The organism is Pseudomonas sp. 32_A, from assembly GCF_017490905.1.
Classification (GTDB): domain Bacteria; phylum Pseudomonadota; class Gammaproteobacteria; order Pseudomonadales; family Pseudomonadaceae; genus Aquipseudomonas; species Aquipseudomonas inefficax.
This window is the reverse complement of sequence record NZ_JAFGYI010000041.1, coordinates 244-49,940: the sequence shown is the minus strand read 5'-3', so window position 1 is coordinate 49,940 and position 49,697 is coordinate 244. Positions and strand designations below refer to the sequence as shown.

The following is a 49,697-nucleotide window of genomic DNA, read 5'->3' as shown; positions in this document are numbered from 1 at the left end:
CCTACAAGCAGATAGTCTGCGCTGCTATGCGTAAGCTTTTGCACCTGGTGTATGGCGTAGTGAAATCCGGCAAACCGTTTGACCCTCAAATCGCTCTTGCGGGGTGAGGGTCAAGACGGTATCTACAAGGGCCAGTGCTGGCTAGAAGAGCCATGCAAGACTAAATTTCTTCTCTAACCCGGCAAAAAGCCCGTCCGCCCTCTACACTGCTGCGGGTATCAGCCAAGGCAATGTGCCATACATGGAGTACCTGTGATGGGCTGCGTGTCGAATGGTCGTGCTGCTGGCAACGCCGGACGTGGCATTTCACTGCAGTGGCTGGTGGCACTCGCCATTGTGCTGGGCATGTTGCTGCTCGGCGCCGCCCTGGCCTGGCAGGGCTATCACGGCATTCGCCAGACCTTGGTGGCCGCAGCGGGTGATTCTGCCCAGCAAATTGGCAAGACCATCGACGAACGCGCTCGGCGCCTGATCGACCCGGTGCACAGCAGTATCCGCCTGCTCGCCCACAACCCGTCTGCGCAAAACTCGGCGCAGCGCCTGGAACGCTTGCCGCAACTGGTCGAGACGCTGGAAGCCAACCGCATGCTCAGTGCTGCCTACATGGGTTACCCCAGTGGTGATTTCCTGCTGGTGCGGCGCCTTCGCGATCCGCAGTTGCTGCAGCGTTTCGCTGCGCCGCCGGGCTCGGCATTTCTGGTGCAGAGCGTCAGCCGTGAGGGTGGAGCGGTGCAGGGTGAATGGCGCTTCTACGACCGCGCGCTGAACCTTTTGCAGGCCCAGGCCAAGCCCCAATACCGCTACGACCCGCGCACGCGCCCATGGTTTGTCGAAGCCAGCGCCCAGCCCACCACCGTGCTGACCCACCCCTATGTGTTCTTCACCACCCGCGAGATCGGCCTGACCATGGCCCAGCGCAGCGTCGACGGTGGGGCGGTGATCGGCATGGACGTTTCGGTCGACGACCTGGCCAGCGAGACCCAGGGCCTGCGCATGACACCCGGCACCGAGATCGTCGTGGTCGACGATCAGGGCAGTGTGGTGGCCTACCCGGAACTGCAGCGGGTAATCGTGCACGAAGGGCAGGCCGCACGCTTGTCGCGTATCGGTGAACTGGGCATTCCCAGCCTGGAGCATCTTTACGCCGACCTGCCGCAAGGTACCCGGCCGCAGCCTTACCAGGTGGACGGTCAGACCTGGTATGGCATGCATGTGCAACTGACCAACCTGGCCGGGCAGGACCTGCAGGTGCTGATTGCCGTGCCAGGCCATGAATTGCTGGCCGGTGCGCGCAAGGTACTGCTCGAGCAGTTGCTCTGGACCGCTGCCCTGATAAGCGTGCTGCTGGTGCTCGGTGGTGTGCTCGGCCGGCGTATCGGCCGCCCGTTGCGGCTGCTGGCTGAGCAGGTACAAGGCCTGGCAGGCTTTGATTTCAGCCGCGAAGTCGGGGTGCGCTCGCGGGTGTCCGAGGTGCGTGAGCTGAGCCGCGTGCTTGGCCGCATGTCCGGGACCATCCGCAGCTTCCAGGCGATTACCCTCACACTCAGCAGCGAGCGCGACCTGGAGCACATGCTCGACGGTGTGTTGACCCATCTGGTGGAAGCCGCCGGGGTCGATGCCGGCGTGGTGTACCTGTTCGATGCCGAACACGCCTTGCTGCGCCTGGCCGCCGCCTGCCGTGGCGAGCAGTACCCTGGCGAGCTGGCCGTGGACGAGACGGCCCAGCAGCACCTGGCCGCGGCGGTGACCCAGGCCCTCGGCCTGCATGAGGGCAGCATGGCCCTGGTGTTGAATGACCGTAGCCAGGCGCTGTTGGGCATTCTGGTCCTGCAACTGGGCGATGGGCATGTACACGAACAGGCAGGCCAGCCGTTCCGCAGCTTTGTTGCGGAACTGTCCGGGGTGGCGGCGGTGGCCATCGAGACGCGCCAGCTGGCCGAAGCCCAGCAACGCCTGCTGGATGCCATGATCAAGCTGCTGGCCGATGCCATCGATGCCAAGAGCCCCTATACCGGCGGCCATTGCGAGCGGGTGCCTCAACTGGCGCAGATGCTGCTGGACCAGGCGGTGGCGGCCGAAACTGGGCCATATGCCAGCTTCAGCATGACCGCGGCTGAACGCTACGAATTCCACGTGGCGGCCTGGCTGCACGACTGCGGCAAGGTCACCAGCCCCGAGTATGTGGTGGACAAGGCGACCAAGCTGGAAACCTTGTACAACCGTATCCACGAGGTACGCATGCGTTTCGAGGTGCTCTGGCGGGATGCCGGGCTGGCCTATTGGCAAGGCCTGGCCAGAGGTGGCGACCAGCAGGCGCTGCAAGCCACCCTGGCGCGCAGCCAGGCCCAGTTGCAGGACGACTTCGCCTTCGTCGCCCAGGCCAACATTGGCGGCGAGTTCATGCAGGACGCCGACATCGAACGCCTGCAGCAGATTGGCCAGCGCTGCTGGCAGCGCCATTTCGACAACCGCCTGGGCATTTCCCGTGATGAAGCGGAACGCTTTGCCGACGTACCTGCGCCTGCGCTACCGGTTGACGAGCCACTGCTTGCCGACCGCCCGGAGCATTGCGTGCCCTGGGGCCCCCGCAAGCCGCCGGTGGCCAAGGACGACCCGCGCAACCGCTGGGGCTTCGACATGCGCCTGCCGGCCTGCGCCAGCAATTACGGCGAGCTGTACAACCTGGCGATCCGCCGCGGCACGCTGAATGATGAGGAACGCTTCAAGATCAACGAGCACATCGTGCAGACCATCATCATGCTCAGTTCCTTGCCGTTCCCCCGCCAGCTCAAGCGGGTGCCGGACATTGCCGGCAACCACCACGAGAAAATGGACGGCAGCGGCTACCCGCGCCGGCTGGGCGAGCAGGACCTGGGCATTGCCGAGCGGGTGATGGCGATTGCCGACATCTTCGAGGCGCTGACCGCGGCCGACCGGCCCTACAAGGCGCCGAAGACCTTGTCCGAGTCGGTGAAGATCCTGGTAGGCATGGCCCGCGACGGGCACATCGACGGGCAGTTGCTGGAGCTGTTTCTCAGCAGTGGGGTGTACCGCCAGTATGCCGAGCGCTTCCTGCGGGCCGAGCAGATCGACGAGGTGGACGTGGCGTACTGGTTGGAGCAGATGCGTTGCCCGGCTTGAGCAAAAGTCCCCGATCCACCCACACCCCCATTTCTTCGAAGACACCTTGATCCAGGTGCAGATGCCCAATGGGCGCAGCACGTTGCATTAAGGCTTTATTGATGTGTCGCCAGGGCAGGCCTCTTCGCGGGTGAACCCGCTCCCACAGGATCACCACAGACTTCAAGACTTGCACAGTACCTGTGGGAGCGGGTTTACCCGCGAAAGGGCCGGCTCAGGCACTCCAGATATTTCAGGGGGATTGAATAATGACCACAGAAGACACTCAATTCACTGTCGGCAAGACCACGTTCTACCAAAGGCGCAGATGGATGATGCCGAGCTGGGCATGAAGCAGTGAGAGTTTGCCTCCGGGGCGCATGAGGGCCGCAAGGCGTTTGCCGTGGCAGTTTTAGCGCCTGTGAGATCGAGCGCCGCCCGCGCGGCGCTTCGCGGGGCAAGCCCGCTCCCACATTTGTTGCAACGTGCCAAACCTGTCAGGCCATGGTTGCCAGCCTTGTTGCCTTTGTGCGGTTTCCCGGCTGGCGCTACCGCCGCTTCTCCGGTCTCAAACTCTCCACCAAAGCGGGCAACGCCTCTCCCACAGGCATGGCCACGTTGCAACAAATGTGGGAGCGGGCTTGCCCCGCGAAGCGCCGCGCGGGCGGCGCTCGATCTCACAGGCGCTGCAAAATTGCCGGCCTTACCTTACTTCACTCATACCCCTGCGCCCCGGCAATATGCCGCCCGGCCACATAGCCAAAAGTCAGCGCCGGGCCCAGGTTGATGCCACCCGACGGATACCAGCCGCCAAACACGCTGGCCATGTCGGTACCCGCTGCATACAGGCCTGCAATCGGCTGCCCAGCCTCATCCAGCACCCGGGCATTGCCGTCGGTGCGCAGCCCGGCAAAGGTACCAAAGCAACCGGGTTGCACCTTCACCGCATAGAACGGCCCTTGCTCGATGGGCGCCACGCAAGGGTTTGGCCCTTTGTGCTGCGGGTCGCCCTGCTTGCGGTTGAACGGCGTGGAACCACGGCCAAACGCCGGGTCATGGCCGTTGCGGGCATGGTTGTTGAAGTCGCTGACCGTGGCGCGCAACCCTCCCGGGTCGATGCCGCAGGCCTGGGCCAACTGTTCAAGGGTGGCCCCTTGCTTGAGATAGCCGCTGCGCACGTGCGGCCACACCGGCAGCGGCGCCGGGCGGGCGTGGCCCAGGCCGTAGCGACGCAGGAAACGGTGGTCGCAAACCAGCCACGAACACACCTCTTCGCCCTGCGGCACCGCCGCGACCATCGCTGATACATAGTCGTAATAGCCATGCGCTTCGTTGACGAAACGCTTGCCGTCGGCCAGCACGCCGATGATGCCCGGTTTGCCGCGTTCGATGATGTGCGGGAAGTGGCCAACGCTGCCGTCGCGGTGCGGCACTCGCGAAACCGGCGCCCAGGCCACCGGCGACTTCAGGTCGGTGGCGACCACACCGCCGGCCGACTCGCCCAGGCGCAGGCCGTCGCCCGAACAACCTTTGGGGGGCAGGGCCAGGTTGTCATGGCCGCTGGCATCGCGCGGAAACAATTGCCGGCGCCGGGCGTTGTCGTTAGGGAAACCACCCGCCGCGAGCACCACGGCCTTGGCACGGATCAGTTGCTCGCCCTGTGGTGTAGCCACCAGCGCCCCGCGCACCTCTCCATCCTCGACCAACAGGCGTTTGGCCGGTGCCGACTCCTGTAGCTGCACGCCCAGGTCCTGCGCCGACCTGGCCAGGCGGGCCACCAGTGCCACGCCGTTGACCAGGTGCATCGCCCGGCCATAACGGGCCAGGTGGTACAAGTGGCGGCCAAAGCGTTTGCACACGTGCAGCAAGGCCTTGGGCGAGCGGGTCATGTTGAGGAACGCGGCAAGGTCGGCACCGGCCATTATCGGCATGCCCATGAACGAGGTTTCGCGCATGGTCTTGCGTAGGCGTGGCAGTAGCGCACCCACCTCGCGGGCGTCATAGGGCGCGGCAATCACCTGGTGCCCGCCCTGGGCCGCGCCCGGTGTGTCGCCATGCATGTCGGGGATGCCGTTGCCGTCGGCAAACTGCAGCGCCGTGTGCTTTTCGAAAAACGCCACCATGTGCGGGCAGGCTTCGAGGAAGGCGTCGACGCGTTCGGCGTTGTAATACGCCCCCAGTTCATTGCGCAGGTAGGTACGCGGCTGCTCGATGTCTTCCTCGATGCCGGCCCGGCGCGCCAGCGGGTTGCGCGGCACCCAGGCCCAGCCGCCGGACCAGGCGGTGGCGCCGCCGAACACTGGTTCCTTCTCCACCACGATCACCTTCTGCCCATGCCACGCAGCCGTCACGGCCGCAGCCAGCCCGGCGGCACCAGAACCTATGACCAGTACATCGCATTCGGTTTCGTAGGGAGCGGAAGGCATTGCGGGATTCCTGTATTGTTATTGGAACAAGGTTCCACATTCTTGTCGGCAGTGAGTCTGTCCGCAAGGGCATGACGGCCTTGCCGGGCAAGAAATGGGCGATAACCGGACAGTTCCTACAGCACTAGCCGCGGTGGCTATCAGCGGTATGGAATCATCTTCTAGAATTCGCAAAAATTTTCAGGGACCTGTGTCATGGCTGGTAGTCAGATCGAACGCGCCTTCAGTCTTGTAGAAAGCCTTACCGGTGAGCCGCAGGGGCTGCCGTTGCAAACCCTGGCCGAGCGCCTGGACATCCCCAAGAGCGCCACCCATCGCATGCTCACCGAGCTGGTGCGGCTGGGCTATGTGCGGCAGAACCGTGACAATAGCCGCTACCAGCTGTCGGCCAAGCTGGTGGCGCTGGGCTTCCGCTACCTGGCCAGCAGTGGTGCCGACATCATCCAGCCGATTCTTGACCGCCTGGCCCAGGACAGCGGCGAACTGGTGCGCCTTGGCGTGATCGACGGCGCGCGCCAGACCTGGATCGCCAAGTCCCAGGGCGCCCGCTCCGGGCTGCGCTACGACCCGGACATGGGCCGCGACGCACCGCTGTTCTATACCGCGTCCGGGCATGCCTGGCTGGCCAGTCTGGATGATGAGCAGGCGCTGCAGATGGTGTTGCGCCAGGGCATTGCCGACCCGGCGCAGTTCGGCCCGAATGCGCCGCGCTCCACCGACGAATTGCTCACCTACCTGCGCCGCGCCCGCGAACGCGGTTATGCCTGGGTCGAGGAAACCTCGGCCATTGGTACCTCGGCCCTGGCTGCGGTGGTGCGCCGCCCGCAAGGTGACGAGGTGATCGGTGTGCTGAGTATCGCCGGGCCCAGTGCGCGCCTGGCGCAAAGCCGCCTGGCAGAACTGGCGCCGCTGTTGCTGGCGGCGGCGGAGGAACTGTCGGCGGCCAGCCGGGCCAGTGAGTTGTTTGCCTGAAGTGCATTTCCGGTCGATTACCGCACACTCTGTTCTGCGGCTTCTTCTGAAAAGCTGAACCTGGTTCTAAATTGTTCAATGTGGATTGTGGAATCAGATTCCGGAATCTGCATGACAACAATGACAAGAGGACAGGCTGTTGAACGCACCCCTTCGTATTGCCTTGATCGGCGCCGGCATCATGGGCCGCCAGCATTACCAGCATTTGCTAAATGTACCGCAGGCCCAGCTGTGCGCTGTGGCCGACCCGGGCCCGCAGGCCGAGGCTTTCGCTGCCGAATGCGGCGTGCCCTGTTTTGCCGACCACCGCCAGATGCTGGAGCACGCACGCCCCGAGGCAGTGATTGTCGCCAACCCGAACAACCTGCATGTCGCCACCGCCCTGGATTGCGTCGAAGCTGGTGTACCGGTGCTGGTCGAAAAACCGGTGGGCGTGCATCTAGATGAAGTCCGCGCGCTGGTGGAAGCCTCGCGCCGCCACAATGTACCGGTGCTGGTCGGCCATCACCGCCGGCATAACCCGCTGATCGCCAAGGCTCACCAAGTGATTGCCGAAGGCAAGCTGGGCCGGTTGATCAACGTCACCGCACTGTGGCAGTTGCAAAAGCCCGACAGCTATTTCGAAACCCCGTGGCGCCGCGAGCCGGGTGCCGGTTTCTTGCTGACCAACCTGATCCATGACCTTGACCTGCTGCGCCACCTGTGCGGCGAAGTGGTGCAGGTGCAGGCATTCACCCGCAACGATGTGCGCGGTTTTGCCAACGAAGACAGCGCCGCGGTGCTACTGCAGTTCGCCAATGGCGCATTGGGCAGCCTGACCGGCTCCGACGCGGTGGCCGCGCCGTGGAGCTGGGAGCTGGATTCCGGCGAAAGCCCGGTCTACCCACGCCAGGATGGTCAGCCGTGCTACCTGCTGGCTGGCACCCGAGGGGCACTGAGCATTCCGCAACTCAAGCGCTGGCACTACGCCGAGGTCGGTTCGGGCTGGCACACGCCGTTGTTGCAGAGCGAGGAATGCATCCCCGCCGGCGAGGCATTGACCTTGCAGCTGCAACACTTCGTGCGGGTTGCCCGGGGTGAACAGGCGCCGCTGATCGATGCCGCCGACGGTGGCCGCACCCTGGCGCTGATCGAGGCGATCCGCCTGGCAGCGGAAACTGGCCGGGCCTGTGCGCCCGAGCACATTGCTTGACTGGTCTGGTGACGATAATGACTGATCGAATTTTCTCCCTGGCGGCCCTGACGGTACTCGAACTGCCCCCGCCGGACATGGTCGAGGCAGCAGCCCGCGCCGGTTACAGCCATGTAGGCCTGCGCCTGGTGCCCGCCACCGAGCAAGAGCAGCATTTCCCGCTGGTGGCCGACGCCGACCTGCGCCGGCAGACCCAGGCGCGCCTGCGCGACACCGGTATCAAGGTGCTCGACCTCGAGATCCTGAGGCTGAAGCCGGAAACCTGTGTAGCCGACTTCGAGCCGATCCTGGCGGTGGGCGCCGAGCTGGGCGGCACGGAGCTGCTGGTGGCAGGCAACGACCCTGATGAAGCGCGGCTGACCGAGCGCTTTGCTGCGTTGTGTGACCTGGCGGCGGGGTATGGCATTCATCCGCATCTGGAGTTCATGCCCTGGACGGATGTGCGTGACCTGCGCCAGGCCATGCGGGTGGTGGCCAACGCCGACCGCGCCAATGGCTGCGTGCTGGTGGATGCCTTCCACTTCAACCGCTCCGGTTCTTCACTGGACGATCTGGCGCAACTGGCGCCTCAGCGCATGCGCTATGCCCAGCTGTGCGACGTTGCCGGCCCGGTGCCGGCCGACATGGACGAGATCCTGCGCCAGGCACGCAACGAGCGGCGCTTCCCGGGTGAGGGCGATGCCGATCTGGTCAGCTTGCTGCGCGGCTTGCCGCCAAGTGTGCCGTTGAGCCTGGAGATCCCCACACGGCAGTTGCTGGAGCAGGGCATGAGCGGCGAACAGCGCGCGCGGATGGCGCTGGAGAAGGCCATGGCAGTGTTGGCCAGAGTCTGATTGACAGAGCGCGGCGCTTGGCACGGGCTACCGCCCGTGTTCGCTGGCACGCCCGCTCCCACAGGGATCGCGCCAGCTTTTAGAAATGGAGCAAGACACCTGCTCCCACAGGTACAGCGCATGGATTGAGCCCTGTGGAGCCCTTGTGGGAGCGGCTGCGAACACCGGCGCAGCCGGTGCCAGGCACCGCGTTGGATTCTTCGCGGCTGAAGCCGCTCCCACAGGTACAGCGCATGTCCTGACTCAGGCGCTCTCGACCTTGCGTGGCGCCATGAAGTACATCCACACCAGCGCCAGGAAGTACATCGCCGGGATCATGGTGAACAACACGGCATAGTTGTTATTGGTAGCGGTCAGCACGCTACCGACGATCTGCGTCATGAACATCCCGCCAATCGCCGCGCACATGCTGCCGAAACCGAACACCGTACTCACCAGCTGCTTGGGCGTGTAGTCCATCACCAGGCTCCAGATATTCGCCGTCCATGCCTGGTGCGCGCCCACCGCCAGCGAAATGGCCGCCACCGCGACCCACAGGCCACTGGCGTTGGCTGCAAAGATGACGCTGACCATGGTGCAGGCGAAGATCAGCATCGACACCAGCCGCGCCGTGGTAGCGCGCATGCCACGGCCGATCAGCCAGGATGACAGGATGCCGCCGCCGATGCTGCCGAAGTCCGCCGTCAGCCAGATGATGATCAGCGGGATGCCCATCTGGGTCACGTTGATGCCCAGGCTGTACTGCTGATTGAGAAACGGTGGCAGCCAGTACAGGTAGAACCAGAACACCGGTGCGGTAATCGCGTAGGCCACCGCGAAGGCCCAGGTGCCACGCAGGCGCAGGATACGGCTGAACGGCACGCGGGTCGGCTCGGGCTCGTCATCCTGCTGGATGTACTCCACCTCGCTCTGGCGCACGCGCGGGTGATCTTCAGGGTTGTAGTACTTCAGCACCCACAGCACCACCCACACCAGCCCCAGGCTGCCCATGGCGATGAACGCGGCCTGCCAGCCCCACACGGCCAGAATCAGCGGCAGCAGGGCTGGCGTGACCATGGCGCCGACGTTGGTGCCAGCATTGAACAGGCCGGTGGCGATGGCCCGCTCGCCAGCCGGGAACCACAGGCGCACGGTCTTCACGCAGGCCGGGTAGTTGGCGGCCTCGGTCAGGCCGAGGATGAAGCGGCAGACCATGAAGCCAGCGGCCGAGGTGGCCAGGCCGTGAGCGCCGGTGGCCAGGCTCCACAGCAGCACGGCGAAGAAGAACGCGCGTTTTACCCCGACCTTGTCGATCAGCCGGCCTTGCAGCAGGAAGCCGACCGCATAGCCGACCTGGAACCAGAAGTTGATGTTGGCGTAGTCCATCGCCGTCCAGCTCATTTCCTTGGCCAGGACCGGCTGCATGATGCCCAGCGCGGCACGGTCGATGTAGTTCAGGGTGGTGGCAAAGAACACCAGGGCAAGCATGCCCCAACGGGTCTTGCCGACGCCAAAGGCGCCGCGAAGCTTGTCGCCGATCGAACCCTGGGGCATCCGGGGGGCGGCGGGGGTGATCCTGGAGTGGTTCATAAACTGCTCGTTTCTTGAAATTGTATTGGCTGCGGTGCTACGCGTACGTGACCAAGTCCCAGGCAGGGGGCACGCAAGGCCGGTGCATGGTGAGCAGTGGAGGCGGCAGCGTCAATTCAAGGGAGGGGCTAGTGTTCGGTTACCGAACGGTTGCGTTGGGCCTGCGTGATCAATGAAGGATGTTGAGATGACGGGGGACTGGCTTAGCGGGGCAGGTTGTCATGATCAGGAAAGTGTCTCGTTCAGCTTGTCACTATTGGGTGTGTGATCTCAACGCCGCAAGTCGCAGCGCCCTCCATGGGCAGTACCGATAGAGCAGTCGACCGCCACGTGCCAATCGCATACTGCCACTCCATGATGTTCCAGTGCTCAACGGTTGCGGCGTGACGAGACCTCTGTTGGTGAGCGGGCGAAAGAATACAGGTAAATATTCCTACGATACTTATCCGAGAATCTTACAAATGAAAGTGCATAGGGCTAAGGCGTAAATTTTTAGTTTGCGACAGTCCATGGGCGCTACTGGAAAAAATAGTTCAATTAAATCTTTACGCCGTCGATTGTAAGACGTTTCCGAATTGACTCGGGTAGGTGGAATTTGGCTAATATTTACGCATTCGGGGTTGTATGGTTTGATCGTGGATTGTTGTTGATATGGATCAATGCGTTGTCGGTGGGCGAGTTGCTCTTGTGTGAGAGGGCGCGGTTGGCTTGGCTGCAAAATGGATGTGGTTCATCGACTATAGACTGTTGTGCGGTTTTTTGTAGGACGTTTCCTAGTTTGGTGTGAGGGGTGGCAAAAAAGCAAAACATGGTTCACATTTGGTGGGGAAATATTTTGGGATGCCAGCGGGGTGAGGCGCCATTACTGAGTTGAGCCCAGTCTCACCAAGTGGTGACGGTTTGATTCGGGGCATCTATAACCGGGACTACTTTCGGGAGAGATCATGGCTTCAAATAGCTTTCAGAATGAGGTGCCAAAGGCGCGCGTCAATATCAAGCTTGATCTGCATACAGGCGGTGCTCAGCGCAAGGTGGAGCTTCCGCTAAAACTCATGTTGATGGGGGACTACAGTAATGGGAAGGAGCAGCGTCCGCTGTCAGAGCGGCCCAAAGTAAATATCAACAAGAATAATTTTGATAGTGTGCTGTCCGACCTCTCTCCGAGTCTCAAGCTTGTTGTTGAAGATACGCTGTCGGGCGACGGTGGCGAGACGCCGGTCGAACTGAGCTTTCGGCGCATGAAGGACTTCGAGCCAGAGCAGGTTGCTCGACAGATCCCCCAGTTGCGTGCACTGTTGGCGATGCGAAATTTACTGCGCGAGCTGAAGGCCAATCTTCTGGATAACGCAACGTTCCGTGCTGAACTGGAGCGGATACTTAAAGATGAAGCGTTAAGTGACGAGTTGCGTAAAGAACTCGCTGCCCTTGCATCGCAAAGCGAACGCTAGAAACCATCATCTCGACAGACGGGAAGCTAAAAATGTCCGAAGAGCAATCTTCTGCGCAATCGCGTGGCGCCACCGTGCAGGTGGAAGAAAACCAGAGCGTCTATCACGCGCTGTTTGAAAGAATAAACCTTGAGCCGCTTGATCAGATGGGTGGCATTGAAGCGTTCCAAAGTGTCGATGCGTTGTCAGAAGCGACGGCTAATGAGCGCGTGACTGCATCGGTGAGCGTTTTTCTGGACCGGCTCAAGCAGGTCTCTCCGAAGGTGGAGAAACTGGACAGGGCTCTGCTAGATGAGCACATCGCCTCGATTGATGCTCAGATCAGCAGTCAGCTGGATGCGGTCATGCATCACCCGGATTTCCAGAGGGTCGAATCAATTTGGCGCGGCGCGAAGTCATTGATTGACCAAACGGACTTCCGTCAGAATGTCCGAATTGAGCTGCTCGATATCAGTAAGGAACATTTGGCGCAGGACTTTGAGGACGCGCCTGAGATCTCGCAAAGCGGTTTGTATCTGCATACCTATACTCAGGAATACGATACGCCTGGCGGTGAGCCCATCGCGGCGGCGGTTTCGAATTACGAGTTTGGGCGAGAGCCGCAAGACATTGCATTGTTGCGGAATGTCTCGAAAGTGGCGGCTGCATCGCATATGCCATTTTTGTACTCGGTTGGTCCGGAATTTTTCGGAAAGAACACCATGGAAGAAGTGGCCGCGATCAAGGATCTCGGTAGTCACATGGATCGGGCTGAGTATATTAAGTGGAACAGCTTCAGGCAAACTGACGATGCCCGTTATACGGGCGGGACGACACCGCGCACATTGGGGCGTCTTCCCTATGGGGCTGCCACGAACCCTGTGCGATCTTTCAACTATGAGGAGCGAGTCAAGGGGCCGGACCACAGCAAGTATTTGTGGATAAGTGCAACCTTCGCGTTCGCGGCCAACATGGTCAAGAGCTTCATCGCTAATGGTTGGTGCGTGCAGATTCGCGGACCACAGTCCGGTGGCGCTGTCACGAACTTGCCGATCCATTTGTACGACCTGGGGACAGGTAGTCAAGTCAAGATCCCTTCGGAAGTGATGATTCCGGAGACCCGAGAATTTGAGTTTGCCAACCTGGGCTTGATTCCACTTTCGTATTACAAAAATCGCGACTACGCGTGTTTTTTCTCGGCCAACTCAGCGCATAAGCCGGCCATCTATGACACAGCGGAAGCCACGGCAAATAGCCGTATCAATTCGCGGTTGCCCTATGTGTTCCTGCTTTCTCGCATTGCGCACTATTTGAAACTGATCCAGCGGGAGAATATCGGTACAACCAAAGACCGTCGCCTGTTGGAGTTGGAACTCAACAGGTGGGTAAGCGGTTTGGTCACCGAGATGACGGACCCAGGGGATGACTTACAGGCTTCTCACCCACTGAGGCAGGCAAAAGTGGTTGTCGAAGACATTGATGACAATCCGGGCTTCTTCAGGGTCAAGTTGTTTGCTGTGCCGCATTTCCAGGTTGAAGGTATGGACATCAATCTTTCCTTGGTTTCGCAGATGCCCAAAGCAAAATCTTGATTGCGGTTGCAGGAGTGTATGACGTGAAAATCGATCGGCCTTTATGGGCGTCCGGCGTGGTGTTGTCTGCGCAGCAATTTCAGCAGCAGGCCCGCTTTGAATCGTGGACTAATCAATGTATTGCCTCACTGGCCCTGGTTCACCCTTGGGGCATCCGTCATGTAGCGTTTGATGCAGAGGCGCTGAGGTTGGGCAAGCTGATGGCCACTCGGCTTCAGTTGTGCCTGCCAGACGGTACTTTGATTGACACCGATCGGTTGGATCGACTGCCCGGTGCCCTGGAACTCTCTCGGGTATTGCCCGGTGATATCCAGACGGCAACGGTTGTGCTCGCTTTGCCACTGGAACAGGCCAATGGTAACAACTGCCTGTTTGAGGGCAACAGCGTCGAGCGGCCAGTCAGATATCACCAGGTATGGCGTGATACCAAGGATCTGTACACCGGCGAAATGCAGTCAATCAGCGTGCTCGAACAGGCGCTGAGCTTGCGTCTGGCTGACGACGATAATGCGGACTATCTCACGTGCCCGGTGGCCCGTTTGCTGCGTGATGGCCGGGATGGGTGGGCAATTGATGATAGCTACATCCCGCCCTTGCTGAGATTTGATGCTCATGCCGGGTTGTTGCTTCAGCTCGACAACTTGCTGACCCAGCTGTCCGCCAAGCGTGAGCGGTTGATGGGGATGCGTCGGGAGAGCAACCAGCGCATGGCGGATTTTGCTGTTGCGGATGTCACGCTGTTCTGGTTGCTCAATGCGCTGAACACGTATCAGCCAGTGCTGGCTGACCTGAAAGCGCAGCCTGGTCGGCATCCGGAACAGGTGTATCAGCAGTTGGTGAAGTTCGCAGGCGGTCTGCTCACCTTTTCCTTGGACCAGCATATCGAGGACATACCTGCCTACCAGCACGCAGATCTTGAAGCAGTCTTCCCGCCGTTGATGCGTACCCTTTCTACATTGCTGGAGGCGAGCCTGCCGTCACGTGTGCTGGCCTTGTCCCTGGAGGCACGCAGCGCAAACCGTTGGCAGGTTTCCCTGAGCGATCCACGCTTGCTTGAGCCAGAAGGTGCTGACTTCTATCTCTCGGTTCGCTGTCGGCTGCCGGCCGTTCAAGTTCAAAGCCAGTTCCCCCGGCTGTGCAAGGTCGGCTCCCCCGATGATGTGGATCATCTCGTCAATGCGGCGCTCGATGGCGTTCCTCTGAAACCTTTGAGCCATGTGCCGGCGGCAATACCGCTGCGTCTGGATAATCAGTACTTCGCACTCGACCTTAGCCATGCAAAAGGGCGTGCGATGCTGGCTGATGGGGTCTGTGCGCTCTATGTTCCGAGCGTGTTTCAGGATGTCCAGCTCGAATTGTTCGCGGTGCTTCGCTCATGAACCATGCGACCCCACAGAACGCCGCAGCCAAGGTGGATATAGACGCGCTGATGCAGGATACCTATCTGCTGGTAGTCGAGTTGCGACACGGTACCGAGGCGCACAGCAGCCCGCAGTTATGGTCGCGCTGTGTTGCTGATGTCGAGCATGTACGCGCCACGCTTCAGGAGCGTGGCCTGGATCGCCGTAGCATCGATCTGATCAGCCATGCGCAATGTGCGCTGCTGGACGAGACGGTGCTTGCTTGCGCGGAGGGTCGAGCCCATGAGGATTGGGCGATGGAGACCTTGCAGGCAAAGTTCTTCAGCAGCCACCAGGCGGGTGAGTCGCTCTACGAGGATATGCGCACTGCGCTGCGCGAAGCCTCTGTGCACCGTCATGTACTCACTGTATTTCATCGAGTCCTGATGCTTGGATTCCTGGGGCGCTACCGAGAAGTCAATCACCCGGAGCGCCAGCAGTTGTTGACTGCCATCTCTGCCGAGGTGCCGCCTCTGGTCACAAGCCAGTCGTTGGTCATCCCGTTAGGCACTGGTCCGCGGATGCCGATGTGGCATTGGTTGCGCTCTCCTCTGGTTCACATCGTGATGGCCGCTGCCCTGTTGGTAGGCGCCTGGTGGGGGCTTGATAACGCGTTAGGTGAGGCAGTGGCCTCTCTCTTGCCAGTGCAGGAGTGAGCGTAATGCCGCGGATACACAAACAAGGGCTTTGGTTATGGGCCGGTGCGCTGTCCTTGTTGTTGATTGCCACGTTGCCGCTGGCTTCAGGGGTTCAAGTCATCGCGGCTCTGCTAGTCAGTGCTTTGGTGATGGTGGGTTGGCGCCGGATATCGCGTGCTGCCGGAAAACGTACACAGCTGCAGTGGAGCAGTGGTGCCAGCCTGCCTGCTGGATCGTATCGTCATCCCGTTGTTCTGGTGGTCGGCGATAGTTTGACTGAACTGTTTGAGGCCTCGTCTGCCGAGCAGTTGGTTCCACGAGTAACAGGGGAGGGGTGTTATGTGCCAGTGCCCGACCTTTCGAAGTTGCCCGCAACTGTAGCCGATCTCTTGCTGGAGCGGCCAGAGTGGGGTGGGCAGCTCAGCATCATGTGGGTCGTGACCCCCAGTGCCCATACAGACGGCGCAGTGCTTGCGAACCAGATACAAAGCTTGTGCCACCAGGTCGCGATACTGCGCAAGCGAGGTACACCGCTGCCGCTGCTGATTGTGAGCTATTTCCACAGCGCGAGCGGGGCTTCGCCCTGGTTCAGCTGGGAGGCTGAAGAGTCGAGTGTGCGAGTACGAGAGGCGGGTGAATGCCTGAGCCTGTCCGAATGGCAGCGCAGGGGCAAAGATCCTGAGCACCAGGCTGACCGACTACGCACCACGGTGCAGTTGAACGCTGCCGTCGGTTGGCTGAACGAAGCGTGCTTGGCGGAAATGGACACAGAAAGTCCCCGTCAGCAGATCGCAACTGCGCTCACCCTTGCGGTTGCATTTGTTCCGAGGATTGAGGGGGCGCGTGACAGCAATCTTTGGCACCGCTGGCTCCAGCAGCGGACCGGCCTTTCCTACATTCGTGATGGGGCTAATCACGCAAACGCGTCGTTACCCTTTCCTGATTCACTGCTTCATTTGCTGCCCGGCAGGGCTCCGTACAGTCCGCGAAGCAGGGCTGTGGTGATTGGGGTCTGGTTGTTGGTGCTAGCGGCTTGCGTCGCATTGATCAGCTCGGCGAGGCAGAACACGCTCCTGATACGTCAGGTCACCGATGATTTGCGACGCTACAGCACCGCTTCGCTGAGCCCCGATTCGGCCAGCGTATCGCAGCGCCAGGAGGCACTGATGGTGCTTCGCCAGGATGCGCAGCGCCTGGATCACTACTACCGCCAGGGGGAGCCGTGGTCACTTGGTATCGGGCTGTATCAAGGCGAAAGATTACGTCCGTCACTGCTGGCGGCGATCAACGGCCACCGCATCCCGACCGTGCCTCAAGGCCTGCCTGACAAGCCACGCACGGTTCGCCTGGACAGCTTGTCGCTGTTCAACAGTGGCAGCGCGCAGTTGAAGCCAGAGTCGACCAAGTTCCTGGTGAATGCGTTTGCGGGCATCAAGGCCCAGCCAGGTTGGCTAATCGTGATCACGGGCCACACGGATGCGACGGGCAGTGACGAACAGAACCTGCGCTTGTCGCGAGCACGCGCCGCTGCGGTTCACGACTGGATTCAACACATGGGTGACATACCCGGCAACTGCTTCGCAGTACAAGGCTTGGGGGCGAGTGAGCCCGTTGCAAGCAATGACACGGAACAAGGACGGTCGGCCAATCGCCGAGTTGAAATTCGCCTGGTGCCGGAGGCGGGGGCTTGTCAGTCCTCGACTACGGCCTCGGGATTGCAACCCCTGTCGCACTTCGCGACGCCCAACGCTTGAAATGAGGAACTTCTAAATGGCTATTCCTGTTTACCTGTGGCTGAAAGACGATGGCGGCTCTGAAATCAAAGGCTCTGTCAATGTCAAAGATCGCGAGGGCAGTATTGAAGTGGTTGCCCAGGATCATGATCTCTATATACCGACTGATAACAACACCGGAAAGTTGACGGGGACCCGGATTCATACCGCTTTCGTATTTACCAAGGAAATCGATTCGTCCACGCCTTACCTCTATAAGGCTGTCACGACTGGGCAGACGCTGAAAGAGGCCGAATTCAAATGGTACAAAATCAATGATGCCGGGCAGGAGGTTGAGTATTTCAATACCAAGCTGGAGAACGTCAAGGTCGTAAAGGTTGCACCCAAAATGCACGATATCAAAGACCCTGCGAAGGAAAAGCACAATCACCTGGAGTTGGTCGAGCTTCGCTACGAGAAGATTATCTGGACTTACAAGGATGGCAACATCATTCACTCCGATGCGTGGAGTGAACGCGCCACCGCCTGATAGATATTGGCCAGCAGCCAATGGTGGTTGATGGTTTCCAGTGTCTTGGGTTGAGCGCCCGTGCGCGGGCGTTCAGCCAAATACACCTCAGATATTCAGACGCGCTCGCACTTGTGGCGACATGCTGATCATTGACGACAAGGATGCCCTGTATGGCACACGATCCTACACGCCTGCTTCGCCGGCTAAACGCCTATTGTACCCAGGCACTCACGGCAGCAGCTTCACTTTGCCAGGCACGTGGGCACAGTCATATCACCGTTGAACACTGGCTGTTGAAATTGTTTGAACAAGGCGAGGGCGATCTCGTGGTCATCGCCCGCCGATATGAGTGGGATATGGATGCCATCTGGCAGGGACTGCTTGACCACTTCAATACATTGCCGCGCAGCGTTCTCAGCAAACCTCAGCTGAGCGGTGAAGTGCGGCAGCTGATCACCAATGCCTGGTTGTTGGCATCGCTGGATCGTGACTGTGAGCAGTTGCGATCCGTTCACTTGCTGGGGGCGCTATTTGAAGCGCCAAACTTGCTTAAGTGTTCAGCCGCTTGGCCTGCATTGAGCATCGGTCCTATGCAATCGGAGCAAGTGAAAGCGCTGCTTGAATTCGATTCGGAAGAACGTCAATCAGAGCAGAATTCATTGTTCAAGCCAGAAGTGCCAGGAGAGTCTGAGGCTGTGGGCGGCACAGGTGGTGATTCGGCACTACTCGCCATCTTGGATCAGTTCAGCCATGACGTTACTGCCAAGGCTGCAGCAGGGCAGATCGATCCGGTCTTCGGTCGCGACGATGAGATCCGTCAGGTGATCGATGTGCTGAGCCGTCGGCGCAAGAACAACCCCATTCTGGTAGGCGATCCAGGTGTCGGCAAAACCGCGCTGGTCGAGGGGCTGGCTTTACGCATCGCCAGCGGCGATGTCCCCGATAGCCTGAAACCGGTGTGCATCCGTACGCTGGACCTGGGGTTGCTCCAGGCGGGCGCCGGGGTCAAAGGCGAGTTCGAACAACGCTTGAAGAACGTGATCGATGCAGTCCAGCGGTCAGAGACTCCGGTGCTGCTGTTCATCGATGAAGCCCACACCTTGATCGGCGCTGGCAACCAGGCTGGGGGCGCAGACGCGGCGAATCTGCTGAAGCCGGCCCTGGCGCGTGGCGAGCTGCGCACCATCGCTGCCACCACCTGGAGTGAATACAAGCAGTACTTCGAGCGCGATGCGGCGCTGGAGCGTCGCTTCCAGATGATCAAGGTCGATGAGCCAGATGATGCCAATGCCTGTGTGATGCTGCGAGGGCTCAAAGCGCGTTATGCCAGCTACCACGGCGTGCATGTTCAAGACGCTGCGGTGCAGGCGGCGGTCAGCTTGTCTCGCCGTTTTTTGACGGGGCGACGTTTACCGGACAAAGCGGTGGATCTGATTGATACCGCCTGTGCGCGGGTTCGCATGAGCTTGGACTGCGAACCTCAGGCTCTGGTCCAGCTGAAGTCGCAGAAGATGGCTTTCACCGCAGAGCGGATGGCGCTGGTAGACGACGCACAGCTTACCGGTAATTCGGATGAATCTCGCTTGGCGAAGATCACTGACCAACTGGTGCAGCTGGAGAGTCAGCAAGCCGCGTTGGAGTTGCAGTACCAACAAGAGCTCGATCTCACCCACCAGCTGCTCAATGCTCGCCAGGCCGAGCAGGTCGATACAACTGTCTGCGCTCGTCTACAAGAGCAACTCAACTACGTGCAGGGCGGTCGGCCACTGCTGTCACTCGACGTGTGCGCCCGCAGTGTGGCTGAAGTGATCGCCGACTGGACGGGCGTGCCTCTCGGCAGCTTGCTGAAGGACGAACATGCCAGCTTGTTGAACCTGGAAGATCAGTTGGCCGAGCGTGTTGTTGGTCAAGACCCCGCGCTGCTTGCACTTGCCCAACGGTTGCGCGCCGCCCGAACGGGCCTCACTGATGACAAAGCACCGATGGGCGTGTTCCTGCTGGTCGGGACCAGTGGTATCGGCAAGACAGAGACGGCCCATGCATTGGCCAGCAGCCTGTTCGGTGGCGAGAAGTCACTGATCACGCTGAACATGTCGGAGTACCAGGAGGCGCACACCGTCAGCCAACTCAAAGGTTCGCCGCCTGGCTATGTGGGCTACGGTCAGGGCGGCGTGCTCACCGAAGCCGTCCGCCAGCGCCCCTATAGCGTGGTGTTGCTGGATGAAGTCGAGAAGGCTCACCGTGATGTGCTCAACCTGTTCTATCAGGTGTTTGACCGCGGCTTCATGCGGGATGGTGAAGGCCGAGAGATCGATTTCCGAAACACGGTCATCTTGATGACTTCCAACCTGGGTAGCGATCTGCTGCAAGGCAGTGTCGAGCGGCAACCAGACATTGAGGAAGCGGCACTGCACGAACTATTGCGTCCCGTGCTACGCGAACACTTCCAGCCTGCACTGTTGGCGCGCTTCCAGACCTTGATCTTCCGTCCGCTGGGGGGCGATGCACTCAAGCGCATAGTCGCCATCAAGCTCGATCAAGTGGCCAAACGCTTGCTGCGCCATTACGGCCTGCAATGTGAGGTTGATGACTCGCTCTACGAGGCGCTGGTCACCGCCTGCCTTTTGCCCGATACCGGCGCTCGCAACATCGATAGCTTGCTCAACCAGCAGATCCTGCCGGTCCTCAGCCAGCAGTTGCTGCAGCGCCAAGCCCTCGGTCAGCCAACACAAGCTGTGACGCTCGGGTACTGCGAAGACGCTGGTATCAGTTTGAGCTTTTCGGATGAACACGACCCGGCGCTGCTGGCTACCGAGAGGACCTGATCATGGCGAAGTCAATAATGGGTTCCACCCACAACCTCTATCAGTTAGAAGTTGAAGACCTCACGGCCGAACTCGATGTACTGTCATTCAAAGGCGAGGAATGGCTAAGCCAGCCATTCAAGTACACCATTGCGTTCACTTCCCAAGAGCAGGATATCGAGGCGGCGCAAATCCTCGGGAAAGATGCCAGCTTCTATCTGGGCAAGTCTGAACTGACCACTCAGCTTCCAATGCCTGACGGGGCATCACGCACAGTGCATGGCGTGATCACGGGTTTCAAGCGTGTCTCCGGCTCCCGGGATGAAGCCCGCTACCAAGTCGCACTTGAAGCGCACCTGGCATTGCTCGGACGTGGCAAGCAGTACCGGATCTATCAGCATCAGTCGGTACCGGAGATTGTTGAAAGCATCCTGCGCAGTCGCCATCAGCTGGAAGGGCAGCACTTCGTGTTCGACCTGGCGCGCGAATACCCCAAGCGTGAACAGGTCATGCAGTACGGTGAGAGCGATCTGACTTTCATCAGCCGTCTGCTGGCGGAAGTCGGCATCTGGTATCGCTTCACCCACGACGATCGGCTTTACATTGATGTGGTCGAGTTTCACGACCATCAACGGCATTACCAGTTTGGCGTCAAGTTGCCGCATCGGCCCCTGTCGGGCTTGACCAGCAATGGGCAGGACGGCGTGTGGGCGCTGCAGGTTGAGCATCAGGTAGTGGAACAGCACATCAACGTGCGGGCGTATCACCACCGGGACGCGGCTGCTTTCCTGGATGGTGAGGTTGATCACAGCCGGGGTGCCACCACTACGTACGGCGAAGGCTATCACTACGGTGAGCCCTATACCGCGCTGGGTGACGCAATTGACCAGGATGAGGACCTGCTCAGCGAAAGCGGCTACTTCTATGCACGCCTGAATCATGAGCGCTTTCTCAACGATCAGACCCGTTGTAACGGTGTCAGCAGCAGCGTGAGGCTGGCCCCAGGGCAAGTGCTGACGGTCTCTGACGGGGCGCCACAGGTCTTCGAACCTGGCGTGGTCATCACGCATTTGACCGTCGAGGCAGCTCGCGATCGGAGCCTGGAAGCCAAGTTTGACGCGATTCCCTACTCGGAGACGATAGGCTTTCGGCCAAGCTTGCTGAGCAAGCCGCAGATCGCCGGTACGGTGCCGGCGCGGGTCACCAGTACGCAAAAGAACGATCCTTATGGCCATATCGATATGGAGGGCCGCTACCGGGTCATTTTCCTGTTCGACCGGGACACCTGGCGAGCAGGCGAGGAGAGTGTCTGGCTCCGACTGGCTCGCCCTTATGCGGGGGACACCCATGGCCTGCACCTGCCGTTGATCTGCGGTACTGAAGTGGCGGTGGCGTTCGAGCAAGGCGACCCAGACCGGCCCTACATCGCCCATGCCTTGCACGACAGTGAACATCCCGACCACGTGACGCTGCGCAACTACAAACGCAATGTGCTGCGGACACCGGCCAACAACAAGTTTCGCCTGGACGATACGCGTGGGCAGGAGCACATCAAGCTCAGTACCGAGCACGGCGGCAAGAGCCAACTCAATCTGGGGCATGTGGTGGATGCTGAGCGCAAACCCCGAGGAGCGGGCGCAGAGCTGCGAACGGATGGGCATGTCGCTGTGCGCGGTGGCAGCGGCATCTTCATCAGTGCTGATACGCAGCCAGGGGCCAAGGGGCACATGCTCGAAATGGCTGCTGCCCTGGAGCGCCTGGAGCAGGCCAAAGACCAGTTGGAAGGGCTTTCGGATGACGCTCAGGCGTGCAAGGGGGAGCCTGCGGATGTCCAGGCCCAGCTGGACCTGCTTAAGCAAGATCTGGAACAGCTTAAATCCTCGGTCCTGCTACTGAGCGCCCCTCAGGGGATCTCGCTAACCAGTGGCGGCCACCTTCAGCTGGCAGCGCAAAAGAACCTGATGCTCAACGTCGGCGGCCAGGCCGATATGAGCGTGGTCAAACGCTTGTTTGTTGGGATAGGGCAGGGACTGAGTGTGTTTGTGCGCAAATTGGGCATCAAGCTCATTGCCAACCAAGGGCCAATCAGTGTCCAAGCGCAGAACGATTCATTGTCGCTAATTGCACGGCATGGTCTAGAAATTTCTAGTACCGAAGATGAAATCCGGATCACAGCGAAGAAGAAGATTACGCTCAATGCGGGTGGGAGTTACATCTCGATAGATGCGTGCAGCATTGAGTCTGGTACTGAGGGGGACTACGTAATTAAGTGCACCCATTTTGAACGTATGGACGCAATCTCTAAAGGCTCAGCTTTCTTGACGTTACCTACATCAGTTGAGCCTCTATTAGAGTTTGACGAGCAGTTCCAGATTTTTGAAGAGGATGGCCAGTCCCCAATGATTGGTGTTCCGTACAAGGTTACCAGTGAGTCTGGAAAGGTTTGGTTGGGAAGAACCGATAGCCAGGGCCGTACCGAGCGTGTGAAAACTCCCAATGCAGAGAAGTTGTCATTGGTCTTTGGTCGTGGACTTGAATGTCAGTTGCGAACTGGTAAGTGATAGTTTGAATAAGTACTTCGAGATTTAAATCACGGATATGAATTCAGTTTTCATCAGTTATGGCTAAGTCATCTAAGGGCGTGGTATGCAAGAGGCTAAGGGTGGGGTGAGTAGTAACTCGGGCACAGAGAGCCTTGTGAAGGTCGTCTCGGCGTCGAAAGTTCTTTCATGGGTTAGTCCGGGTGAGAATGATGTTTTCTATATTTCGGATCAGGCGGAATTTCCCGAAATTAAATTTGAGCTTAAAGCGCAAGACGCCTCGCCTTTGAACTGGTCGTGGGAAATCGAATGGGATGCAAAGGTCAGTGCGCTAAAAGAGCGGGCAAGGAAAGCGAAAACCTTGCAGGAATTTAAGAAGTCAGGCTCGTTCACTAGTGCAGGCCGAACTTGGATTGCAGACTTGGATGGTGAGGTTCTAGGAGGGAAGCTGACGGTTACGGTGCTATCCGGTGAAAACAGAATTCAGCGATCTGTGACAATTAAGGGGATGAACCCGTCAAAGGAAGTGATTGCTGCATACGTAAGTGATATGGACGACATGGACGGGTTTGAGAAGCTGTTAGAACAGGAAACGGGAAGTAAGCACTTCATTAATCTTGATGGCCAGCCAATTGTCGCATTTGACAAAGGGTATGGTATTACGCAAATGACGAGTCCAGCCCCAACTTATGAGCAGATTTGGAGTTGGAAGGAGAATATTTTAGGCGGGTCTGAAGTGTACAAGGATAAGGTGCGCGCAGCGAAAAAATATCTAGGTCAGCAGGGTCGGGCTTATACGGATGATCAATTACGGTATGAGGTATTCAGTCGTTGGAATGGCGGGAATTATCATCAGTGGGATAGTGTTGCAGAGGTTTGGGTTAGAAAGAAGAGTATCCTCTGTGATTCAAATACAGGCAATATCGGTTGGTCTATGGATAAGGAAAAAAATAAAGGGAAAACCGAAAGTGAGCTTCGGGAGCGAGATAAGGATAAGTACAAGGATGGTGGGAAGGGCCAGACCACGGATCATCCTTGGCAGTACAGTGGGGTCTGTTATGCGGATCACGTTCTTGATGAATAGGCAACTTTTGGGTTTGATTGGGCTTTTTCTCCATGCCTTTTGCGTGGTCGGGGCGTACGCCGGCGAGACTCGTTGGGTTGATGCCAAGGACGGACAAGTAGTGGTGGCAGTCCAAAACGGAAACGAATATGTCGTTGGCGTTCCTGTTGGAGTAAAGGGGGCCTACTTTGATGGGGAGCTGCATCGTGTCGGTGACAAAGATTATCTGTCCATATTCCAGGTGGTCGCCTCGAACTCAATGCGGCCGGATGGCTTCTGTGGTTCTGGAAATGAAATCTGGCTTCAATTATACGAATCTTCATCTGAGGTAAGTAGTCGTATATTGGTAAGTAGCTGCCTGTATTCGATCTCTCTGGCGAGCCAAAACTCAGGTCTGGAGGGGCAGGATAATGATTTCTCATCAGTAAAATGGGACGATTATGGTTTTTCAATTGAGTGGTTCGAACGAGTCGACAGCGTCGGTCGGGCTGTCGCTCTTACTAGGTATAGATTATGCGGTGACACCTTCTGTTCCTCAGACGTTTTTCAGGATAAATCTGGAAAGTAGTTTGCTTCGAATCATGCGCCGTATGGAGAATATCTCGTGATTGGGATTGTCAGAGTTGGGGATAAAAATACGGCGGGTGGAACTGTTCTTTCAGGCTCGTCATCGATGCTATTTCATGGCGTCAGAGCTGCGCGCCAGGGAGATCCGGTGATCTGCCCGGTTGTAGGTCATGGAAGGACTTTTATCGCTGAGGGGCACCCGACCTTCATGGACAATGGCCTTGCTGTTGCCTTCGATGGAAACCGTTGTGGATGCGGTTGTGCGTTAATCTCGTCTCTGGCTTGCTCAGGCGTCACGTGAATATGGCAGTTGAAATTCAGAAAGTTCGGGGAGAGGCGCGGCGGCCGAGTCTTCCAAGATGGTCGATTTGGCTCGGAGTGTTGCTGCTGCTTCTGCTCTTGGGTTTGATAGGGGGGATATTATTTATCGATCAAACGCCACGAGTAGATGCAGCGGTGATCTGGCGGGTAGCCTTGGGTACCCCTATTTTGGCTTGGGTGATGGCAATTTTCATTAGGATTATTGCTTATGCAGGTTACGTTCGGATTGCTGATGGGTGGGATGAGGCGAGGGCGGAAGACTTAGAGGAGAGATATCAGGTTGGTCGCCGTTCATTGCAAATATGGGGTGCAAGTGCTTATACGGCTCTGAGAAGTGAAGGTGTAAAGTCAGAAGACCAGGTTGGTAACCTTCTAGCGAACGTTAGAGCCATTAAGAGCCAGCCGTTTAGGATTGGAGGGGGGGTAGTACGTCACAGCTGCATGGATGGAGATGTCGACGCCGATCCAGAGCAGGTTTTGTTGCAAGCGTTCGAACAGGTGTTGACTGATCTCGCACGGACCTTAGATGGGGTGGCTGATGACATTACCCTGAAGGTGTTGGTAGAGGGTGACAGCCAAATACCAGAAAGCACTTTACACCGCATTTGGCGAAGCGCATGGCAAAAATCTGGGATTTATAAGTCTGCGGTAATTGTCAGTGATGCCGGGATAGTGGCTGTTGAAAAGTGGCTTGATCTAGGAGTTGATGATAATTCTCTGCTCTTGGTTGTTGCATATCAATTTGCTCCGAAACAACCGCGAGATACTGCTGAAGTAGTGGCGGGCTTGCTGTTAGGAAACTGCAATCCGACGCCGTCATTACACCCGATAGCTTGTCTTCATCGTCCAGAATTTTTGCGTGATTCTGGTTCGGAAGTGGGATTATCGGTGCAGCAGGCGCTGGAATGGGTTCCTATAAATGTATGCTCGGTTGAGCATGTATGGCGATCAGGAGTTGATCGATGCCACGACAGCTTAGTGAGAGTGGCGTTAGCAAGCCTAGGTAAGGGTGGCGCCAATGAGAAATATTTTCACGACTTAGACTCATTGCTGGGGTCAGCAGGTAGTGCGGCTCCTTGGTTGGCGATTTCGCTTGCTTCGGAGAGTATTAAGTTGGGAGTGGGGGCGCAGTTTGTTATTGCTGGTGGCTCTGACGACCTTATATTCTGCAACTGCGCAGTGACGCCTGTTTCGCCTGATTCGGTATAAGGTTTTATATGTTCGCAATAGTTGTGTGGATGCTTGCGATAATAATTGCTATTGCTGGGTTTGCAATCTTTTTGTGGAAGGCGGTTTTTTGGGGTGCTGGCGGTATTGGCTTATTATCCGATATCGGAGTGTCTGTTGAATTGACTTGGCTGCTCTTTTGGGTTGCGACTGTGGTGGTGCTGTCTGGCGGAAGCCTCTTGGTGCTAGGTCGTCGAATTGGTATCTCAACTTATCGCCGTCACTCCTCTGTAGATCCAGCTCAGGCAGGCAGTGGGTCAGAATGTGAGAGAGGGATAGATGTCATGTCCATAGATAATGCAGGCTCGGTGCGAGAGTGCCTTCGTCAGAAATATGGTTGGTCTTGGGGTTCCAGGGTGCGTCTGTTCTTGGTGGTTGGCGAAGCTCCTCAAATCAATTCTATTGCACCAAGATTGATTAACAAGCAGTGGTTGGAAGGGACGGCTGTTATAATTTTTTATGTCGGCAGTCTCCTTTCTAAACCAGACACAACGCTGCTCGACAAATGGCAACGGCAGTTTCGCTGGCGTGGCATTGATGGTGTCGTTTGGGCGCTGAGCGAACACCAGATGGACGACGCTGCTTCAATGAGTGCGAGCATTCATCATCTGCGGGAGGTGAGCCGTTATCTAGGCAGGCAATTGCCTGTGCATGTGTGGCAAGTCTGTGGCAGCCAATGGGGCCAGTCGGAGCGTGACATTGAGGCGGTTGGTGGCTTGCTTCCTACCCGACGAGCCGCAGCTCACTGGGAGGAGCATTTGGGCGCCCTGCAGCGCTCGCTGCGCGAACAAGGTTTGGCGCAGATGCAGCTCCAGATAACGCACGACTTTCTTCTGCGGCTTGCGCGTGACCTGCAGGTTGACGGTGCCGCACGATGGTATCGCCTGATTGAGTCCCTTTCAGCAAGGGCGACACGTGGCATACAGGTCCGTGGCGTGTGGTTCAGCTTGCCAGTTCAGAGGCCAGAGTCGGCGACGATAATTGAACACCACTGGCCTGAAGACCCAGCATGGTCAGGGATCCTCAACGATCGCTCCGCCCGAGCCCGGCGACTGGGTTGGCACCCAGCCAGAGTCGCCTACGTTTCTGCGCTCGGCCTCGCTTTCATTTGGGGCATCGGCTTGCTGTTGTCGTTTGCGAGCAACCGCGCCGAGGTCGGTCAGATAGCGGCGGCCTACAGCGCGTTGCAACAACCCGTAGTAGGCACCGACACCAAACAGGCACTGGGCGAGCTGGTACGCGAACTCTCCCGCCTGGACTACCGATCAGAACACGGCGCACCGTGGTATCAGCGCTTTGGCCTGAACCGGTCGTATGACCTGCGTGAAGCGGTGTGGCCGCTCTATACGCAAGCCAATAACCAGCTGCTCCGTGACCCCGCCGTCTCTGAACTGGAAAACCGGCTCAAAGCGTTGGTCAACTTGCCTCCGACGAGCCCCCAGCGCACCAAGCAGGCACAGCAGACGTACGACTATCTCAAAGCCTATCTGATGCTGGCGCGCCCGGAAAAAGCCGATGCCGCGTTCCTGGCCCAGACCTTGGGCGCTACCGAACCGGCGCTGTGGGCGTTCTACGGCCAGCATCTGCCCGAGCACCCTGACTGGGCGATCAAGGCTGACCTCAGATTGATCGCCCAAACGCGCCAGATGCTGCTGCGTGAACTGGGTCAGCGAAACGCTGAAAGCAGCCTGTACCAGCAGGTCCTCGACAACGCGGCGAACCATTACCCCGCGTTGGGCTTGCAGGAGATGGTCGGCGACACCGATGCAAGCGCCCTGTTCACCAGTGCAGAACAGGTCCCCGGTGTATTCACCCGCCAAGCGTGGGAAGGGCAGGTTCGCGAAGCCATTGAAGACGCGGCGCAAGCGCGGCGCGAAGAGATCGACTGGGTACTCAGCGACAACCCCAACGACATCGCCAAGGAACTGAGCCCCGACCAACTCAGGGAGCGGTTGACCGCACGCTACTTCCAGGATTACAGCAGTGCCTGGCTGGGCTTCCTCAACAGCCTGCGCTGGCAGCAGGGCCATGGCCTGAACGAGGTGATTGCACAGTTGACGCTGATGAGTGACGTGCGTCAGTCACCCTTGATCGCCTTGATGAACACCTTAAGTTACCAGGGGCAAGCCGGCGTCCGTGGCCAGGCCCTGGCCGATTCCCTGATCGAATCCGCGCAGAAGTTGGTGGGGCAAAAAGCAGCACCGATCGTCGATCAACTTCCCCAAACACCCAGCGGCCCGCTCGACAGCACCTTTGGCCCCTTGATGGCGTTGCTGGGCAAGGAGTCTGAAGGGCGATCAGTCGATGGCCGCCTGAGCCTGCAAGCCTTCCTTACCCGGATCACCGGCGTGCGCTTGAAGCTGCAACAGGTCGTCAATGCACCCGACCCCGAGGCGATGATTCAGACCTTGGCGCAGACGGTATTCCAAGGCAAAGGCGCGGACCTGACCGATACCCAGGCCTATGGCAACCTGATCGCCGCCAGCCTCGGCGCCGACTGGGGGCCAGCGGCTAATACGTTGTTCGTGGAGCCGCTGGATCAGGCATGGCAACAGACTCTGCAGCCGTCGTCGGCCGGCCTCAACCGGGCGTGGCAGCGCGCGATCGTCGATGAGTGGCAGGGCGCTTTCAGCGGCCGTTATCCCTTCGCCGCCACCAGCAGTGATGCTTCCTTGCCCATGCTGGGGCAGATGATCCGTGCCGATTCCGGGCGGATCGAGCAGTTCCTGGCTCAGCAGCTCACGGGGCTTCTGCGCAAGGAAGGCAGCCGCTGGGTGGCCGACGCGCGGCAAAGCCAGGGGCTGCGTTTCAACCCGGACTTTCTCACCGCGATCAATCAGCTCAGTCAGCTGGCCGATGTGCTGTACACCGATGGCGGTATGGGCTTGAGCTTCGAGCTGCAAGGCAAGCCTGTGCGTGATGTGGTGCAGACCACCTTCGTACTCAACGGTGAAAAGCATCACTACTTCAACCAGCGAGAAAGTTGGCAACGCTTTCGCTGGCCCGGGCAGGGCGACCATCCCGGCATCAGCCTGACGTGGAGCAGCGTCCACACCGGTGAACGTCTGTTTGCGGATTACCAGGGCACCTGGGGGCTGATTCGGCTACTGGAGGAGGCCAATGTCACGGCGCTGGATGACGGCGACAGTCGTTTTCGGGTCGTGCTGGATGCGCCAGATGGCCTGGGCCTGACCTGGCACTTGCGCACGGAGTTAGGCGAAGGCCCGTTGGCACTGCTCAAGTTGCGCGGGTTCAGCCTGCCGCGAGAGATCTTTCTGGCAGAGGGCCGAGACACCCCGCAGTACACGCAGAACGGGGGCTTCGAATGAGCCTGAAAAGCTTGGTCGAAAGCTGTTTGCCCGCCAGCGAGCCGCTGGTCATTGCCCGCAAACACAGCGAATCCTGGGAGCCTTGGCTAACGCCCATCAACGGCGATGTACCGGTGGGAGAGGACCCAGGCTACGACGACGATTTCCAGCGCATGCGCGAAGAGGTCAACAAACTCTCCGGGGCGGATGTGGACCTTGTGGCGCAACTGGCGCAGAAGCTGCTCCAGCAGTCCTGCAAAGACCTTCGCGTTGCCACCTACTACCTCTGGGCTCGTTTGCACCGGGACGGTGAGGTCGGTTTGGCAGATGGCCTGAGTTTGCTGGCGGCACTGATGGAACGTTATGCCTGCGACATCCTGCCGGTGCGCCCCAATAGCCGCAAGATGGCCTTGGAGTGGCTTGCCGGCAGCAGGGTCCTGGCAAGCCTGACGCTGTACCCCCAGGTGGTCAAGGCTGAAACCGAGCGAACGGTGGCTGCGCTGGTGTGGCTGGAGCACGGCTTCAGCCGTTGGCCTGAAGACCAGCGGCCACGGCTGGACGCCTTGTACGGCGCCCTCAGCAATCGACTCGCCGTGTCGGGAGGTGTTGATGCAATCGTCCCGCAGACCAGCAGTGATTCACCGCTGAGAAGTAGCACCCCTGGCCCGAGCGCATCACCCATCAAGTCCGGTCGCGATTTGCTGGACAGTGGCCGGGGCCTGGCCACCTACCTGCGTGAGCAACCAGAAGGGTGGTTGGCAGCGCATAGGCTGATGAAAAGCTTGCGTTGGGACACCGTGCACCAGGTGCCGCCGCAAAATGCACAGGGGGTTACCCGCCTGGCACCGCCTCGCGGCGAGTATCGCGCACAGCTCAAGCGCTTGCACTTGCAGCAAAGCTGGAGCGAGCTGATTGACTTGGTCGAGCAAATGTATGCCGAAGGCGTCAACCACTTCTGGTTGGATCTGCAATGGTACCTCCATCAGGCACTGAGCAAATCGGCTGAGCCTCACAAGAGCTGGGCGGATATCGTCAAACACGATCTGGCCATGCTGCTGCAACGTCTGCCGGGCGTGGAGCTGCTGTGTTGGAGCGATGGCTCGCCATTCGCTGATGAAACCACGCGTGAGTGGATCAACCAGCAGGTCAGCGGTAACCGCCCAGAACAATGGCTGCCCGCAGCGGCCCCCGCACTGCCGGCGGCCGCATGCGAAATACTCGCCTTGGAACCCGAGGCACTGGCGCAAGCGGATGCTGACGGTGTCGAGCAGGCGCTGGCCTGGCTGGCGAGTCGGCCCGATGTGCAGACCGGGCGACAGCGTTGGTTACTGCGTTTGCTGATGGCGCGAGTGGCCGAGCAGTGCGGCAAGGCCGAGCTGGCCATTCATTTGTTCACTGAGCTGGACGCTGCCGCGCAACGCCACACATTTGCCGACTGGGAGCCTGACCTGCTCTTCGAGGTCAAGGCGCGCTTGCTCAAGCTGCTGCGTTTGAAGGCCCAGCGCAACGACACTGACCGGCCTGCGTTGGCGCGGCAAATGGAACATCAGCTGGCAACCCTCGTATCCCTTGACCCGGTACGTGCTGCAGTGCTGTGCAGCTAATTCACTTTGATCAGGAATCTGTTTTGACTACGGACAACCTAACCCTGCGTTACTTCGACGCTGAAATGCGTTACCTGCGCGAAGCGGGCAAGGAGTTTGCCCAGGCTTTTCCGGACCGTGCGGCGCAGCTCAACCTGGATAAACCCGGCGCTGAAGACCCCTTTGTGGAGCGCTTGTTCGAAGGCTTTGCGTTCCTGATGGGGCGTCTGCGCGAGAAATTGGACGATGACCTGCCCGAGCTGACGGAGGGGCTGGTCAGCCTGTTATGGCCCCACTACTTGCGCACCATTCCGTCACTGGCCATCGTCGAACTGATGCCAGATGTCAGTCAGATGAAAGGCTGCGAGGCGGTTGCAAGAGGCTTTCAGGTGCTGTCACAACCGGTGGGGCAACACCGTACCCGCTGCCGCTACTCCACCACGCAGGATTTGACGTTACGGCCGCTCAATCTGGAAACCGTGCGACTTGACCATGAGCCAGATGGACGTGCAGTTCTACGCCTGCGCTTCGCGCGTGGAGCGCTGGCCAACTGGGATCAACTCGACCTCGCGCATATCCCCTTGTATCTGAATGCCGACGCAGCGCTTGCCAGTGTGCTGCATCAGGCGTTGACATTGAACGTGCAGGCGCTGCATGTGCGCTTGCCAGGCGCGGCGCAACGCAAGGCATTTGCGGGGCATTTCAAGCCAAAGGGGTTTGCCGACGATGATCGCCTTTGGCCTAAAGGCGACAGCGCGTTCAGTGGTTATCAGTTGTTGCTGGAGTACTTCACGTTCCGTGAGAAATTCATGTTCGTCACACTCTGTGGCCTCGAATCGCTCGCGTTGCCACCAGACGCCCCATGGTTCGAGCTTGAAGTCGTGCTCAGTGAGACCTGGTCGCATGCGTTCACGCCTACACAAGAGCACATTCGTCTACACGCGGTTCCCGTGATCAACCTGTTTGCACTGGAGGCGGACCCGCTCACCCTGGACCCGTTGCAGAATGAATACCTACTGCGGCCAATGCGCTTGCAGGACGGACATACAGAGATCTACTCGGTAGACAAGGTTTCTGGAACGAAAGACAGCGTGCGTCAGGACTACGTGCCTTTCAGCAGCTTTCGCCACAAAGGGGGCATGCTTCGCGATGAGGCCCCCGAGCGCTACTTCCATACCCGCTTGAGGCGCGGTGCCAATGGTCTTCATGACACCTGGTTGATCCTTGGCGGGGAGGGCTTTGACAAGGATGTGCTGCTCAACCGCAAAAGCCTGTCGTTGCGCCTGACCGGCACCAATGGCCAGTTGCCGCGCAAAGCCTTGCGCAGCACCTTGCTCGATGCTGCGGCGCAGTCCACCCAGGCAGGTTTGCGAGTGCGCAACCTGACCGCGCCGACACTACCGTGCTACCCACCCAATCGCGACAGTTTTCACTGGCGTGTACTCAGTCACCTGGGATCGAATTTCCTGCCGATGCTCAACAGTGCTGAAGTACTGCGTGGCACATTGGCTTTGTATGAGTGGACGGGCAGCGAAACGAACCGCCGCCGTCTGGAGGCCATTGTTGACGTCAGGCATCACCTGATTCAGCGCTTCGAAAAAGGCTTCTTGCTGCGAGGTGTGGATATTGAGGTGACAGTCGATAGCAATGGCTTTTCAGGCGAGGGAGATATCTGCCTGTTTGGTGAAATGCTTAGCCGGTTCTTCGCCCTGTACGCGGACATTCAGTTGTGCACTCAACTGACAATGATTCTGCAACCGACGGGGAGGTGCCTGCGATGGAACGAACATCACAGTCAGCGTATTCCCGGTTAAAGGCCGAAGGCATTCTGCACGTGCTGGCTGAACAGGTTTCGACCGCTAACGTCTACCGCTTCTGCCAGGTGCTGGAGCAGGTGTTGGCTGAACAACCACCGTTGGGCAGCACTGCACATCCCGGCGATGACCGGGTCAGGTTCCGGCCAGACCCTGGAATGGGATTTCCAGCAGGCGAGTTGAAGGCCATTGAAATCGACGAGTCTGCTCCAGACCGACCGCTGACAGTGCGAACCCGGCTGCTGGGATTGTATGGCGTCGACTCTCCTTTGCCCACGGGCTATCTGGATGATATCGCCCAGCGACGTGAAGGCCGTGAGGCGCTGGAGCACTTCCTCGATATCTTCAACCATCGGCTATTCACCCAGTTCTACCGGATCTGGCGCAAGTACTCCTACCCGGCAACGTTCGAGCCGGGCGGGCGCGATGCCACTTCACAGTGTCTGTTGGGCTTGATCGGGCTGGGCATTCCCGGTACGGCAGAGCGCATCGCCACACCGATGTCACGTTTTCTGGCCCTGCTCAGTGTGATGCGCCTTCCCACGCGCAACGCGGAGGGGATTGGTGCGTTGGTGAAGTTGCTGGCGCCGCATACGGATACGCACGTGACCGGGCATTGGCCGCAGAGCGTTGTGCTTGAGCAGCCTGCCAGCCTTGCACCCGAGCGTCCGGTTAGGTTAGGCCAGGGCATGCCGTTGGGCGCTGTCGGGCACGACGCTAACAGCCAACTGCGCCTGCGGTTGTGTACCGAGGACGAGGATGAAGCGCGTGAGTGGCTTCCGGGTGGCCGGCTGATAGCCGATTTGCAGGTGTTGCTTGAGGTGTATCTGGGGTGGCGTTGCACAGCGCTGCTGCAGCTCTCGATAGCGCGCGAGAGGGTGCCGGTTCCGGTGTTAGGACGCACTCGGTCGATGCTTGGCATGACCGCTGTATTGAAACGCGCAGAGGGGGCGCACGCATCGGCCCAAGACGACACGATCACGATCAACCTGGGCCGATATCAAGGTCTGCAGCCGAACCCTTGCAGGAAGGAGGTACAGCATGTGGCGTACCGTTTTTAAATGCTTCACGGCATCGACATTTGTTGCAGTACTGAGTGGGTGTGGCCTTGCACAAAAGGTTGCAGACGGTACGTCGTCTACTGCCCAGGCGATCTTCTACAAGCAAGTAAAGACGCTCCATCTGGATCTCAACGGGCGGTCAGCGATAAATACCGATGACGCAGAGATGAGCGGATTGTCGGTGCCAGTGCTGGTACGGGTCTACCAGTTGAAGGACAACAAGGCGTTGGAGAACGCCACCTATGACGATCTGCTAAGCCAGGGGGAACGGGTGCTTCGCGATGATCTGCTCGATGAACGCGTGGTGGTGATCAAACCCGGTGAGGCGGCGCAGCTGAGTACTCCCCTGCAAGGCGACGCTCGGTATGTTGCGGTGGTAGCGCTATTCCGAAGTCCAGACGTTATCGAAAATACGTGGCGCGTTGTCTTGCAGCGGGACGACCTCGAACCGGATCAGGCCAGGGTGCTCGAACTGGGCGATAACCGATTGACCCTCCGACAGCGCGTGGAGGGCTGACTGCATGCCTGAAACCAGTCCTTCTCTTTACGAAATCCTGTTGCAGAACTTCCGCGGTGAGCTAGCGCTGGACCAGGTGAATGAAGATGACCAGCTGACCCTCTCGGTGCTGGACAACATTCAGCGCATTCTCAACAGCCGTGCAGGTTCACTCTCGCATCTGCCCGACTATGGCTTGCCGGACATGGGCACGGTGCTGCAAGGGCTACCGGCTTCAGCCCATGGCTTGATGAACGACATCGCCCGCACCTTGCGCCGCTATGAGCCCCGGCTGGCGCAGGTGAGCGTTCAGCTGATACCTCAGTCTCGCCCTGGCCATCTTGACTATGCCCTTGACGTACTCATCAGGGGCGGCGGCAGGGCGTCCTTTGGGACCACACTCGGCGCCGAAGGCAGGGTTGTGGTGCGTCACCTCAAGCAGGAAGGCTACCTTCCCGTGCAATGGAACTGACAGGGGGCCAGATGACGGCGCTTTTCGAGATGCGTGTACGCCTGGGTGGGGATCCGGGCAACTTCGATGAGTTCAAAATGCTGCGCGGTGAGTTGGCAAAGCTCAATCACCCTGCCTGCCCAGATGTGGACTGGGCAAAAGTTGAGGGGTTGTCTTTGCGCCTCTTCGAGCTGAACGGGGTTGAGCTGCAAACAGCGGTGGCGTTCGTGCTGGCGCGTAGCTACCGCACGGGGCTCGCGGGCTTGACGGAAGGGTTGGCATTGCTCTCTACGCTGACCGATGAATGGCCGCGCCTGTGGCCGGTGCAGGCGTCAGCACGCATTGATCTCATAGCATGGCTGTTTAGTCAGTTGCATCCCTTGGTTCGCATGGTGGAATGGGGCAGGTCAAGTTCGGCGGCGTTGAGCGAGCTGGTTGTTGAGTTAAACCGGCTGGAGCACCGTTTGGAAAGCCTTGGTCATGCGCCACTGGTGTCGCTGCAGGTTTTTCGAAACCAGATAGTCAGCCTCCTGCAGCGCATATCTGGAAGCATGGCGGTACCGATGCCGCTTCTGTCACAGCCATGGATATCGTTTGCTGAACCATCGGTCAGACCTCAGATCACCTCCGTTGTGCCTGCGCCATCGACCTACACATTTGTAGTCGAGCATCCCGCGCAGAGGCGCGCTGCACTGCCGTGGCTGCTGACTTTGACGATCACTTGCGCATTTGCGGGTTGGTTAGGCTGGCAGGAGTGGGTCTCTAGACAAATCCAAGAGCCTTCCATGCCTAAGCCAATCCAGCTCGACAGCTTGACGCTGTTCGATCCTGGCAGTGCCGAGCTCAAACCCGGTTCAACCAAGTTATTGATCGGTGCACTGGTTGGTATCAAAGCCCAACCTGGGTGGTTAATCGTTATTTCCGGTCATGCCGATGCCCAGGGTGACGTTACCAGGAATCTCGATCTCTCTCGTGCTCGCGCCTCTGCTGTCCGCGACTGGATGCAGCGTATGGGAGATATCCCGGACAGTTGTTTTGCTGTTCAGGGAATGGCGGCCGGTCAGCCGATCAGCAGCAACCATACTCCGTCTGGTCGAGCAGCAAATCGGCGTGTGGACATCCGTTTAGTGCCTGAGTCTAGTGCGTGTGGAGAACTTGAGGCTGCAGGGCGTTTGGTTGGAAGCGGCGAGGGCGTGTAAGGAGCAATGGCAACGCGCGCTAACAGGCGACGATCAACTCATCCTCGGGAAAAACGTACCCTCATTTCCTTAGAGGCCGCTCAACGCTCTACCAGCCAGGTAACCGAATGTCATCCCCGGCCCCAGGGTAATCCCGCCACTCGGGTAATACCCACCCATCACACTGTGCATGTCGTTGCCCACCGCATACAGCCCAGGAATCGGCTGCATCGCGTGGTCCAGCACACGGGCGGCACTGTCCGTTGCCAGGCCGGCAAAGGTACCCAGGCTGCCCGGCAACAGTTTCACTGCGTGATACGGCCCGTTCAGCAAGGGGCGCAGCGATGGATTGGGTACCTGTAACGGCTCGCCCTGGGCCCGGTTGTAAGCCGATTTGCCGCGCTGGAAAACCGGGTCTCCACCCCGGGCTGCATGGTGGTTGAAGTCATCCACCGTGCGTTGCAACTGCTCGGCATCGATCCCGCAGCGCTGTGCCAACTGCGCCAGCGTGCGGCCGCTGTGCAAATAACCGCAGCGTTGATAGTGGCGGGTGGGGAAAGGGAAGGGTTTGGCCCAGCCGATACCATAGCGACGTTGCGCTGCATGATCGCAGATCAGCCACGCTTGCGGCGCTTCACCCTGCGGCGTGGCGGCGAACAGCGCGTTCATGAAGTCGTGGTAGCAATCGGCTTCGTTGACGAAGCGCCGGCCATCACGGCACACGGCGATGAAACCGGGCTTGGCACGATCGATCAAGTGCGGGAAATGGCCGAAACTGCCATCGCTGCGCGGTACCCGCGACACAGGTGCCCAGGCACCCGCATGGGCCAGGGTCGCCTGGACCAGGCCACCGGCCTGTTCGCCCAGGCGCAGGCCGTCACCGCTGTTTTCCCATGGTGCGGCAGAGTAGTGCTGGCCACCGTCCGGTGCATGCGGCATCAGTTGCGCGATGCGCTGGCGATCATGGGCAAAGCCACCGCAGGCCAAAACCACACCGCGGCGGGCGTGAATCAGCTGGCCGTCGGCAAACTGCGCGCCGCTGACCCGGCCTTCGCCCAGCAGGCCGCTGGCCGGCTTGTCGGTCAGCAGCGTCACGCCAAGGTCCAGGGCGCTGCGCAGCAGCCGTGCCACCAGTGCGTTGCCATTGACCAGTTGCAGGCCGCGCCGGTGCAGCAGCAGATCGCGGCCATGGCGCAGCAGGCGCTTGCCCACATGCAGCGCGGCCTTGGGTGAGCGCGTGGCGTTGAAGAAGGCGGCCATGTCGGCGCCGCCGGCAATGCCCATGCCGGCCAGGCTGACGATGTCCAGCGGTGGGCGCAGCTTGCGCAGCCAGGGGCCGAGCAGGCGCCCGTCGTATGGTAGCGCGCACAGCGAACGGCCACCGCGCGTGCTGCCGTCGCCATCGCGCATGTCGGGCATGCGGCTGCCGCACTGGAACTGCACGGCGGTGTGTCGCTGGAAGAACGCGACCATTTCCGGGCCATGGTGCAGGAAGGCGCGCTGGCGCGGGTCCAGTTCGCTGACATGGGTTTGCGCGCGCAGGTAGCGCTCCGGGGCATCGTCGGTCTCGAGGATGCCTTCGGCAACGGCCAGCGGGTTGCGCGGTATCCACAACCAGCCCCCCGACCAGGCGCTGGTGCCGCCCAGTTGGCTGGCTTTTTCCGCGACGATCACCTGCAGGCCGTGATGGGCGGCAGTAACTGCGGCAGCCAGGCCAGAGGCACCGGAGCCGATGACGAGTACGTCACATTCGAGGGGTTGCATGGTGGGTTTCGCTCAGGCTTTGGAAGAAGGTCTACTGCAGCGGCGAAAAGCCGGTAGGCCGCAGCATTCGCGACTGCAAACGCAGCACCGCGCCCAGTTCGCGGTTGCGCCGTGAGAACTCGGCCCAACGCGGGTCCGCTGCCATGGCTGCGCGGCGTGCCATGCGCTCGTCGAGGCTGGCATAACCCCAGACATGCACCACCTGGTTGACCTCGCCGAACTCGCTGGTGAAAAAGCCGATCAGGTTACCGAGATGCTCGCTTTGCACCTCCAGCGCGTGGCTTTGGTACAGGCTCAGCCAGTCGGCCATTTTCAGTGGGTCGAGGGTGTAGGTTCTCAGTTCGTAGTACATGCTGGGGTCTCCATGTGGGTGGTTGGCGCCTGCAGGCGCGCGGCGATGTGGTTGGCAGCGAGCCAGCCGAAGGTGAGGGCAGGGCCCAGGGTGATACCGGGGCCGGGGTAGGTGCCTCTCATCAGTGAGTTCATGTCGTTGCCGACCGCATACAACCCGGCAATCGGCTGGCCATCGCGGTTCAGCACGTTGGCCTGGGCGTTGGTCACCAGGCCGCGGGCCGAGCCGAGGTCGCCGGTGTGGATGCGGATGGCGTAGAACGGGCCGCTGGCCAGCGGCGCCAGGCATGGGTTGGGCGTGTGTTGCGGGTCGCCCATGTAGCGGTTGTAGCTGTTGCCGCCTTTGCCGAACGCGCGGTCGATGCCGTTGCGGGCGTCGGCGTTGAACTGCTCCAGGGTCTGCATGAACACCTGTGGGTCGACGCCAATGGCCTTGGCCAGGGTCTGCGCTGTGGGGGCGCGGTGCAGGTAGCCGGCATCGATCAATGCCTGGTTGTCCACCGGCTTCGGCCGTGCCAGGCCCAGGCCGTAGCGGTTCATCGCCTCGGCATCGCAGACCAGCCAGCAACTGGCAATGCCTTTGGCGAACATGGTCTGCACGAAGTGGTGGTAGGAATCGGACTCGTTGACGAAACGTCGCCCGTCCGGGCTTACCGCGATCACGCCCGGTTTGGCGCGGTCGGTGACCAGGTGCGGAAAGCGTTCATGTTCGCCACTGGCATGGCGCAGTTCGGAAACAGGCGCCCAGAAGAAGTTGGCCACCAGGCCTTCGCCCTGGGCTGCGGCCACGGCTTGGCCAAGGCGCAGGGCCGCGCCGTCATTGGTGGGCGGTGACATGGTCAGGTGCTGCGCTTGCCGGGCCGGCCGGTAGCTGTCGGCGAGCGCGCCTGCAGCGAACCCGCCCATGGCGCACACCACACCGCCCCGGGCCAGCACCCGTTCCCGGCGCCCTTCGCGTTGCACCACCACGCCGGTGACCACACCGCGTTCGACGATCAGCTCCAGGGCTTCGCTGCGCAGCCACAGCTGCGTGCCATGGGCGAAGGCGCTGCTGGCCAGGCGGGCGATCAAGGCGTTGCCGGTGGTAAGCCGCGTGCCGCGCGGATGGCGCAGGCGGTCCCGCGCGTAACGCGCCATCAGCTTCAGGCAATGCCACAGCGACCGGGGTGAGCGGCGAATACTGAGAAAATGCTGGATATCCACGCGATTGACCATCATGCCGCCGAACAGCAGCATGCCGGGCGGCGGCATCTGCAGGTTATTGAAGTGCGAGCCGAGCTGCTTGCCGTCGTACTCGACCATCTCCAGTGCCCGGCCAAACTGGGTGGCACCCGGGTCGTCCGGGTAGTAGTCCGGCGAATGCGGGCGCAGGGCGTAGCGCAGTTCGGTGTTCTGCTCCAGCCAGCGCAGCGCCTGATGGCCTTGCTCGATGAAGGTGTCGACCAGGGTGGGGTCGTAGCCGTCGCCGATGACCTGCCTGAGGTAGGTGCGGATGGCCTCGGGCGAGTCCACCGCCCCGGCGGCGCGGGCTTGATCGGTACCGTAGAGCCACACCGCCCCGCCGGAAATCGCCGAGGTGCCGCCAAAGTGCTCGGCCTTTTCCACCACCAGCACTTTCAGCCCATGGCGGGCGGCCGTGGCAGCAGCGGTAAAGCCACCGGCACCGCTGCCCAGCACGACCAGGTCAAAATTGTGTTGCGTATGTTCATGCGTCGGCATGGCTTCAGATCTCCAGCGGCGTGACGCCCATGAAGGCGCCCAGGTGGCCGAGTTGGGCGAAGGCCATTTCCGGGCCGGTCTGGACCGCGCAGCCAACCTGGCGTGCCCGCTTCAGCAGCGGGGTGATCTCGGGCGAGGTGACCACATCGGCGACCAGTGTTTCGGCTTGCAAGGTGGCGAGCAGGGCGGCAGGCAGCGGCAGCTCCGCGCTGCCGCCCATGCCGACAGGGGAGGCGTTGACCAGCAGATCGAAACCCTCCAGTTCGTCGACCCGGGTGGCGATTGCAACCCTGGGGAAGGCATTGCGGAGCAGCTCGCACACAGCGGCCATGCGCGTTGTGCTGGGGTCGCTGAGGGTGACGCTGGCGATGCCGGCTTCGCCCAATGCATAGGCGATGGCACTGCCGACCCCGCCACAACCGATCACCAACGCACGCTTGCCTGCCGGCTCGAAGCCATGTTTGCGCGCAGCACCGAGGAAGCCGGCGCCGTCCACGTTGTCGCCCAGCAGGCGACCGTCACGTTCACGGCGAATAACATTGACCGAGCCCAGCGCGGCTGCGCGCTCGCTCAGGCCGTCAAGGCGGCTGGCCAGGGCCTGCTTGTATGGCACGGTGACCACGCAACCGCGCAGGTTCTGCCAGCCGCGCAGGGTGCCGGCAAAGGTATCCAGTGCGGCCTCATGCAGGTCGATGGGCAGCATGGCGAGGTTGCAGTTGTTGTTGGCGAACCAGGTGTTGAAGTTTTCGGGGGACTTCACCTGGGCAATGGGCGAACCGACGATGGCGACTAGTTCAGTGGAACCACGAATCATGCTGACCTCCCTTTTTTTGCGTTGTCATGGAGGGCAAGGGTGAGGCAAGGAGGCCAGGGCAACAATGCGCTGATCGGGCGTTTGATGCGATAATCGCAGCCTTACTCCGGTTATCGCGTTAATCGGCTGTTTTTGCTTGTTTGCGAGTCGACTAGATGAACACCCCCGCTATCCATCCCCGTGACCTGATCGCCGGCTTGCAGAAGGGCCTGGCGCTGATGCAGCTGTTCAGCGCCGAGCAGCCGCGCCTGAGCGTGCCGCAGGCGGCCAGGTTGTCCGGCCTTACCCCCAGTGCCGCGCGGCGGTTTCTGTTGACCTTGGTGCACGAAGGGTTTGCCGAAACCGACAGCCGTGAGTACTGGCTCACGCCCAAGGCGTTGCGCCTCGGCCAGGCGTATGTGGACTCGGCACAACTGCCGCGCATGCTGCGGCCGATCGTCGAGCAGGTGGCGCGGCAGACACAGGAGCATGTGTCGGTGGGTACCCGTGATGGCGACGAGATCATCCACCTGGTACGCAGCCGCTACAGCCATGTGGCCTCGTTGTCGATCCGGCCGGGCTCGCGGGTGCCGATGTATTGCACCGCCGGCGGGCGTATCTGGTTGGCCTGGCTGGAGGAGGGGGAGCGGGATGCGTACTTTGCGCGTAACCCGCTGAGGGGGTTGACGCCTTATACGCAGACGGACCGGTTGCAGCTGGAGACGCAGTTGTTGCAGGTGAGGGCGCAGGGGTTCTGTATCGTGGACCAGGAGTATGAAATCGGCATGCGCGTGTTGGGTGTGCCATTGCTGGACCGCGCCGGCCGCCTGAAAGCGACGTTGACTATCACCACCCATGCTTCGCGGTTGAGTGTGGACGAAATACGCTTGCGGTATTTGCCGACCCTGTATGAAGCCCAGGCGTTGTTGCGGCCGGTGCTGGATTGAGGCGTCAGGGTTTGGTGGCGTGTTTCGCGGGTGAACCTGCTCTCATGGAACTGCACATGACTCATTGAATCAGCAGGGCCCCTGTGGGAGCGGCTTCAGCCGCGAACACCGGCGCAGCCGGTGCCATGCACCGCGTTGGATTCTTCGCGGCTAAAGCCGCTCCCACAGGGTACGCGGACCGCTTGTGTACTCCGCTCTATGCGTGACCGCGCAGCCCAAAGGACTGGGCGCACGGATCACGTATTGGTCCCGATACCTGTGGGAGCGACCAGGCCCTTGGCTTATCTCTCGATCTGGCGATTCCAGCGCGCGTTCCATTCGGGGCGCTGGGTGTTGACCTGGTCCCAGTCGATGGTCACGGCAGTCTGCAGGTAGGTCTGCATGGCTTCGACCTGGCCACGGGTCTTGTCGCTGGTGGGCGTGTTGGGGTTGGACGGGATCTGGTCACCCAGCTCCAGGGCCGGCGACTGCGCCTCGGGGCTGAGCAGGAACTCGGCGAGCTTCTGCGCAAGCTCCGGCTGGTCGTTGTTGGCCGTGACGCATTCGGCCTGGTTGAGCACCACGGCACCTTCCTTGGGCGCAGCGTACTCCACCGGGATGCCTTTGAGCTTCAGCGCCGTCACCTGGGTGGGGGTGAGCGGGAATAGCGCGGCTTCGTCGGTTTGCACCATTTCCGAAAGCTTGGCCGAGTTGGGGATGTACTCCAGCACGTTCGGGCCCACGTTCTTCTGCCAGGCAGTGAAGCCCGGGTTGACGTCGGTATCGCTGCCGCCGTGCAGGCGGTTGTACATCAGGAAACCATGCAGGCCGAAGGTGGACGATGCCATCGACTGGAACACCACCTTGTCCTTGAAGCGCGGGTCGGCCAGGTCGTTCCACGAGGTGGGCGCTGCCCAGCCGTTGGCCTTGAACAGGCGGCTGTTGTAGGCAAGCCCGGTCACACCCAGGCTGACTGCAGCGGCCTTGTCCTTGATCAGGGCCTTTTCCGGCAACTGGGCCAAGGTCGGGTTGGGCTTGAGCGTGCTGCACAGGCCCATGCCGATGGCGCGGTACATGATGCCGTCATCCAGCACCATCACATGGATCGACGGCTTGTTCGGCGTGGCCTGGACCTTGGCCAGGATGTCGGCCGAGGTGCCGGGGACGATCACCACCTTCACCCCGTTGGCCTGCTCGAACCTGGGCAGGATGTTGTCGCTGAACAACCGCTCCATGGTGCCGCCGTTCATGCCCAGGTACAACGTGGGTTGGGCCATGGCGGGCAGGCAGGCGAACAGGCCGGGCACGGTGCAGAACAGGGCGAGCAAACGTTGCTTGTGCGTCATGACAGGTTTTCCTTGTGGTGGTTGGGCTGAAAACGGTTGATGGAAAAGGCCGCCAGGCTGATTGCCGGTGCGCCGTGCACCACGCATTGCGCCAATGCTTCACCGGCGGCCGGGCCTATCTGGAAGCCGGCGCCGGCAAAGCCGAAGCCATGCAGCAGGCCAGGCTGGTGCAGGCTGGGGCCGAGCACCGGTTCGTCATCCGGCAGGTAGCCCTCGGTGCCGCTCCAGGTTCGAATGGCCTGGGCGCCGGCCAGTGCCGGGTACAGTTCGGTGGCGTTGCGCAGGATGTCGAGCACTGCGGCCTGCCCCGGGCGTGCGGTGGTCGGGGTCAGGGCAAAACCGCGCCCGCCGCCCAGCACGCAGTTGCCACGCGCCACCTGGCGGGCATAGATGCCGCCGCCTTCGACCCCGGTGCTGGCGGTCATGAACAGCGGCAGCGGCTCGGTGACCAGCATGGCTGGGTGGGCTGCGGTCAGCGGCACCGGCTCGCCGAACCGCTCGGCCAGTTGCGCCGACCAGGCGCCGGCGCAATTCAACAGCCAGGGCGCCTTGAAGCCTTGGCCGCTGCTGGTGTGTACGCAGAAGCGGTGGCCGTCGTGTCCCACCTCCACTACCTTGCACTGCTCATGCACCTGGGCGCCGCTGCGCCTGGCCGCCTGGGCGAAGGCCGGTGACACCAGCCGTGGGTTGGCATGGCCGTCCTCGGGGCAGTACGAGGCGCCGACGGCGATATCGCCCACCCAGGGGAAGCGCTGGCGCAGTTCGTGTCGTTCAAGCAGTTGCAGGCGCAGGTCAAAAGCCTGGGTGCGCCGGGCATAGGCCTTCAATGCATCGAAATCGGTTTCGCTGCGTGCCAGCTTCAGGTGGCCGCTGCGAGCGTATTCGCCATCGATGCCGATCCATTCGCGCAGATTGCCCCAGATGGCATGGGCGCGCATCGATAGCGGCAACTGGGCCAACGAGCGGCCCTGGCGGCGCACACCGCCGTAGTTCACCCCGCTGGAATGCGAACCGCAGAAGTCGCGCTCCAGCAATGCCACTTGCCGACCAGCGCGGGCGAGGACCAAGGCAGCGCTGCTGCCGACGATGCCGCCGCCGACGATGATGGCGTCCACTTCGATCAGCTTCATGGTTTTATCTCCAGGCCGAAGGGCAGGGGCTTCACCGGTGCCTGGCCGCGCAGGCGCCCGACCTGGTCAATGGCCCGACCGCTTTCGCAGGCGATCAACTCGGCGGCAGCGGCACCGCACACGCGGCCCTGGCAGCGGCCCATGCCGACTCGGCACATGGCCTTGACCCGGTTTATTTCCCAGTGGCCGGCACGCACGGTGGCGCGGATTTCCCCGGCACTGATCTGCTCGCAGCGGCACACGGTGAGCTGGTCCGGGGCCTGGCGGGCCCACTGCTCGGGAAAAGGAAAGGCCTGCTCCAGCCCCTGGCGGAAGCGCAGCAGGGTGGCCAGACGCTTTTGCAGTTGCTGCTGGCGCTGCGGGTTGCCGGGCTTGCCGAGGTCGGCCAGCAGTGTCAGGGCGGCCAGTTCTCCGCTCATCTCGGCACCGTCGGCACCGAGGATGCCAGCACCGTCGCCTGCCAGGTACACGCCGGGGCTGCTGGCCCGGCCCTGGGCATCACGTACTGGCAGCCAGGCGCGGTTGAGCGCGTTCCAGGCGAACTGGCAACCCAGCAGGTCGGCCAGTTGGGTTTCACTGCGCAGCGCGTGGGCGAATGCCACGGCGTCGCACGGCAGGTCGTGTTGCTGGCCATCGTGCGACCAGCGCACACCGCTGGCGCGTTGATCGCCATCGATACCCAGCAGGGTCACGCCCTGATGCACCGGCACACCCTTGCGGGCCAACCAGGCGCGGTAGTACAGGCCCTTGGCAAAGGTGCCTGGTTGCAGAAGCAGGCGTGGCAGGGCACGCACCTGGGCGCTGAAGGGTGAACTGTCGAGCACCGCGCTGACCGTGGCCCCGGCCTTGGCGTACTGGTAGGCCACCAGGTACAGCAGCGGACCGCTGCCGGCCAGCACCACCCGTTCACCGATCGCGCAGCCCTGGAACTTCAGCGCGATTTGCGCAGCGCCCAAGGTATAGACCCCAGGCAGGGTCCAGCCGGGTATCGGCAATACCCGGTCGGTGGCACCGGTGGCGACGATCACCCGGTCGAACGCCAGGCGGTCGGCCAGTCGACCCTGGTGCAGGGTGTCCAGCACCTGCTCCTCGGCGTTCCACACCAGGGTTTCGGGGCGATAGTCGATCTGCTCGCGCAACTGTTCAAGGGTGCTGTGCAGCGCCTGGGCCTTGCCGGCCTCGAAGCCATACAGCGATTTGGCCGGGCGGCGAAAGTTGGCCGGTTGCTGGCGGTAGATCTGCCCGCCGCCGCGGCTGGCTTCGTCCAGCAGTACCGGGCGTACGCCGTGGGCCACCAGGGTTTGCGCGGCGCGGATGCCGGCCGGGCCGGCGCCGATGATCACGATCGCACTCATGGCTGGCGCCCCGGGTCGCGGGTCACGCAATGGCCTGGTTCCAGAAAGGTCGAGCAGGCGCGTACCCGGCGGCCATCCTGCAGGCGTACCCAGCAGTCCTGGCAGGCGCCCATCAGGCAGAAGCCGGCGCGTGGTTCGGCGCTGAAGTCGCTACCGCGCAGGTGCCCGGCATTGGTCAGGATGGCGGTCAGCAGGGTATCGCCGCTCATGCCTTTGGCTGGTTGGCCGTCGAGCAGGAAGGGCACAGGCTCGCGGTCGTGTTCGGCCACGCGCTTGAACAGGGGCATAGGGGCATTCCTTGTCATTGCTTGCCCACCAGCACGCGGTCCAGGCCATATACGCGGTCCAGGGCGACCATGGTCAGGGCCGTGACGGCGATCACCAGCGCCGAGACGGCGGCCATCATCGGGTCGATGGATTCGGTGGCGTACACGTACATGCGCACTGGCAGGGTCTGGGTGGCAGGCGAGGTGACGAAGATCGACAGGGTCACTTCGTCGAAGCTGTTGATGAACGCCAGCAGCCAGCCGCCGGCCACGCCGGGCAGGATCATCGGCAGGGTGACCTTGCAGAACAGCGTGACCCGGCCAGCCCCCAGGCTTTGCGCGGCCTGCTCGGCGCTGCGATCGATACCGATGGCTGCAGCCAGTACCAGGCGCAGCACGTAAGGGGTGATCACCACGACATGGGCGAACACCAGCCAGGCGAAGCTGCCATTGACCCCCAGCAAGGCGAACAGCCGCAGCAAGGCCACACCCAGCACCAGGTGCGGGATGATGATCGGCGACAGCAGCAGGCCGTTGAGGAAGCCTTGGCCGGGGAAGCTGTAGCGGGTGATCGCCAGGCCCGCCGGCACGGCGATCAAGGTAGCCAGCGAGGCAGCCAGGGCCGCAAGTTTCAGGCTGTTGTAGAACGCATCGAGGAAATCGGCACGCTCGAACACAGCGCTGAACCAGCGCAGCGAGAAGCCGGTGGTGGGCAGGCTCAGGGTGTTTTCCGGGGTGAATGCCACCAGGCACACCACCATCAGCGGGGCGAGCATGAACAGCATCACCAGGGCGTGAAAGGACAGGGCCAGCGGGCCGTTACGGGTCATCGGTTCAGACTCCAAGTGCGCGTTTGTAGCGGCGTTCGACCAGCCGGTTCCAGCTGAGCATCACCAGCAGGTTGATCAGCAGCAGGGCCACGGCGATGGTGGCGCCCATCGGCCAGTTCAGTTCGGCCAGGTACTGGTCGTAGATCATGGTGGCGACCATCTTCAGCCGGCGCCCACCCAGCAGGCCGGGGATGGCGAAGGAGCTGGCGGCCAGGCCGAAGACGATCAGCGTGCCCGACAGTACGCCGGGCATGATCTGTGGCAGCACGATGCGGCGGAACACCGTCCACTGGCTGGCGCCCAGCGATAGCGCAGCCTGCTCGGCGGCAGGGTCGAGCTTCTGCAGCGAGGTCCACACCGGGATGATCATGAACGGCAGCATCACGTGGACCAGGCCGATGATCACTGCAAAGGGCGTATACAGCAGCTTCACCGGCTGCCCGCCGAGGGCGGTGATGCCCTGGTTGACCAGGCCGTCGGCGCCCAGCAGCAGGCTCCAGCCGAAGGCTCGCACCACCACCGAAATCAGCAATGGGGTCAGTACCAGTATCAGGAAGATCGAGCGCCACGGCGCGCCCATGCGGCTGAGCACCAAGGCCTCGGGAATGCCGATCAGCACGCACAGCAGGGTGACCAGGGCACTGATCCAGAAGGTGCGGAAAAAGATCTGGTAGTAGTAGGTGTCGGTCACCAGGCTCAGGTAATGGCCCAGGGTGTACTGGCCGGCCTGGATACCGCTGCTGTAGTCGAATGCGTTGAACGACAGCAGCACTGTCAGCCCCAGTGGCGCTACCAGCAAGGCCAGGAACAACAGCAGCGCCGGGCTGCTGAGGCCGTAGCCCCAGGCGCTGCTGCGCAGCTTTGCCGCGCTCATGCCGCCACCTCGCCAGCATTCAGCACCCGCAGCAGGGCATCGTTCCAGTCCAGGCCGACCTGTGTGCCTTCATCCAGCGGTGTGTTGCCGTCGTTGGCACGCACCACGGCCAAGTTGCCCAGGGCGGTGTCGACCCGATATAGCCATTGGCTGCCGAGGAAGTAGCGGCAGCTGATGCGGCCTGCGAGCTTGCCGCTACCGGCCGGGCCGAGGCTGATCTTTTCCGGGCGCAGGCTGAGGGTCAGCGGGCCCAGGGCATTGGCCTGCGGTTGCCCGCCGGGGCCGATTGCGCCGCGCAGGCGGTTGGCCTTGCCGACAAAGTCGGAAATGAAGGGTGTGCCCGGGTGTTCGTAGAGGCGGTAGGGGTCATCGACTTGGGTGATGCGCCCGGCTTCCATCACCACTACCCGGTCGCTGATCGACAAGGCCTCGGCCTGGTCGTGGGTGACCATCAAGGTGGTGATGCCGACCTCGTTCTGGATGCGACATATCTCGAACTGCATTTCTTCACGCAGGTGGGCGTCCAGGTTGGACAGCGGTTCGTCCAGCAGCAGCACCGGCGGTTCGATCACCAGTGCGCGGGCCAGGGCCACACGCTGGCGCTGGCCGCCGGAGAGCTCGCGTGGGTAGCGCTCGGCATGCTTGTCCAGGCGCACCAGCGCCAGGGCCTGGTCGACCCGGCGGGCGATCTCGGTGCTGGCCACCTTGCGCATGCGCAGGCCGAAGGCGACGTTGTCGCGTACGGTCATGTGCGGGAACAGTGCGTAACTCTGGAACACCACGCCCAGGCCTCGGCTGGCCGGTTTGGCATGGGTGATGTCGCGGCCGTCGAGGACGATGCGACCGCTGGTGACCTCGACGAAGCCGGCAATCATTTGCAGGGTGGTGGTCTTGCCGCAACCCGAAGGGCCAAGCAGGGAGACGAACTCGCCTTTCTCGATGGCCAGTGACGAGCTGGCCACTGCCTCCGTGGCGCCATAGCGCTTGCAAAGATTTTCGATCAACAGAAAGGTCATGGCTGTGCTCCATCGCAAACGGAACCGGGGTCAACCGGCAGTTTCAGGGTGGGCAGAGCGCCAGCGGCAAAAGCAAAGCTTTTACGGACGTTGGCGCTCGCTTCTGTGGCGGCGGCCGATGTTGTGATATCGCCCTATGGACCGGAGAGTAGGGCAATGATTAGGATGGCGACAAAGGGTAATTTCACTGAGTGACAGCTATTTTGAAATTATTCCGCTGAGTGGAATTTGTAAGGGTTGGATGAAAGATGGATTCCGATAAACGAAATGGGCAGCCCAAGGAAGTAGGTGTCAGTGCGGTGTCGCGATTGTTCGCCGTATTGCGTGCGCTGGGAGAATGCGGCGGCGAGGGCGAGAAGGTCAGCCAGCTGGCGCAGCGGGTTGGCCTGGCGCAGCCCACCACTCACCGCCTGCTGCGCAGCCTGATTGAAGAAGGCATGGTCGACCAGTGCGCGACCAGCAAGCGCTACCGGTTGAGCCTGGATTTTTTTGCCTTGGCGGCCAAGGCCGGGCAAGCCGGCAACCTGCGCGATGTGGTGCGCCCCAGCCTGCTGCGGCTATCGGCGTCGCTGGGCGATTCGCTGTTCCTGCTGGCACGCTCGGGGTTCGATGCGGTGTGCCTGGACCGCAGCGAAGGGCCGTACCCGATCCGTACCTTCACTGGCGATATTGGCGGCCGTGTAGCTTTGGGGGTGGGGCAGGGCAGCCTGGCCATCCTGGCCTTCCTGCCGGAGGAGGAGCGCGACGAGGTGATCCGCTACAACCTGCCGCGGTTGAAGGATTTCCACCATTACGACGAAGTCATGCTGCGCGCCGAAATCGACAATGTGCGCAGCCTCGGCTATGCCGGGCGCAACACCGGAGTGCTCGATGGCATGGCCGGCCTGGCGGTGCCGATTCTCGATCGTAACGGCCATGCGGTGGCGGCCTTGAGCGTGGCGACCATCAGCGACCGCCTGGGGCCCAACCGCATGCCGACCGTGGTGGCACTGCTCAAGCGCGAGGCGGCGGCGATCGGCGAGCGGGTCAACCCGTTCGACCCAGTGCTGCGCCGGCCTTCGCATGTGTTTGGTTGAGGGCCAGGATTGAGCTCAGTCCATCGTCGCGATGGAACACTGATGAAGGCCGACGCATGGCACCGGCTTTGCCGGTGTTCGCGGGTGAACCCGCTCCCACATTGAACCGTGCAAACGTTCGAAGTTCTGGTCAGGGCAGTTGTTTCTACCGGCATGGCACAGGCCCAGGCCGGCGGCTATCCCTGTGGGAGCGGGTTTACCCGCGAAGCAGGCAACGCGGTGCATGGCACCGGCTTTGCCGGTGTTCGCGGGTGAACCCGCTCCCACATTGAACCGTGCAAACGTTCGAAGTTCTGTTCAGGGCAGTTGTTTCTACCGGCATGGCACAGGCCCAGGCCGGCGGCTATCCCTGTGGGAGCGGGTTTACCCGCGAAGCAGGCAACGCGGTGCATGGCACCGGCTTTGCCGGTGTTCGCGGGTGAACC

The 49,697-nt window shown here is 60.9% G+C and carries 38 protein-coding genes; 25 read left to right on the top strand and 13 right to left on the bottom strand.

The window, feature by feature from the left end:
- Nucleotides 1-255: 255 nt before the first annotated feature.
- On the top strand, nucleotides 256-3,141 hold the full coding sequence (locus tag J5M58_RS21225; protein ID WP_207879483.1) for an HD domain-containing phosphohydrolase: 2,886 nt from the start codon (nucleotides 256-258) through the stop codon (nucleotides 3,139-3,141).
- 692 nt (nucleotides 3,142-3,833) lie between these two features.
- Here J5M58_RS21225 and J5M58_RS21220 read toward each other — a convergent pair.
- Nucleotides 3,834-5,546: an FAD-dependent oxidoreductase gene (locus tag J5M58_RS21220; RefSeq protein WP_207879481.1), complete on the bottom strand. Its 1,713-nt coding sequence runs from the start codon at nucleotides 5,544-5,546 to the stop codon at nucleotides 3,834-3,836.
- 195 nt (nucleotides 5,547-5,741) lie between these two features.
- On the opposite strand from J5M58_RS21220, the gene J5M58_RS21215 reads away from it, so the two are divergent.
- From J5M58_RS21215 to J5M58_RS21205, 3 genes are all read left to right on the top strand, one after another.
- Nucleotides 5,742-6,518, top strand: a complete 777-nt coding sequence (locus J5M58_RS21215; protein ID WP_207879479.1) for an IclR family transcriptional regulator — start codon at nucleotides 5,742-5,744, stop codon at nucleotides 6,516-6,518.
- A gap of 139 nt (nucleotides 6,519-6,657) precedes the next feature.
- Nucleotides 6,658-7,710, top strand: a complete 1,053-nt coding sequence (locus J5M58_RS21210) for a Gfo/Idh/MocA family protein (RefSeq protein ID WP_207879477.1) — start codon at nucleotides 6,658-6,660, stop codon at nucleotides 7,708-7,710.
- Nucleotides 7,711-7,727: 17 nt separating this feature from the next.
- Entirely contained in the window at nucleotides 7,728-8,543 is an 816-nt protein-coding gene (locus J5M58_RS21205) for a sugar phosphate isomerase/epimerase (RefSeq protein WP_112252194.1), read from the top strand.
- A gap of 243 nt (nucleotides 8,544-8,786) precedes the next feature.
- Here the strand turns inward: J5M58_RS21205 and J5M58_RS21200 are convergent, their stop codons facing one another.
- Nucleotides 8,787-10,112, bottom strand: coding sequence for an MFS transporter (locus J5M58_RS21200; protein WP_112252193.1), 1,326 nt, complete (start codon nucleotides 10,110-10,112; stop codon nucleotides 8,787-8,789).
- Between the two features lie 944 nt (nucleotides 10,113-11,056).
- Between J5M58_RS21200 and tssB the strand changes: the two genes are divergently transcribed.
- The 19 genes from tssB to J5M58_RS21105 all read left to right on the top strand — a co-directional run bounded on the left by tssB (nucleotide 11,057) and on the right by J5M58_RS21105 (nucleotide 35,847).
- Nucleotides 11,057-11,560 carry a type VI secretion system contractile sheath small subunit gene (gene tssB, locus J5M58_RS21195; protein ID WP_207879475.1) on the top strand — a complete coding sequence of 168 codons (504 nt, stop codon included), beginning with the start codon at nucleotides 11,057-11,059 and terminating at the stop codon, nucleotides 11,558-11,560.
- 32 nt (nucleotides 11,561-11,592) lie between these two features.
- Entirely contained in the window at nucleotides 11,593-13,131 is a 1,539-nt protein-coding gene (tssC, locus tag J5M58_RS21190; RefSeq protein WP_207879472.1) for a type VI secretion system contractile sheath large subunit, read from the top strand.
- Between the two features lie 23 nt (nucleotides 13,132-13,154).
- A complete protein-coding gene (gene tssK / locus J5M58_RS21185) occupies nucleotides 13,155-14,510 on the top strand; it encodes a type VI secretion system baseplate subunit TssK (RefSeq protein ID WP_207879470.1) in 1,356 nt (451 codons plus the stop codon).
- Nucleotides 14,507-15,187: a type VI secretion system protein TssL, short form gene (gene tssL, locus J5M58_RS21180; protein ID WP_207879468.1), complete on the top strand. Its 681-nt coding sequence runs from the start codon at nucleotides 14,507-14,509 to the stop codon at nucleotides 15,185-15,187. Before tssK ends, tssL begins: the two co-directional genes overlap by 4 nt.
- Before the next feature lie 5 nt (nucleotides 15,188-15,192).
- Entirely contained in the window at nucleotides 15,193-16,923 is a 1,731-nt protein-coding gene (locus tag J5M58_RS21175) for an OmpA family protein (protein ID WP_207879465.1), read from the top strand.
- 16 nt (nucleotides 16,924-16,939) lie between these two features.
- Entirely contained in the window at nucleotides 16,940-17,431 is a 492-nt protein-coding gene (locus J5M58_RS21170) for an Hcp family type VI secretion system effector (protein WP_207879464.1), read from the top strand.
- Between the two features lie 152 nt (nucleotides 17,432-17,583).
- Entirely contained in the window at nucleotides 17,584-20,238 is a 2,655-nt protein-coding gene (tssH, locus tag J5M58_RS21165; RefSeq protein ID WP_207879463.1) for a type VI secretion system ATPase TssH, read from the top strand.
- A 2-nt stretch (nucleotides 20,239-20,240) separates the two neighbouring features.
- Nucleotides 20,241-22,778, top strand: a complete 2,538-nt coding sequence (locus tag J5M58_RS21160; RefSeq protein WP_243432438.1) for a type VI secretion system Vgr family protein — start codon at nucleotides 20,241-20,243, stop codon at nucleotides 22,776-22,778.
- Nucleotides 22,779-22,914: 136 nt separating this feature from the next.
- Nucleotides 22,915-23,841, top strand: a complete 927-nt coding sequence (locus J5M58_RS21155) for a hypothetical protein (protein WP_368857205.1) — start codon at nucleotides 22,915-22,917, stop codon at nucleotides 23,839-23,841.
- Nucleotides 23,834-24,388: a hypothetical protein gene (locus J5M58_RS21150; RefSeq protein ID WP_207879455.1), complete on the top strand. Its 555-nt coding sequence runs from the start codon at nucleotides 23,834-23,836 to the stop codon at nucleotides 24,386-24,388. Before J5M58_RS21155 ends, J5M58_RS21150 begins: the two co-directional genes overlap by 8 nt.
- 36 nt (nucleotides 24,389-24,424) lie before the next feature.
- Nucleotides 24,425-24,688 carry a PAAR domain-containing protein gene (locus tag J5M58_RS21145; RefSeq protein ID WP_207879452.1) on the top strand — a complete coding sequence of 88 codons (264 nt, stop codon included), beginning with the start codon at nucleotides 24,425-24,427 and terminating at the stop codon, nucleotides 24,686-24,688.
- Nucleotides 24,689-24,690: 2 nt separating this feature from the next.
- Entirely contained in the window at nucleotides 24,691-25,917 is a 1,227-nt protein-coding gene (locus J5M58_RS21140) for a hypothetical protein (protein ID WP_207879450.1), read from the top strand.
- A 302-nt stretch (nucleotides 25,918-26,219) separates the two neighbouring features.
- Complete coding sequence (locus J5M58_RS21135) at nucleotides 26,220-29,264, top strand: ImcF-related family protein (RefSeq protein ID WP_243432437.1); 3,045 nt, start codon at nucleotides 26,220-26,222, stop codon at nucleotides 29,262-29,264.
- Nucleotides 29,261-30,847, top strand: coding sequence for a type VI secretion system protein TssA (tssA, locus tag J5M58_RS21130; RefSeq protein ID WP_207879446.1), 1,587 nt, complete (start codon nucleotides 29,261-29,263; stop codon nucleotides 30,845-30,847). The genes J5M58_RS21135 and tssA overlap by 4 nt, the downstream gene beginning before the upstream one ends.
- Nucleotides 30,848-30,870: 23 nt before the next feature.
- On the top strand, nucleotides 30,871-32,640 hold the full coding sequence (gene tssF, locus J5M58_RS21125) for a type VI secretion system baseplate subunit TssF (RefSeq protein WP_207879444.1): 1,770 nt from the start codon (nucleotides 30,871-30,873) through the stop codon (nucleotides 32,638-32,640).
- Entirely contained in the window at nucleotides 32,604-33,701 is a 1,098-nt protein-coding gene (gene tssG / locus J5M58_RS21120; RefSeq protein ID WP_207879440.1) for a type VI secretion system baseplate subunit TssG, read from the top strand. Before tssF ends, tssG begins: the two co-directional genes overlap by 37 nt.
- On the top strand, nucleotides 33,682-34,218 hold the full coding sequence (gene tssJ / locus J5M58_RS21115; RefSeq protein WP_112252192.1) for a type VI secretion system lipoprotein TssJ: 537 nt from the start codon (nucleotides 33,682-33,684) through the stop codon (nucleotides 34,216-34,218). The genes tssG and tssJ overlap by 20 nt, the downstream gene beginning before the upstream one ends.
- A 4-nt stretch (nucleotides 34,219-34,222) precedes the next feature.
- The gene (gene tssE / locus J5M58_RS21110; protein WP_112252191.1) at nucleotides 34,223-34,669 is read left to right on the top strand and encodes a type VI secretion system baseplate subunit TssE; all 447 of its coding nucleotides are present in this window, start codon (nucleotides 34,223-34,225) and stop codon (nucleotides 34,667-34,669) included.
- An 11-nt stretch (nucleotides 34,670-34,680) separates the two neighbouring features.
- Nucleotides 34,681-35,847, top strand: coding sequence for an OmpA family protein (locus tag J5M58_RS21105; protein WP_207879437.1), 1,167 nt, complete (start codon nucleotides 34,681-34,683; stop codon nucleotides 35,845-35,847).
- Nucleotides 35,848-35,916: 69 nt separating this feature from the next.
- Here J5M58_RS21105 and J5M58_RS21100 read toward each other — a convergent pair whose 3' ends face one another.
- The 4 genes from J5M58_RS21100 to J5M58_RS21085 are packed head-to-tail and all read right to left on the bottom strand — an operon-like array spanning nucleotide 35,917 to nucleotide 40,474.
- Nucleotides 35,917-37,590 carry an FAD-dependent oxidoreductase gene (locus J5M58_RS21100; protein WP_207879435.1) on the bottom strand — a complete coding sequence of 558 codons (1,674 nt, stop codon included), beginning with the start codon at nucleotides 37,588-37,590 and terminating at the stop codon, nucleotides 35,917-35,919.
- Nucleotides 37,591-37,621: 31 nt separating this feature from the next.
- Nucleotides 37,622-37,942: an NIPSNAP family protein gene (locus tag J5M58_RS21095; RefSeq protein WP_112252189.1), complete on the bottom strand. Its 321-nt coding sequence runs from the start codon at nucleotides 37,940-37,942 to the stop codon at nucleotides 37,622-37,624.
- Entirely contained in the window at nucleotides 37,927-39,660 is a 1,734-nt protein-coding gene (locus tag J5M58_RS21090) for an FAD-dependent oxidoreductase (protein ID WP_207879433.1), read from the bottom strand. Before J5M58_RS21090 ends, J5M58_RS21095 begins: the two co-directional genes overlap by 16 nt.
- Nucleotides 39,661-39,664: 4 nt before the next feature.
- Nucleotides 39,665-40,474, bottom strand: coding sequence for a shikimate dehydrogenase (locus tag J5M58_RS21085; RefSeq protein ID WP_207879431.1), 810 nt, complete (start codon nucleotides 40,472-40,474; stop codon nucleotides 39,665-39,667).
- 155 nt (nucleotides 40,475-40,629) lie between these two features.
- On the opposite strand from J5M58_RS21085, the gene J5M58_RS21080 reads away from it, so the two are divergent.
- Nucleotides 40,630-41,400: an IclR family transcriptional regulator C-terminal domain-containing protein gene (locus J5M58_RS21080; RefSeq protein WP_207879429.1), complete on the top strand. Its 771-nt coding sequence runs from the start codon at nucleotides 40,630-40,632 to the stop codon at nucleotides 41,398-41,400.
- 281 nt (nucleotides 41,401-41,681) lie between these two features.
- On the opposite strand, the gene J5M58_RS21075 is transcribed toward J5M58_RS21080, so the two are convergent.
- Genes J5M58_RS21075 through J5M58_RS21045 form a run of 7 tightly spaced genes read right to left on the bottom strand, consistent with a single transcriptional unit; the run spans nucleotide 41,682 to nucleotide 48,196 of the window.
- Nucleotides 41,682-42,725, bottom strand: a complete 1,044-nt coding sequence (locus tag J5M58_RS21075) for an ABC transporter substrate-binding protein (protein WP_112252185.1) — start codon at nucleotides 42,723-42,725, stop codon at nucleotides 41,682-41,684.
- Complete coding sequence (locus J5M58_RS21070) at nucleotides 42,722-43,855, bottom strand: FAD-binding oxidoreductase (RefSeq protein WP_207879426.1); 1,134 nt, start codon at nucleotides 43,853-43,855, stop codon at nucleotides 42,722-42,724. The genes J5M58_RS21075 and J5M58_RS21070 overlap by 4 nt, the downstream gene beginning before the upstream one ends.
- The gene (locus J5M58_RS21065; RefSeq protein WP_207879424.1) at nucleotides 43,852-45,210 is read right to left on the bottom strand and encodes an NAD(P)/FAD-dependent oxidoreductase; all 1,359 of its coding nucleotides are present in this window, start codon (nucleotides 45,208-45,210) and stop codon (nucleotides 43,852-43,854) included. Before J5M58_RS21065 ends, J5M58_RS21070 begins: the two co-directional genes overlap by 4 nt.
- A complete protein-coding gene (locus J5M58_RS21060; protein WP_112252182.1) occupies nucleotides 45,207-45,497 on the bottom strand; it encodes a (2Fe-2S)-binding protein in 291 nt (96 codons plus the stop codon). The genes J5M58_RS21065 and J5M58_RS21060 overlap by 4 nt, the downstream gene beginning before the upstream one ends.
- A 14-nt stretch (nucleotides 45,498-45,511) precedes the next feature.
- Complete coding sequence (locus tag J5M58_RS21055) at nucleotides 45,512-46,306, bottom strand: ABC transporter permease (RefSeq protein ID WP_112252181.1); 795 nt, start codon at nucleotides 46,304-46,306, stop codon at nucleotides 45,512-45,514.
- A gap of 4 nt (nucleotides 46,307-46,310) precedes the next feature.
- The gene (locus tag J5M58_RS21050) at nucleotides 46,311-47,180 is read right to left on the bottom strand and encodes an ABC transporter permease (RefSeq protein ID WP_112252180.1); all 870 of its coding nucleotides are present in this window, start codon (nucleotides 47,178-47,180) and stop codon (nucleotides 46,311-46,313) included.
- Nucleotides 47,177-48,196: an ABC transporter ATP-binding protein gene (locus J5M58_RS21045; RefSeq protein ID WP_112252179.1), complete on the bottom strand. Its 1,020-nt coding sequence runs from the start codon at nucleotides 48,194-48,196 to the stop codon at nucleotides 47,177-47,179. The genes J5M58_RS21050 and J5M58_RS21045 overlap by 4 nt, the downstream gene beginning before the upstream one ends.
- Nucleotides 48,197-48,444: 248 nt before the next feature.
- Here J5M58_RS21045 and J5M58_RS21040 point away from each other — a divergent pair, with 248 nt between their 5' ends.
- Complete coding sequence (locus J5M58_RS21040) at nucleotides 48,445-49,272, top strand: IclR family transcriptional regulator (RefSeq protein WP_207879422.1); 828 nt, start codon at nucleotides 48,445-48,447, stop codon at nucleotides 49,270-49,272.
- Nucleotides 49,273-49,697 lie beyond the last annotated feature (425 nt).

What these genes read in the sequence shown, in the direction of transcription:
- J5M58_RS21225 (WP_207879483.1), top strand. Translation starts at nt 256, where the DNA reads ATGGGCTGCGTGTCGAATGGTCGTGCTGCTGGCAACGCCGGACGTGGC.
- J5M58_RS21220 (WP_207879481.1), bottom strand. Translation starts at nt 5,546, where the DNA reads ATGCCTTCCGCTCCCTACGAAACCGAATGCGATGTACTGGTCATAGGT.
- J5M58_RS21215 (WP_207879479.1), top strand. Translation starts at nt 5,742, where the DNA reads ATGGCTGGTAGTCAGATCGAACGCGCCTTCAGTCTTGTAGAAAGCCTT.
- J5M58_RS21205 (WP_112252194.1), top strand. Translation starts at nt 7,728, where the DNA reads ATGACTGATCGAATTTTCTCCCTGGCGGCCCTGACGGTACTCGAACTG.
- J5M58_RS21200 (WP_112252193.1), bottom strand. Translation starts at nt 10,112, where the DNA reads ATGAACCACTCCAGGATCACCCCCGCCGCCCCCCGGATGCCCCAGGGT.
- tssB (WP_207879475.1), top strand. Translation starts at nt 11,057, where the DNA reads ATGGCTTCAAATAGCTTTCAGAATGAGGTGCCAAAGGCGCGCGTCAAT.
- tssC (WP_207879472.1), top strand. Translation starts at nt 11,593, where the DNA reads ATGTCCGAAGAGCAATCTTCTGCGCAATCGCGTGGCGCCACCGTGCAG.
- tssL (WP_207879468.1), top strand. Translation starts at nt 14,507, where the DNA reads ATGAACCATGCGACCCCACAGAACGCCGCAGCCAAGGTGGATATAGAC.
- J5M58_RS21175 (WP_207879465.1), top strand. Translation starts at nt 15,193, where the DNA reads ATGCCGCGGATACACAAACAAGGGCTTTGGTTATGGGCCGGTGCGCTG.
- J5M58_RS21170 (WP_207879464.1), top strand. Translation starts at nt 16,940, where the DNA reads ATGGCTATTCCTGTTTACCTGTGGCTGAAAGACGATGGCGGCTCTGAA.
- tssH (WP_207879463.1), top strand. Translation starts at nt 17,584, where the DNA reads ATGGCACACGATCCTACACGCCTGCTTCGCCGGCTAAACGCCTATTGT.
- J5M58_RS21160 (WP_243432438.1), top strand. Translation starts at nt 20,241, where the DNA reads ATGGCGAAGTCAATAATGGGTTCCACCCACAACCTCTATCAGTTAGAA.
- J5M58_RS21150 (WP_207879455.1), top strand. Translation starts at nt 23,834, where the DNA reads ATGAATAGGCAACTTTTGGGTTTGATTGGGCTTTTTCTCCATGCCTTT.
- J5M58_RS21140 (WP_207879450.1), top strand. Translation starts at nt 24,691, where the DNA reads ATGGCAGTTGAAATTCAGAAAGTTCGGGGAGAGGCGCGGCGGCCGAGT.
- J5M58_RS21135 (WP_243432437.1), top strand. Translation starts at nt 26,220, where the DNA reads ATGTCCATAGATAATGCAGGCTCGGTGCGAGAGTGCCTTCGTCAGAAA.
- tssA (WP_207879446.1), top strand. Translation starts at nt 29,261, where the DNA reads ATGAGCCTGAAAAGCTTGGTCGAAAGCTGTTTGCCCGCCAGCGAGCCG.
- tssG (WP_207879440.1), top strand. Translation starts at nt 32,604, where the DNA reads ATGGAACGAACATCACAGTCAGCGTATTCCCGGTTAAAGGCCGAAGGC.
- tssJ (WP_112252192.1), top strand. Translation starts at nt 33,682, where the DNA reads ATGTGGCGTACCGTTTTTAAATGCTTCACGGCATCGACATTTGTTGCA.
- tssE (WP_112252191.1), top strand. Translation starts at nt 34,223, where the DNA reads ATGCCTGAAACCAGTCCTTCTCTTTACGAAATCCTGTTGCAGAACTTC.
- J5M58_RS21105 (WP_207879437.1), top strand. Translation starts at nt 34,681, where the DNA reads ATGACGGCGCTTTTCGAGATGCGTGTACGCCTGGGTGGGGATCCGGGC.
- J5M58_RS21100 (WP_207879435.1), bottom strand. Translation starts at nt 37,590, where the DNA reads ATGCAACCCCTCGAATGTGACGTACTCGTCATCGGCTCCGGTGCCTCT.
- J5M58_RS21095 (WP_112252189.1), bottom strand. Translation starts at nt 37,942, where the DNA reads ATGTACTACGAACTGAGAACCTACACCCTCGACCCACTGAAAATGGCC.
- J5M58_RS21090 (WP_207879433.1), bottom strand. Translation starts at nt 39,660, where the DNA reads ATGCCGACGCATGAACATACGCAACACAATTTTGACCTGGTCGTGCTG.
- J5M58_RS21085 (WP_207879431.1), bottom strand. Translation starts at nt 40,474, where the DNA reads ATGATTCGTGGTTCCACTGAACTAGTCGCCATCGTCGGTTCGCCCATT.
- J5M58_RS21080 (WP_207879429.1), top strand. Translation starts at nt 40,630, where the DNA reads ATGAACACCCCCGCTATCCATCCCCGTGACCTGATCGCCGGCTTGCAG.
- J5M58_RS21075 (WP_112252185.1), bottom strand. Translation starts at nt 42,725, where the DNA reads ATGACGCACAAGCAACGTTTGCTCGCCCTGTTCTGCACCGTGCCCGGC.
- J5M58_RS21070 (WP_207879426.1), bottom strand. Translation starts at nt 43,855, where the DNA reads ATGAAGCTGATCGAAGTGGACGCCATCATCGTCGGCGGCGGCATCGTC.
- J5M58_RS21065 (WP_207879424.1), bottom strand. Translation starts at nt 45,210, where the DNA reads ATGAGTGCGATCGTGATCATCGGCGCCGGCCCGGCCGGCATCCGCGCC.
- J5M58_RS21060 (WP_112252182.1), bottom strand. Translation starts at nt 45,497, where the DNA reads ATGCCCCTGTTCAAGCGCGTGGCCGAACACGACCGCGAGCCTGTGCCC.
- J5M58_RS21055 (WP_112252181.1), bottom strand. Translation starts at nt 46,306, where the DNA reads ATGACCCGTAACGGCCCGCTGGCCCTGTCCTTTCACGCCCTGGTGATG.
- J5M58_RS21050 (WP_112252180.1), bottom strand. Translation starts at nt 47,180, where the DNA reads ATGAGCGCGGCAAAGCTGCGCAGCAGCGCCTGGGGCTACGGCCTCAGC.
- J5M58_RS21045 (WP_112252179.1), bottom strand. Translation starts at nt 48,196, where the DNA reads ATGACCTTTCTGTTGATCGAAAATCTTTGCAAGCGCTATGGCGCCACG.
- J5M58_RS21040 (WP_207879422.1), top strand. Translation starts at nt 48,445, where the DNA reads ATGGATTCCGATAAACGAAATGGGCAGCCCAAGGAAGTAGGTGTCAGT.